Origin of the sequence: Lacticaseibacillus chiayiensis, assembly GCF_004123795.1 — a bacterium.
Lineage (GTDB): Bacteria > Bacillota > Bacilli > Lactobacillales > Lactobacillaceae > Lacticaseibacillus > Lacticaseibacillus chiayiensis.
Genome location: NZ_MSSM01000008.1, coordinates 1 through 57,671 on the forward strand (window position 1 = coordinate 1; position 57,671 = coordinate 57,671).

Consider the following 57,671-nt stretch of genomic DNA (forward strand, 5'->3'; position numbering starts at 1 on the left):
CAAGCTGCTTGATTCGAGCTTGAACCGTATCAATTGGCAGCTTGACTTGTTTTAATTGCCAGAGTTCTTTACCAATCGCCACCATCTCGTTATAGACGAATCGACTGGCATCGCTGTTAAGCTTAATCAATTGCTTTTGGTGGTCACTTGGGTAGATGCGAACCCTCAAGCCATAATGATATTCTAATTGTGCCATTGACTTAATTTAATCTCACCTCTTTTCCTGCTATAATGGTATTGTAGCATTTGACAATGACTACAACAATTGAGGTGATTTTATGACTCAAGAAAAAATCCAAGACGCGGTTTATACCAGACGTTATATCTATAATTTTCATTACCATTTGATCTGGGTAACGAAATATCGCCATCAAACTTTTGTAACTAAGGAACTGTCAGACGAAATGAAGGTCATTTTGCAAGGGATTGCCGATGCTAATGAGATTGTGATCGAAAAAATGGAAGTCATGCCCGATCATGTCCATGTATTGATCAGTTTTCCGCCTAGCAAGGCACCAACCAGTGCCATCAAAGCGCTCAAGGGCAGAAGTGCCTTTATCTTTCTCAAACGGCATCCGGAAATTCGCGATTCTCAAGATTGGGGTGGACATTTATGGTCACCCAGCTACTACATGAGTACACTTGGCAACATGAGCAAGGACGTCGTTGAGAATTACATCAACAACCAAAAGTACACCGAACTGAAAAAGCGCCCTAAACAGCGTTGAGAGGGCCTATCCATCCCATGACTAAAGTCACGGGATTTCCGGCCAGTCATAATTAAAAACATGACATGTTAAAAGCGAGAAAAAAACTTCTCGGCTAGTATTTGCAGATTTTGCAAAAAGCTAGTTGAGAAGTTTTTTGTCTGATAAAATCACATTTTTAGAAATAAGCCTGTGCGAACAACTTAGCTGCTAACACAAAGGCTAAAATCGCAATGATGACGCGCAGCAACTGGACTGGCAGGCGGCGGGCGATGATGGGGCCGATGTAGCCGCCGATGAAAAGACCGATGCCGAGTGGGATGACCATGAGCCATTCGATTTTGGTGGTGAAGGCGTAGATGACAGTGGCGATGCCGTTAGCCGCAAAGCCGGTCAGATTTTTCATTGAATTGGAAACGATGAAAGGCTGATCGACCGTCAGTGTTAAGGTGGCGAGCATCACAACCCCGGCAGCAGCGCCGAAGTAGCCGCCATAAGCGCCGGTTAGGAAAATAACAATCGTTTGAGCAGCTTCCTGACCAAACGTCAAGCAGCGCGCCCGTTCACTCGGATCATGTTCCTGCGTGGGCAGCTTGCCGCTGAACAACAGTAACAGACCCGCAGCAATGATGAAGAATGGCACGATTTTTTCAAAAGTCGATGCAGGCGCAATCAGCAACAAGGCGCTGCCGAAAATACTGCCGAGCGAAACCAACAGGATGAGACGCCAAAGAAATTTGCCGTGTCCGTGCAATTCAGGCAGGGATGAAACGGCTGAGCCGACACCGGTGAACACCAGAGCGGCGGTATTGGTGACATTGGCAACCACCGGCGGCACCCCTATGGCCAGCAGCGCCGGATAAGAAACCAGTGAAGCCAGCCCAGCCAGCGTAGCCGTCAAGCCAGCACCGATGCCGGCAATGAGTAGAAAAATAAAAATTGCGAGAGTCATGAATCCTCCTCCAAAAGAATGAGCGTGAGCAGGAGCGCTTAGAAATCGGAGTGTAAGTGGCCTCAAGCTAAATGACTGGGCTTTGGCCATTTAGGCTTGAGGTTCTTACACGTAGATTTCTGCGACTGCGAACGCGTTAAAGTGAATGAGCGTGAACGAATGGATATAGTTTTATTTTATACGCAAACCAACAATCATTGTGAGTCATAACCCACAGAACTACCGAAACAGAAGGCTACACCATGTGTGCATGCCACCAACTACTTTGGCGACAAAGCCTTAATTGTGGCCGAAATACTGTGATTCACAGTCTCGGCGTCTAGCGGCTGATTGAAGTATAAAAATCCCAGAATCAAGCCGCTGGTAGTCGACCAGATGGCTCTTAAGATATCTTCAAACGGCCAGTCGACCAATACCCCCCGCTGTTTCAGAACAGTTAAATCATGCGTCATGGTTTGCCAATACTGGGCCGTGAAGTTATTAATGACCCGTTTGCGAACCTGCGTGTCATTTAACAATTCCGATAACACAATTTTGATAATTTGCGCATTCGACTGTAAAAAAGTAATACGGTCCTGGATCAAAACGGTTAAAAAAGTTTCCAATGACATGTAATCCTGATTCAACCGGGACTTAATGAAGTCATCCAGTTCGGCTGGGAACATCTGGTCGAGTACCGGTGTAATGATGGCGTTTAGAAGACCGCGTTTATTGGTGAAACGACTGTAGATATTACCTTCCGCGACCCCGGCCCGCGCGGCGATTTCCTTCGTGCTCGTTGCGGCGTACCCCTTCTCGGCAAACACATCAATGGCGGCAATGATAATCAGTTTCTGTTTAGCCGTGAAATCATTAAATAATTGCGCTTGATGCAACATGTCATCAGTTGAATTGGCCATTTACCAGGATCCCTTCTTAAAGTGGATTAAGTGAAAACTTAAAGTCTGCAGTGTGGTCTTATTATAGCACGCGATGAGCGCCGTCAGTAGAAGCTTTAGGCAATAAGTTAAGTTAGCCTAACCTTTTTCTTGACCTTACTTGGGAAGGGTGTATATTTATGTCGGACAGTGTTGAGTGATAACTCAATATAGACCCAAATTTCAAACCAATGGAAAGAGGGCTTTATATTATGGAAACTGAAGAAAAGAATCCAAAACGTGAGCGAATCATTCACTTTGAGGACACGCCAAGTAAAAGTTTAGATGAAGTTAACGGCAGCGTTGAAGTGCCCCACAATGCCGGTTTTTGGCGGACACTAGCCGCTTACACCGGGCCGGGCATTCTGGTTGCCGTGGGGTACATGGATCCCGGTAACTGGATCACCAGTATTGCGGGTGGGGCTTCATTCAAGTACTCATTGCTTTCGGTTATCTTGATCTCCAGCTTGATCGCGATGTTGCTACAGGCAATGGCGGCAAGACTGGGTATTGTGACCGGTAAGGACCTGGCGCAGATGACGCGCGAGCATACCAGTCGCACAATGGGCGCTTTCCTGTGGATCATTACCGAGTTAGCGATTATGGCGACAGATGTAGCCGAGATTATCGGTTCAGCCATTGCCCTAAAGCTGCTGTTCAATATGCCGCTGATTGTCGGCATTATCATTACCACCGCCGATGTTTTGATCCTACTGTTACTCATGCGCCTCGGTTTTCGAAAAATTGAAGCGGTGGTGGCTACTTTAGTTCTCGTCATTCTGCTTGTTTTCGCCTATGAAGTCATTTTGGCGCAACCTAACGTGCCGGAATTGTTAAAAGGCTACGTGCCACACGCCGATATTGTCACCAATAAATCCATGTTGTACCTTTCATTAGGGATTGTGGGCGCAACGGTTATGCCGCATGATCTTTTCCTTGGATCATCGATTTCCCAGACGCGTAAAATCGATCGCAGCAAACGCGACGATGTCAAAAAGGCGATTAAGTTTTCAACGATTGATTCCAACATCCAACTGACGATGGCGTTTATTGTCAACTCGTTACTCTTAATTCTCGGAGCGGCGCTATTTTTCGGTACCAACAGTTCGTTAGGCCGCTTCGTTGATCTTTTCAATGCATTAAGCAACTCACAAATTGTCGGCGCCATTGCCAGCCCGATGCTTTCTATGTTGTTTGCGGTCGCGCTACTGGCATCCGGTCAAAGTTCAACCATCACCGGAACACTAGCCGGCCAGATTATTATGGAAGGTTTCATCCATCTGAAAATGCCGCTTTGGGCGCAACGGATTCTGACGCGGCTCATGTCCGTCACGCCGGTGCTGATTTTCGCTATTTATTATCACGGCAACGAGGCCAAGATTGAGGGACTGCTGACGTTCTCGCAGGTTTTCCTAAGCGTCGCGCTACCGTTTGCGGTCATTCCGTTGGTGCGTTACACCAGCGACAAAAAGATCATGGGTGAATTTGCCAATCACGCTTGGGTCAAATGGCTGGCTTGGTTCATTAGTGCGGTGCTTATTATCTTAAACCTTTACTTGATTGCGCAGACGTTGGGCTTTGTTAAATAAATATGGAAGCATGCAAAAAAAGGCCGCTGGGCGGGGCTTTCGTCCAGTGGCCTTCTGAATAAACTAGAAAGCGCATGATGGTGAGTATCGAGACTGTGATACGATTGAGCGAGAGAACAAGTAAAAGAGGAGGATAATTGCATGACAATCCAAGAAAAAATGCACAACGGCGCACTGTACCAGCCGATGGATGCGAATCTGCAAGAAGAACAACTGGCCGACATTGACAAAGTGGCCGTTTATAACCGCATTCCGGCGACCCATCAGGAAGAACGTTTCGCCCAGCTTAAGAAGATGTTTGCTGAAATCGGTGAAAGAAGTTACGTTGAAGCGCCTTTTTATTCTAACTTTGGTGGGGCCCATGTTCATTTTGGCAGTGGTATTTATGCAAACTTTAATTTAACGTTGGTCGATGATACGCATATTTATGTGGGTGATCGAACCATGTTTGGTCCCAACGTAACCTTGGTAACCGCCACACACCCGATTGATCCGAGCCTGCGTGAACAGGGTTACCAATACAATAAACCGATTCATGTCGGCCGGAATTGCTGGTTTGGCGCGAATGTCACGGTTATGCCCGGTGTGACAATCGGCGATAACAGTGTCATTGGTGCCGGTAGTTTAGTCACACACGACATTCCAGCCAATGTTGTGGCATTTGGCTCACCATGCCGGGTTGTTCGTGCGATTACGGATGACGATCGGAAGACTTACGATCATGGGAAGCCAATTGATAAGGATTTACTTTGAATGAACCCTTATCAAAATGAAGGTTGGAAGTACCTTGATATCAAGCCTTCCTACATTTACTGTAGCTTTCTGACTCACATTCCCATCGTCATCAAACTAATAGTGAATCATCAATGATTTAGATCATGAGAACATCATTTCTTTCGCCTTCTATCTCGGCGCAAGGAATGAGTTCTCATGATCTTTTTTCTAGGCACTTCCGTTTCGGTGCAGTTGACACCTCAAGGATCTAGGAGTATTTTCTCATTAATATCAAATTTTCTAATTTGTTAAACATAAATCCTAGAATTCGGATGTATTTTCTGACTAAGGTATGACCGCTATGTGTCAAAGAAGCAACTGGTGCTACATATTTTCCAAATTTGTCGCTAAATATCGACTCAAATTTGTCGTGATCTTATTGAGCCTTTGTTTAGTTGAGAGCGTGTATGTTGCGGGGATATCGCTTTTACCTTCACTGGCGGTTGTCCTTATCCAAGCGAAAAACTTAAAGCTGGCTATGGTGATTTTGACCATTTTGCTCGCTGGGGTCGGTGTGTATGCTATCAGAATCTTTGATTTATTTTTGCAACAACGCCTGACATTGCTTACGTTTGATTTTCGGTTTGATTATGTTCCGGTTTTCTCTGAGCATATTTTCGGCTGGCAGCAAAGTTTGATTGATTCAGTTGAAGGAAAAACGGTGATTGATCAAGGCTACGAGGCGATTTACAATGGGCAGAATGTTGGCATTGGCGCGATTATTGCCCAAACAGTGACGCTGATTCGGACAGGTTGCCAAATTGTCGTGTTGCTTTGCATGATGGGTTTTTTGAGTATTTGGCCGGCTGCGATTGTCTTGGGATTGAATCTTTTACAGTACGGTTTTCAACGCATTGGCAATCAGTGGTATTTTAAGCATAAAAAGGAACAAAATCGGATCACCAGTTATCAAAGTTATTTTGTGCGAACGTTGATGAAACGCTCGACGGGTAAAGACATTCGCTTATTTTCAATGTTCGATCTTTTTCATCACCATTTCATGGATTTGATCCAAAAGTTGGTGACATGGCAACGACATTACTCAAATCTTTCATTGGTCATTAACCTGGGACAACGGCTTGTGAATATTATCGGATTGGCTTTGTCGCTTTTAATTCTGATCGCGCTTCAAAACGTTTCAGTGGCTGCGCTGCTTTTTGCGATCAGTGCGATCCAAACACTCAACTTGAATTTTGGCAATTTTAGAGATGCCTACGTTAAGGTTGGCAAGAATTTAGTGTTTGTTGATAATTTTCGGAAATTTATGGCTTTCCCGTATCGACAAGACCAAGATTCAATTGAAAATAAGGTAAGTGGTTCTGGGAAAATAGAGGTTCGGGATCTTGCTTATGCCGTGAACGGGGTTTCACTTGTACATGATATCAATTTTTCAGTGAAGCGAGGCGAGAAAGTCGCGCTTGTCGGTGAGAATGGCGCTGGCAAGTCGACGCTGATTAAACTGCTTTGCGGTTTATATACGCCGAGCTCAGGATCGGTGTCGATTGATGGCCAAAACATCGCAACTTGGGCGCCAGCAACCATGCGCCAGCGAGTTGCAGTTGAATTTCAGGATGACGTGATCCTGCATTTTACGATTGCAGAAAATGTGGCTTGTACGACACCGCAACAGATTGATACAGCGCGCGTTGAAGCAGTGCTTGATGAAGTTGGGTTGGAAGATTTTGTCGCCGGTCTGCCTAGTGGGATTCAGACATTCATTGGCAATGAGTTGAATGAAAATGGTATTCAACTTTCAGGAGGGCAAAAGGACAAAATACTTTTTGCTAGGGTTCTTTATCGTCAGGCTAATATTAATATCCTCGATGAGCCAACCGCGGCGCTTGATCCGATTAGTGAAAAGCAGTTTTATGCGCTGGTTGACGAGAAGCTGGATCAGAAAACAACGATCATCGTGACGCATCGGCTGGGGGCTTTGGCAACTGACGATGTCAAGATTCTGGTCATGAAAGATGGCACCGTTATCGCCGCTGGCAGTCATCGCTGGCTTTTAGCCAACTGTGATTACTATCGCAAACTTTGGTCGGCACAGAGGTCATTGTATGTTGGGGGTGACCGCCATGAAGCATCGTAGAGCAGAAATTCAGCACGCGGTCAAAACGGTCCGCTTTATTTATCGTTTCGGGAAAAGCTTATTCGGTTTAACGCTGCTGATAAGTATCTTGAATGCGATTGCGCCACTGATTGTGATTTTGGGAAACACGCAGGTATTAAATCAGATTTTATCCCATCAGTCACAGTCAATGATGAAGATCATTTTGTACTTTTATAGTGCTGCAGGTATGGCTTATGTTGGCGCCGCTATTTTACAGCGGTTTTTGGACATTGCTTCGGTTCGCGCGAATGAGCGATTGAAGACGGCGATCTATGAGGCGTGGGAAAAGGTTGATTTTCAGCAACTTGAGACACAAGGGTATTTTTCAAAGATGATGAAAAGTGAGGCTTCGTTTCGTTACTCAGGCGGTATCCCGGCTTTCTTTACTCAATTTCAAAATCTTATCCAGAGCTTAGTGACGATAGCGGCGGGTTTGGGCCTGATCGGGTGGATTGTCATCGTAGGTGTTACAAATAGCGGCAGGTTGGCGATCGCCATTTTCATGTCCTTGTTGCTGATCATGCTGGGTGAGTCTGGTCTGATCCTGATCTATCAAAAATTGACGCACTCGAATATCAGGCTCTTTAAGTATTTAATGGACTTGGAACGTAAGATGAACTATTTTCTGATGAATATTGTCAATTCGTATGAGAATATCAAGGCCATTAAAATGTGGGGCCTGCGCGAACCGATTCAAAGTCGGTATCGGACCACCTGGAAAAGTGAAAAAAGTGCCAATCACAAGTTGATTATCAACGACAGCCTGTCGCAAATTGTGACAGCGATCATGGCTTCTTTTGCAACACTCGTGTTGTTCATCCTGGTTGTTTTTAAGATAAAAGAAGGCTTGTTACCGATTGGCCAGTTGAATACTTTGTTTGGCAGTGTTGTGCAGATGACGAGTGCCGTGAGCGTGATAGTTGCGACTTGGCAGCAGTTTCTTCGTTTTCAGAATCAAATGCAGTATGCTAGCGATATTTTACCGTCAGAAAAGCCTACCGCTTCATCCGACCGTACCACACTCCCGCTACAGACGAAGAATGTGATTGAATTTGTTCATGTTTCGTTTGCCTATGCAGATGGTCCCGAGGTGTTGCACGATATTTCCTTAAAACTTGATTTGCAAGGCGTGACGGCATTAGTTGGCGTGAACGGGAGCGGGAAGAGCACCTTGGTCAAATTGTTGTTGGGATTGTATCGGCCGACGAAAGGGAAAGTTCTGTTCAGTGGTCAGGATATTTCTAAGTTTACGCAAGCAGACTACTTTTCGTTGTTTAAAGTCGTGTTTCAGGACTACGCTATTTTTGATTTCTCGATTGCCCAGAACATTTCGGCGAGTGTGGATCAGGATCCAGCACGCTTGCGTGACGTCATGATGAACAATGGCATTGCCGAGTGGGCTGATCGCCTGCCGAATCGCGAAAAAACGGCGATTGGCACCTATAGTCAGGAGGATTTTCAACCAAGCGGCGGTCAGCGGCAGCAAATGGCCGTTGCCAGAGCGCAATACAAACATGGTATTTACCAGATTCTGGATGAACCTTCAGCCGCCATGGATCCGATCAAAGAGCTGCGACTGTTTTCAAAAATCAAGCAGGTTTCTCAAGATACGCCGTCACTTTTTATTACCCACAGAATCGGCGCGGTGACATTGGCCAACAAAATTATTCTGTTGCGTGATGGACGGATTGAAGGCATTGGCACGAAAAGTTCACTACTTCGCCAATCAGCTTATTTTCGGGAATTGTGGCATAGCCAAGCTGATATGTATGCATTTGATGCTCATTTGGATGAAGCTGGAGAGTAACGCAACTTTTTGAAAATTCTCACCGCAACCAGTGCTATCATAAAATTAATTGAAAGGAAGCGGGTCTATGAATCAGTTTGTGAACCATTCGAGTTGTACCGCGTTGCTGGTTGGCAAGAAAGCGTCGGTTGACGGGTCGACCATGATTGCGCGTAATGAAGATGCAGCTGGCGGAATTAATCCTAAGCGTTTTATTGTCGTGAAGCCAGATGAGCAGCCGCAACGGTATGTGTCGACGTTTAACGGGTTTCAGTTGGATTTGCCGCAGTCGCCATTGCAGTATACCTGTACGCCGGTAGCTGATACGAGCGATGGTACATGGGGCGAGGCTGGCATCAATAGCGAGAATGTGGCGATGAGCGCGACTGAGACCGAGTTTTCGAATACCACGATGCTGGGACTGGATCCGCTTGAGCTGGACGGTATTGGGGAAGAAGCCATGCTGACAGTGGTGTTGCCATACATTCACAGTGCGCGTGAAGGCGTGCAGCGTCTGGGTGAGCTAGTGACCAAGTATGGCACTTGTGAGAGTAACGGCATTGCTTTTTCCGATGCGAATGAGATTTGGTATTTTGAAACGGTTGGCGGCCATCATTGGGCGGCGGAACGTATTCCTGATGACAGTTATGTGCTGGCGCCGAATCAGACTGGGATTCAGGAAATTGATTTTAATGAACCGGAACATTTTCAATATAGTGCGGATCTCAAAGACTTTGCCGATCGCTATCACTTGAATAAGGCTAAGGAAGGTTTCAATTTCCGCGATATTTTCGGGGAAGATACTCAGGCCGATCACTACTACAATACGCCGCGAGTCTGGTATGCCCAGAAAATGCTGAATCCGGAAGTTGAGCAGGATCCTGAAAGTCGCACGATGCCGTTTAGTCGCGTGCCTAGTCACCTGATTTCGGTGGAGGATGTGGCGATGGTATTGAGCAGTCACTATCAAGCCACCGAGTTTGATCCGTACGGGCAGGCAGGCACACCGGAGACTCGCAAGCGGTATCGGCCGATTGGCATGAATCGGAATCAGGAGATGCACATCCTGCAAATTCGTCCGAACATGCCAAAAGCGCACGCGGCGATTCATTGGCTTGCGGAAGGCGTTAACATTTTCAACACGCCGGTTCCGTTCTTTGCCAATTGCACGACCACGCCGGATAACTTCCAGTACACGCCAACGGATAAAAGTTCGACGGCCAGCTTTTATTGGCTCAACAAACTGATTGCGATGATTGCCGATCCGCTATTCGCCGAACATAATTGGGATGCCGAAGTGGCGGTTTCAGAAAGCCGCAAATTTGGGTTCGCGGCCGGGCGTGCGGCAGTGGCGAAGGGCGATGCGGGTTTTTCTGACGTGAAACCGGAAGACCTGCCAGCTTGGCACGACGAATTGAATGCCGAAACCGCAGCAACCATCACGAATGATTTACAATACTTACTGCATCAATTGGTTTGCATTCGGGCCGAAAAAATGACGCCGACGTTTGAAAAAGGCGGCGAGTTATAAAAAAGAATTACTGTTGCTGTGGATGCGCGTCAAACACCGCCATCGTGAAAAAGAACGCCCAGTTGCGCTGATGACTTCTCTTCAGTGTGGTTGGGCGTTTATAATGGTCAAGAAGATGTTTCGGAATAGGATAACAGGTAGAAAGAAGGTCAGCTCATTAAAAATACAAAAACAGAACGCTGGATTGGTTTGGTTGTCGGACTTGTGCTGAATGCTGCTGGAAACGGGCTTTGTATTGTCGGCGCGATGGGTAGCGGGCTGTGGACGGCAGCGGCGATTAATCTAAATAACTGGCAAGGCTGGAATATCGGCGCCGTGTTGTTTACGTTCGGGGTACTTAACGCTTTAACCAACTTAATTCTCATCCACCATTGGGACTGGCCACGCTTGATCGGCGAAATCATTTATACACTTTTTTTTAGCTATTTTGTCAATGTCTTTACTTGGCTTTTCACCTGGCTCGGCCTTGGCAACTGGTCGGTGCTCGCCCGAATCTTTGTTTCCTGTTTCGGGGTTTTCTGCTTTTGCGTTGCGATTTCACTTTATCAACGCGCTAACATCATCATGCATCCAAACGATGACACCACCAATATTTTGCGATTCCTGTATTTCAAAGGCAATGCCACCGCGTCACAGATTACCGATTTCATTCCGCCGATTATCGTGGCGATTGTTGCCTGGATTGCGACTGGTAAACTACTGGGGATTAACGTTGCAACGGTGTTCTCGTTTCTAGGCAATGGCATTATCATTTCGTGGGCCGATCAACATGTTTGGCCGCAGTTGAAACATAACTTTAAAGTGACGCCTCGAGAACAGGCGTGACAGCTTCGTTGACGACTCATACGAACTGCACCCTCAGTTTTTTCATTAGATTTTGGTTGCAACCTTCTTAGTAAATAGTACACTAACATTAATGTACTAATGACGGAGGGACCAAGATGAATGATGAGCTGACGATTCGCAGTGGCATCCATGATGTCATGCCGACAGTGTTTGGCTATATTACGGTGGGGATGGCTTATGGGATTGTGGCAAAAACCGGCCACTTGTCGCTGCTGATGATCGGGCTCATGTCGCTGATTGTGTACGCAGGATCGGTGCAATTCGTGTTGGTGAGTATGTTGGCCGCGGGCAGTCCGGTTGGCGCCATGGTGATTTCGACGGCTTTGATCAACGCGCGGATGAGTCTGATGTCCATGACCGTGGCGCCATATTTAAAAGATGAATCGATGACCCAAAATGTGCTGATCGGGACGTTGTTGACGGATGAAAGCTTTGCGCTATCGATGAATAAGCTTAATTACACCGACCACCATTTGAATGCACCGTGGTTCCACACGGTCAATGTTGGAGCTTACTTAGTGTGGTTTGTCGCCAGTCTTTTAGGTGCCGTCATCGGCGGGATGATTCCCAATCCGGACAACTTCGGCTTGGACTTTGCCGTTGTTGCGATGTTCATCGGTCTGCTTTACCTGCAGATGATTACAGATCGGTCAAAACCCTTTTTGCGGCATTTGAGCGTGGCCGGTGTCGTCGCCGCTGCGATGGTAGTGCTGGTGCGCTACTTGCCCGGAACCACAGCGATTATTGTCGCTACGGTCATTGGCTGCTTGTTTGGAATGGGGGTAGAACATCATGCAAAATCCTGATACGCTAATCGCAATTCTGAGCTGCGGCTTAGCGACTTGGCTCTTGCGGGTCGTGCCGATCGTCTTGGTCAAACGCATGACGATCCCAGCGTGGCTACTGCACTTCTTGAACTTTGTCCCAGTTGCCATCCTCTCAGCTATTTTTGTCGAGAATCTATTAGTCATTCACGTCGGTCACTGGCCTAGCGTCAACTGGCCCAATTTATTCGCATCACTGCCAGCGATCGGCATTGCCATTATCACAAAAAGTTTATTCGCGGTCGTTGTCGCCGGCGTGGCTTCTATGGCAGTCTTGCGGTTGTTGGGATGGGCGTAAATTGCGCAAGTAAGTCCAGAACCTCATTCAATATTATTTCTTTAAGGGCGGATGAATAGTCCGCTTTTTATTTGCGCATGAATAATTAGTTGAAGGATTTAATCTATAGTGCCAAGGCGGAGCAATCGGAGGCGGGGACGGGCTCAGGGGTGCCTGCCCATCCCTCTAGCTTCGCGGTCGCCATCCCTAGGCCTCGCCGGAGATTGCGGAGTTTGGCACGGCCCAGAACATGTACGTACCCTCCTAAGTATTTTTAGTAAAAACGACACATTTTCTTTTATTAAATTAAACCAAACCCAACAAATCTCATATATCAGAAATTTCAGACCCAAACAAAATAGCCATTGACAAGTTTTACTAAAATAAGTACACTACAAGGTGAAAGCGATTTCAGAAAACGCACTTGTAAACCTTGAAATGGAGGCTTTTTGCATGGAGACATCGTTGTTGTACCCAGTGACAAATGATCAGCGCACTGATCAGAAGCTGGATGGACTTTGGCGATTTAAGTTCGATGAAACGAAACAAGGCGCGAAGGCTGGCTGGGAGACTGGCTTTCACGATGGCGTTTCGATGCCGGTTCCGGCTAGTTTCAATGACTTCTTTACCGATAAAGATAGCCGCGAATATACCGGTGACTTCTGGTACAGCCGCAAGTTCTTTGTTCCGTCTGCGGCTAAAGGCAAGGCGCTTTTTCTGCGGTTTGATGCCGTGACCCATCGTGCCACGATTTTTGTAAACGGCAAAGAATTTCGCTCGCATGAAGGCGGCTTTTTGCCATTCGCCGCGGATATCAGTTCTGCTGTCCATTATGGTGCCGAAAATACTGTGGTGGTCAAAGGCAACAACGAATTGTCCCGGGAAGCATTACCAGCCGGTGACACCATCACGTTGCGGAATGGGAAGAAAATGGTTCGCCCGTTCTTTGACTTCTATAATTACTCCGGTTTAAATCGCTCGGTTCATTTACTGACGCTGCCACAAGAGCGGGTGTTGGATTACACTACCACTTTTGAATTGAACGGTCAGGATGCAACCGTCAACTATACAGTAACGACCAACGGGGATGCCCCTGTCACAGTTAGCTTGGCAGATGCTGACGGTCAGGTTGTTGCAACCGCTCAAGGCAAAGAAGGCGCTTTGCAAGTTAAGAACGCCCATCTTTGGCAGGTGCGCAATGCCTATCTTTACACCTTGACCATTCAGGTTGGTGATGATGCCGAGACGCCGGTTGATACTTATACGGATCGCATTGGCATTCGGACGATCCGCATTTCCGGTACGAATATTTTGGTCAACGACAAGCCAATCTATCTGAAAGGCTTTGGCCGTCACGAAGATTCGCCATTTGCCGGCCGCGCGTTTGACCTGAACGTCGAAAAGAAGGATTTTGCCTTGATGAAGTGGATCGGCGCGAATTCCTTCCGTACCTCGCACTACCCATATGACGAGCAGGTTTACAAGATCGCTGATGAAGAAGGCTTCTTGCTGACAGATGAAGTGCCAGCGGTTGGTTTCAAAATGGCCGCGGCAGCTTTCCTCGGCGGGCTGAATCAATCCTTCTTCAAAGGGCCATGGCTCAAAAAGTTGCATGAACGCCACATTGATCAGATCCGCGATTTGGTCAAGCGCGATAAGAACCACCCATCTGTCTTGGCGTGGAGCCTCTTTAACGAACCGGACACGGTTGATGAAAATGCGGTCCCTTACTTCAAACAGATTTTTGACGAGTCCAAAGACCTTGATCCGCAAAGCCGGCCGCGCACCTTCACCTTAAGCGAAGACGACACCATCGAAACCTCCAAAGTGCTCGACTTCCCAGACTTTTACATGCTTAATCGCTATCCTGGCTGGTATCATTTTGGCGGCCACCAAATTTCCGATGGGGAAGCTGGCCTGCGCGACGAAATGGACAAGTGGCAAAAGGCGGGCGTCACGAAGCCGGTTGTCTTCACCGAGTTTGGCGCCGATACCGAAGCCGGTTTGCACAAGTTGCCAAGCGTGATGTGGACCGAAGAATATCAAGTCGAAGTGCTGAAAATGTTCAGCCGCGTCTTTGATGACTACGACTTTATCAAAGGCGAACAAGTCTGGAACCTTGCCGACTTCCAGACCGTTGAAGGCAATATGCGGGTTAACGGCAACAAGAAAGGCATTTTCACCCGCGACCGCCAGCCAAAGGAAGCTGCCTTCTTCTACCATGATCGCTGGAATAAGCTGCCGTTGGATTATAAAGCCAAGTAAGCTGTTTCTGAATCAAAGCAGCTGCTCAACTTAATTGCTAAAATGCATCCATCCAGTGTCAGACAATGGGTGCAGTTTAGCATGGCAATACCAAATGACTGTTTCTGCGAAGAAGCGGTTGTTTGGTATTTTTTTGTCTTGAAAAGACTCTCAGGCAGCTGATTCAAAAATTTTTCTAGTGGAAAAGCGCTTCATGTAGGGCCGCACCTTCAAGTTCGTCGGCAACCGATCAAACCACGCCAGCCAGCGAATCTTCATCTAGCTCGAACAAGAACAAGTATCCAAACACAGGCGAATCACAACTTTCACTGGCAGTTACTATAGCGGCGCTCGCGCTGCTTGCCGGTATTGGTGGTCTTGCTTGGTTCTTGCGTGAGAAAGGGAAGGCGAAACAGGAGTAGTATCAAGCGTTAAGAACGTAGCTGAAGTTGCAATAGCAATTTCATAGTATTTTAAAATGCCTCGCAGTCTGGATGTTTTCTGACTGCGGGGCATTTTTGGTGTTGTTCGTGACTGCTTTAAAGAAGGCAGATACAGTAGTTAACTTTTCCCGGTCAAACAGCTTTTCCTTGAATTGTTGCTATATACTGTGTATATTGAATGAACAAGGTATATAGAAACAAAATGAGGAGGTTGTTTATGACTGAAGGTAAAGGACTCGATGCATTGTTGGAGAAACATCATACCTTCGTCAGCGGCACAGCAACCCGTTACGGTGTTTCTTCGTCGATGCTTACCAATGCTATTAAAGATGGCCGAATTTCGCGTGAGGCGCGCGGCGTTTATGTTGAAGATGGTTATACATGGGATGATTTTGCAATTCTTTCGCAACGCTATAGCAGGGGCGTTTTTGCGCTTGAAACATCGTTGTATCTGTTTGGGTTGACTGATTTAATGCCAAATCGATTTGTCATGGCTTTTCCATATGGTTATCATCACTCACGATTAGAAGAGCATGGTATTGTGCCCATCTATTATGTCCCAAGTCGTTATTCACCAGGGATTGTCTCTGTCGAAACGTCCCATATGAATATTGTGCCAACTTACTCAGTGGAAAGAACGCTGCTCGATATCTGGGAACGTCCTGATGTTGCGCCATATACGCGTAATAAAGCCTTTAGAAACTATCTTGACGAATATGGGCAGGATAATAGGTCTTATGAAAAACTTGTTAAGCTTAAAGAGCAGCTGTATCCCCACAGCGATCTAACTAAACTTTTAGAGACACTTGCTTAATAAAACCAATCGTTTGGGGTTGTCAAATATAAAAAACATGCTTGTCAAAAAGCAATCGCTTCTTGGCAAGCATGTTTCATTTTCTGAACTTATTTAGTTATTGTACCTAAAGCTGTCGAATCAAAGACTACTTACCAGCCTTGATCTCATCCAACTTTGCCCGGTACTTCTTGGCTGTTGCTGTAACCCCTGCGTAGTCGCCGGTTTTGGCGGCTGCGGTGAGGTTGCTGCCGGCGCCGACTAAGCTAACGCCAGCATCGAACCAGGTTTCGAGGTTGTCGAGCGAAACGCCGCCGGTTGGCATGATGGCCAGCTGCGGGAATGGGCCGTGGAGTGCTTTGACCATGGCTGGGCCGGCAACACTGCCAGGGAAGACTTTGACCAAGTCGACACCGGCTTCGAGCGCGGTTTGAATCTCGGTTGGGGTGAAGCAGCCTGGGGTGTAAGGAATTGAGTAGAGGTTGCAGATTTTGGCAACGTCAGCGTTGAAGCTTGGGCTGACGATGAACTTGGCGCCGGCGATGATGGCCAGACGAGCTGTAGCCGGATCAAGAACGGTGCCAGCACCGATCAGCACGTCATCACGATCGGCGTACTTTTCGCTGAGTTCGTCGAGTGCCTTGTCTGCGTGCGGTACTGTGAAGGTCAGTTCGATTCCGGTCACACCGCCAGCAATCACGGCGTCAACCGTTTTAACAGCTTCATCGGCGTCATTGCCGCGAACAACAGCGACACAGCCGGTGTTCACTAACCGATTCAGGTAGTCATATTTTTGCATGTTTGTTTGTTCTCCTTAAACTTGTTTTGTAACAAAGAAATCACGTACTTAGTGAAGCATGAAAGAGGATAAAGCGTTTTTATGCTTTACCTATATCATTAAGACCCGTTTTCATAAACTTGTCAAGTTGTGATCGTGTTGGGTAGCCGGTGTTGTCGCCTGCTGACTGGATGGCCAAGGCACCGATAGCATTACCGCGGCTAGCTGCTTCAGCAGGGGAGCGGCCTTCGAGCAATGCACTGATGACACCAAGCGCAAAGCCGTCGCCTGCACCGACCGTGTCAACGATGTGCGTCGCTCGAAAACCTGGCGACAACTGACCCGGGACGTCACGGCCTAACAGATACGCGCCTTGTTTGCCGACTTTGACAATGACGAGTTGCGTCTGCGGGCTTTGGTCAAGGTAGAAGTGGGCGATGGTTTCTGGATCATCGCTACCCACCAAGATCTTACCCTCCGCCGCACCGGGCAGCACGATGGTTGCACTTTTGGCCAACTCGTTGATGGTCGTCGCCATAGTTTGTTGATCAGGCCACAGCGCCGGACGCAAATTGGGATCAAACGTGATCATGATGCGATTGGTGATGAGCCGCTTCATCAAGCGCTTCGTTGCCGCAAGCGTTGAAGCCGAAGCTGCCGGGAAAATGCCGGTAATGTGCGCCAGCTTGACGCCTGCCAGATCAATCCGGTCAATAGCAGCCGGATCAAAATGCGCTGCTGCCGATCCGGATCGCAAGTAGTAAGTGTTCGGATCACCGTGCGTGACGCGCGCTTTAAACTCGATGCCGGTCGGGTAACGCGAGGTCGTGGTGACATTGTCTGACCCGATCCCGGCTGCCGTGAGTTGCTGGCGAATGAAAATGCCGTTGGGGTCTTCGCCAAGATGCGTGATATATTCAACTGAATGGCCCAGCCGGCTTAAACCGACTGCGACATTCAACTCAGCACCGGCCAAGTATTTGGTAAAATGTTTAGCTGTTGCGAGAGGGACATCTGCTTCTTCAGCGGCGAAAACAACAAGTGGTTCACCGATTGTCAGGCATTCATTCACGTGTGATCGTACTCCTTTAAATGTTCAGTTCTTGTTATCGTAGAAACCAAAGTAGTTGCGGGCATTACTGTAGCTGATGTTCTTGACGATGCGGCCAAGTGTCTCCAAGTCATACGGAACACGGCCTTGTTCGACTAGCTCACCGTAGAAGTTGCACAATACCCGGCGGAAATATTCATGTCGCGGGTAGGACAGGAAGCTACGTGAGTCCGTCAGCATCCCCACAAAGTTCGGCAATAGACTTTGCTGGGCAAACGTCTGCAATTGCTGATGCATCCCCTCAGCCGTGTCATTGAACCACCAAGCAGCGCCTAGTTGCAGGTGTTGCTTATCACCTTGGCCAACAAAGCTTTGCAGCATGGTGATCAATGGCATCCAGTCATTTGGATTAAGCGAATAGAAAATGACTTTTGGCAATGGGCCGCGGGCATCCATCGCTTGGAAAAGATCACGAATTTCGCCGACCAGATCCGGCTGGCTGCCCATCGCATCAAATCCGGTATCCGGACCGATCTTCTTGAGATTTGGCAGGCTCAGACTACGAGCGACATTGGCATGGAATTGCATGGTCCAGTTGAATTCATGGTTCAGATCCATCAACATTTCGACTAAGCCGGTGATATATTGATCGTTTTCTTCATCACTGACCGGGCGATTTTCGATGCCTTTTTTGATGATGGCGTCGAGCGTTTCCTGGCTTGCCGGACGGAAGTGGAAGCTGTTGAGGCCGTGGTCTGAAAGGCGGCCGCCGTGTTGGGCGAAGAAAGTGAAGCGTTGTTTCATGGCTTTCTTCAAGGAAGCAAAGTCGGTAATCTCAACACCCGCTGCTTTGCCGAGGGTCTGCAGGTATTCACCATAAGCGTTTGCGCAGATCGCCATCAGCTTGTCCGGACGCATTGCTGGCAAGACTTTGAAGCCATTAGCGTCTTCATCTTGTGCGATCAATTCGTGATAGTGCAGGTCGCTTGCCGGATTGTCGGTGGTGCAGACGACTTCGACGTGACTGCGCCGAATCAGTGCCCGCGGCGTGAATTCGGGCGTTGCCAGTTTGGCATTAGTGAGATCCCATGCTTGTTTGGCCGTGTCGCGGCTCAAGACTATGTCGCTGTTGAAGAAACGGCGTAACTCAAGGTGAGTCCACTCAAACACTGGGTTGCCCCAAGCATTTTCCATGGTTTCGCACCATGCGACGAACTTCTTGTAATCATCGCCGTCGCCGGTAATCAGTTCTTCGGGAACACCATTGGCCCGCTCAAGCCGCCACTTGTAATGGTCACCGTAAGTACCTTCGTTTAACCAAATGCGGGTAATGTTTTTGAAGTTGCGGTTTTCGTAGATTTCCTGCGGGTTGAGGTGACAGTGAAAATCGATGATGGGCAAGTCAGCGGCATATTGATGAAATAGTTCCTTCGCCGGCTCGTTGGTTAACAGAAAATCATCGTCCAAAAAGGCCATTATTTTGCACTTCCTTTTTCTAATGCTTCCCAGAGGCCGTGCAGGTACATGATGCCTAACGCGCGGTCATACAAACCGTAACCCGGGCGACCATTTTCACCCCAGATGTTGCGACCGTGGTCTGGCCGGATGTAACCATCATAGTCTAAGTCGTGCAGGGCTTTCATAATTTCGTACATGTCCAGTGATCCGTCTTTAGAAAGGTGGTCGGATTCGTGAAAGTCGCCTTCCTTATTCATGAACTTGATGTTGCGAGCGTGAATGAACGGTGCCCGGTCTTTCTTGACGAATTCACGGATGATGGCAGGCACGTCATTGTCCGGATTTTCGCCCAATGAACCGGTGCAGATGGTAAATCCATTATAACGAGATTCATGCATGCCTTCAATGACACGCATGTCTTCGGCGTTCTTGTAAACCCGTGGCAGACCGAATAATTCGCGTGGCGGATCGTCGGGGTGCATCGCCATGCGGACGTCATACTTCTCGCAAGTTGGGATGATGGCGTCAAGGAAGTACTTCATGTTTTCGCGCAATTTGGCGGCATCAACATTTGCGTAGGCTTTAAACAGGCGTTCGATTTCGGCCAAACGTTCCGGTTCCCAACCAGGGAGAATATAGCCTTCGGAATTGTTGCGAACCGATTCGATGATGTCATGCGGATCGTCTTTCAGATACTGATGCTGGAAGGCCATGACGTTGCTGCCGTCTTTTAGCTGATAGTGAAGGTTGGTCCGCAACCAGTCGAAGATCGGCATGAAGTTGTAGCAAATGACTTTGATGCCGTATTCAGACAGATTTTTAATGGTTTCTTTGTAGTTTTCGATGTACTTGTCGCGAGATGGCAGGCCAATCTTGATATCATCGTGAATGTTAACGGATTCGATGACTTCGAGCTTTAAGCCGGCATCTTCGACCTGTTTTTTCAAAGCAGCAATTTTTTCTTTTGGCCAGACGTCGCCAACCGGAACATCGAATAAGGCACCTACGACTTGGTCAGTACCAGGGATTTGGCGGATTTGTTGCAAGGTGATTGGGTCATCTTTTTCGCCGAACCAGCGAAAACCCATTTTTAAATCAGACATAAAATCAAAGCTCCTTTTCGTGATCTTGACGGAATTGTTCAAGCGTCTTGGCAACCGCACCAGGGCCGGCGATCAGTTTCTTGAAGTCGGCTTCAACTTGATCAGCCAAATCGATTTGATACAGGTCATGGCCGAAGATCTGGGCGTTCCTCAAAATTGGCTTGAGGGCGGCGTGAACGTCGGCATCGCTGCCTAATTTGATGTCGGCAACGTATGGCTGCAATTGATCCAGCAGCGGGTCGCGGCTTGGCGTGAAGGCATTGCCCTTGTCGTCCAGCGCCATCAAGTAACGGCACCAGCCAGCGAGGATCAATGGAATGGCCTTCAGCTGTTTGACGCTGTCAGGGCCCTTGTCCAAATAGTGTTGAAGCGTAACGCCATAACGGATCGGGATCTTCTGTGACGTATCGCTGGCAATCCGTTGCGGCGTATCCGGAATATTCTTGTTAGGCAAGCGCTTGGTGATCAGCTGATCCAGGAATTTCTTTGGATTGATAATCTTTGGGTCCTTAACCACCGGCAAATCTTCTTTATAGCCAAGATACTTGATCAAGGTGAGCAGATCAGGATTTTCGACTTCAGAGGCGATTGAGGTGTAACCCAGCAGATTACCGTAGATGGCCAGTGCGGTGTGCAACGGGTTCAAGCAGGCGGTGACTTTCATCTGATCGGCATCGTTAACCGTGTCGCGATCGGTGAGAATGACGCCAGCGTTTTCCAATGGTGGCCGACCGTTCGGGAAGCTGTCTTCGATAACTAGATAATGCGTTTCTTCGGTATTACCGAATGGCGCAATGTTGGTGTGCTTTGGCGTGTGGACGATGGTGGTGTCCTCAAAACCTTCTGCCTTCAGCTTGTCAGCGACATTTTGCGCAGGGTTCGGGGTGATCCGGTCGATCATGGACCACGGGAAGCTGACGCGCTTAGGATCAGTCAGATAGTCGATGAAGCCTTGGGTGACCGTGTCGTTCTTGGCCCAACCTTTAGCAATCGTCAAAATGCCGTCTTCGTAACGTTTGCCGTTTTCGGAGAAATTGTCGGTGCTGACCATGGCAATTGGCTTGGCGCCTGCTTTATAACGAGCTAACAGCAAGCGAGCGATGGCGCCCATGTTGGTAACGGCATCATCCGGTTTGCCGGCGATATCGGCTTCGGCTGCTGGGGTCAGCTTACCGTTGATATCGGTGAGTTGATAACCTTTTTCGGTAATGGACATGGTGACCAGTTGCAGGGATGGCTTGGTGAAAATGTCTTTCAAGCGTTCCCAGCCGGCTGGATTGCTCTTGTTGTAGTAGATGGCCTCGGCAACACTGGCAATCAGCGTCTTATCAAGGGTGCCATCCGGTTGCATGACAACCTGCAAAACCCGATCGTTGTAAGGCTTGTAAATGTCAGCCGGAACGTCGCCATCGTAGGTTTCGGCAACAATGACACCGGACTTGAGCTTGCCGGTATTCAGCAAATCTTGCGCGATTTTCGCATGGAAGCAGCGGAAAAGGTTCCCACCACCAAAGTGTACCCAGACCGGATTGACTTGGGTTGATTGCTTCATTTGTTCTTGATCAAATTGCGGAACAGCGATGCCGGCTGCCTTGAATTCATCAGCCTTTGCTTGATAATCGTCGGTTAACTTAACCACAATGATGAACCTCCTCATATACTAATATATCAGAACCACACCCATAATATAGCACGCTTTAGGTAAAATGGAAAGCGCTATCAGTTATCTTTTGACATTTCGCAAAATAAAATTGTGATGCAGACTTAGCAGATCAACTGCATTGGTTCAAGGTCTAAAAAAGCCAGACCAACAATAGTTAATCTGACTTTTCTGAGTGCTATTTCTTGTTGGCGTTGACGCCCTTGCCCGGTGCCCAGTCGTCCATAAGGTTGGCTGGATATGGGTTAAGTTTGAACGCTTCGTCTTCGCGTGGCTGGCTTTCGTTCACCGGTCCGAAGGCTTTGTGTAAGGTGACCGTACCCCATGCCGGAACGGTGACGTGTTGCCAAGCATAGGCGCCGTCACGGTTAATGGTGACTTCGGCGTCCAGTGGCTTGCCAGACGGGTTGTAGATATGTGCCGCAATCGAGCCATCCGGTGCCAGGAAAGCGACAGACCCGAGGCCGCCAGTGTAGCCATCTTGGGTGTAGTTGGTTGACCCAATGACGATGGAGCCAGGTGCGACATCCTGGTTAAAGTTGCGCAACATATAGTATTCAAGGTTACGCTGTACTTTACCGGTTTTATGATCAATGGGGACCACGCCACGGCGACCGGTTGCGCCAACCTGATTCGGCAGGCCGCGTTCGTCCAAAGCGATGTTCCAAAGATCGATCATATTCAAGCCTTGGCGAACGAGCCAGTTACCAATGAGTCCCATCATGATATGAGAGGCATCTTCCGGGGTTTCTTCGATCATGCAACGCCGTTCGGTCATGGCCAAATGCCAGTTTGGATTCAAGCGACTGCCTTTAAACAGGTTGGTGTATGGCCCATCGTAAGTATGGAAGGCAAAACCGTCAAAGGCTGCGGCTTCATCAGGGGTGACGAGTTCGCTAAGCGGCTTGTCAATGACATCCAATACGTTCAGACTGCCATCCCAGAAGTACATCTTCGTATCCGGGAATGTTTTATCCAACGCTGGCCGCAAGTACTTATAGCCGAATTTTGCCAATTGCGGAATTGTCCAGATCATGGCTGGCCAAGCCGGCGCGTTGGAAGGCTCATTTTGAATGCTCAAGGCGTAAATCGGAATGCCATATTTACGGTATTCTTCGAGGTAGCGAACAAAGTACTGCGCGTAAACGCCTTCAAAAGTATCCTTAACTGCATAGCCGTTGTTGGTGTATTCACCAAACCGCAAGTGACCGCCCATGTTGAGCTGACCGGTACTCTTCATCCATGCCGGTGCCGACCACGGGGATGCCATGATTTTAACGGCGGGATTGATGGCCAGGATTTCCTGAAGAACTGGAATGAGGTACTTCAAATCCTTCGTGGCATCGGAAGCGCCCGGTTCGCCTTCGCCTATCGAGAATTTCGCTAGGGAAGCATCGTGTTCACCAAACGGCACATCATCATAAGTGTAAAATGGCTGGCTGGCCGGTTCGCAGGAACCCAGCGGAACACGAATCGTGGAAAAATGACCTTGCTCAGGATCGAAAAGTTCATGTAACAACTCACTGCGCTGTTCTTTACTTTGCTTCCAGATTAAAGAAGCAGCAGCATCGGTAATCGCAGCGCCGGCACCGATCCATTCTTGATGTTGGTCAGCTGGATCAATGACGATTTTCGCACCGTTGCCAGGTTGCACAGTCGGTTGTGGTGTTGGCAGATGGTCACGCTTTTGGCTTAAATCACCCGCAGTGGCAGTCCAAAATTCGGTTGGGTATAAGCCGGAATCTTTTGTGGTCATGTTTAATAAGCATCCTTTCTTGCGTCTATCGCTAACAGTTACTTCTATTCAATTGATTACCGAACACGTTTGATGGCGGCAATCAGAATACCACCAAGGATTTCCATCGCAACCGCAAACATGAAGACGGCCTGATAACCGAATCCTTCAACAATCGCGGAAGCAACCATGGCACCCAGCATCTGGCCTAATGTGTTGGCTAAGTTGATTAAGCCAAGGTCCTTGCCGGCAGTATCGGAAGATGGCAGAACATCCATGTTCAACGCACCATCGACAGAGTTGTACAAGCCATTACCAAAAGCAGCGATAACAGCGTAAGCAAACATTGCCCAGGCTTCTTTGACAAACAGTGGGAACAACGCAGCAATTGCCAACGCGAACGTCGCGATCACAACTGGGCCTTTAACCCGCTTCATTTTATCAGCAAGTGGTCCGCCGACTAAAGCAAAGAAGACGCCGATAAACAGCATGATGGACGAGAAGATTGAAATGGATCCGCCCGCTTGCTTGGTGCTTTGGCCAATATAGTCGGTAAAGATGAATAGCAAGAAAGTCGTTACAATTGTTGAACCAACAACCATCAGGAATTTACCGGATAATGCCAGGTAGAAATCACGTGCATCATGCGTCGGGAAGAAGAAGTACTTCTTCAGGGATTCCTTATCAAGCTTGATCTTAGGATCGCTTAGGTTGCTCTTTTCATTAATTAACAAAACGTGGATAACCGCCAAAACAACAGTGGTTGCCGCCATGACGTAAATACCGACTTTAACGTTGCCAAGGAACTGGGCAGCTAGCAGCGCGAAGCCTTGTTGCGCAATGGTAAAACCGACACCGTAGAAAGTTGACACCGTGCCACGCCATTTAGGTGCCACACGATCCGATATTTGCGGATAAATCGCAGCCGCAATGGCATTTTCCGCCGCCGCAGCAATAATCCAAATGAAGATAATCGCAGTAATCGACGTTAAGTTAGCAATAACAACTAACGAAATCGCGATGGCTAAAGTACCAAGAACAATGTAAGGCTTCCGTTTCCCGAAACGCGTCCGGGTCACATCGGAAAAGGCCCCGAATAGCAAGTTGGCAATCGCACCGGTGATCGATGCGACTGTTGCCAAAATACCGACCGCCCAAACCTTATGTGCGGCATCAATCTGACTGAACAATTGTGGAATTAAAACGCTTCGGGTCGAACCAATTGGCCCATACCAGCAAAGCGGTGCAATAAACATCGCAGTAGCAACGCCGAATGGTAGTTTCGGCTGCTGTGAATCTTGAATCTTCGCATTAGTGACAACCCCAACCGTCGTCTTAACGGCTTTAGGGTCGCTCTCAAGTTTATTTGCCATTTTTTTCACTCCCATGAAATTAAATAATTGGCTTGGATCGTTGAATCATGAAACATAATGGCCTCATTCCTATGCCGTCTGCCGTGCATCCCTTCTTTCTTTATATATATGTCGTGCGGGATGATCCCTGTCAGAATATCAATTCGTTAAGGATGGGGGGCTTGATAAGTCCTGATTGTTCAGCATCTAGTCGTATAAATGCCGGACTGAAGGTAACACTCAATGAATTGATATATTAGTATATCGTTACAAGTGTCATGTTAGCGCTTACTAAAAACACTGTCAACCCCTTACTAAAATATTAATATTCGAGATCCTAAAACTTGGCCGATAAGAGGGAAGGCCTAAAATAGCAAGCCCTTACTTGGCGATTTTAGAGCCTTTATGGTTATTTTGCCTGAGCTAAGAGACTAATTTGTGCAAAAAGCGACAAGTAAATTTTTGGATTTTCTGCATGGATAAAAGAGTCAGATAATTGTGAAGTGTTGGGTTGCTCTTTGCGGGTACGATCAAGTCTTAAATCATAGAAGTTTTCTTTCTTCTAATTGGGACGATCTTCATGCCCTGATCGGCAGTCCAGTTTGAGAATTATTTACTGACGATGTATGGCAGACACTTCCGCAGCAAAACCACAATATGAATTAAAAATTGATCATGACGACAAATAAGCATGACAAATCTCAGAAAGTCAGGTTAAATAAGGGTAAGTTATTGACATCGACGCTACTGATATATTAGTATAATCAAATAGGGCGTGATAGCGCTTACTGGCTTTTTAAAAATTAAAGTAGTTAGTTTCCGAGGCAACATCTTTTTAGAAAGGCTGGGATGTTATACAATTAAGTGATGAAGTGAAAAAAGAAGGAAGGGTGACGCCCATGCAAATTTCGAATTATCAAGATGAGGCTTATACCGCCATCAAACAGATGATTCTTAGCATGCAGCTGACCCCCGGGGAAAAAGTCGACAAGACTGAATTGAGCGCACAACTCAAGATAGGTGCGACCCCGATCCGGGAGGCCATTATCCGTTTACGGCGTGAAGGACTGTTTGATGTCATTCCGCAGAGCGGTACTTATGTTTCAAAAATTAATCTGGAAGAAATGTACCAAGGCCGTTTTGCCCGGGTCAATTTGGAAAGAACGATTGTGGCAGAGGCGGTTAAGATCATGACGCCTGAACAAATCAATAAGTTGGAACAACAGGTTGCGCTGCAAGGTGTTTATGAACACTCACGAGACTATGACCATTTCTTTGATCTGGACCATGATTTTCACGAGATTTTCTATATAGCCGATCACAAGCAGTATGTCTGGATCTGGGTGCAACAAATGAATCTGCAATTCAATCGGTATCGCTATTTGCGGTTGGAAGCGAGCGGCTTGCAGTGGCACAACATCGTAACGGAGCATCAGGCGATTGTCGATGCTGCCAAAGCCAAAGATGCCGAACTGGCGAGTCGTTTGATTGCCGATCACTTGTTGGCGATTGATGATGATGTCAAAACCGTTCTGGCAGCTTATCCGGATTATTTTGAAGGACAGGCAACTACGAATCACCAACCTAACTAATTCTGTCTCATAACGAACATTGCCTACTGTAAGCGCGATCGTGCCCTCACGAAAGGAAGGCTTACAGATGACAAAAGTATTAACATTCGGCGAGATGATGCTGCGACTAAAACCGTACGATCATCAGCGGATTCTTCAAGCGTCGGGTTTTGAAGCCAATTATGGCGGCTCCGAAGCTAATGTGGCGGTTTCTTTGGCATTACTTGGTGATCAAGCACAGTATGTCACCAAGCTGCCAGATAACGCGCTGGGTGACACGGCACGTAATACCATTCGCGGCCTTGGTGTCGATACGCACAAAATTTTGCGCGGCGGCCCACGCTTGGGAATCTATTTTTTTGAAAAAGGCGCCAGTGTGCGCAATACGAATGTCGTGTACGATCGTGCCGGCAGTTCGTTTGCGACCGCTGATGCTGACGAATTCGATTGGGCCAGTCTGCTTAAAGACGTGGCCTATTTTTATTTTTCCGGGATTACCCCTGCCATCAGCCCTGCGATGAAAACGGCGATTGAGTCAGCCGTGAAGTACTGCGCTGCCCATGATATTACGGTTGTTTGTGATATGAATTATCGTGGCAAAATGTGGTCACCAACTGAGGCGCAGAGCTTTTTTGCTAAAGTGATGCCGTATATCACGATTGTTTTGGCAAACGATGAAGATTTTGAAGCGACACTAGGCATCAAGGCGTTTGATGGCAACATGGCAACCGGGATTGATCAGATTGATAGTTTCAAAGCCGGGATGCTGCAGGTGATGAAGCAATGGCCGAATGTCAAAACCGTTGCCAGTGTTGTCCGTAATATTCATTCAGTTGAAGATAGCTGGTGGACTGGCTTGCTGGCTGAAAATGGCAAGACGTATCAAGGCCCGACTTTTCATATGCATGTCATGGAAGGCGTTGCGTCCGGCGATGCTTTTGGTGCCGGCTTGATGCATGCTACCTTGCATGATTTTGATCCGCAAGCCAAAATCAACTATGCCATTTCCGCCAGTGTTCTCAAGTTGACGATCAGCGGTGATCTGAATTTGATTACCGATGCCGATGTGCGCGCTGTGATGGCCACAGGCAGCGGTGTTGATCGTTAGCAAGGTGAACAGGAAGCGAGGATGAGCAAATGCACACTTTGACAATTGATGGCGACCAGCTGCAATTGGAGCAAAATGAAGCGAATACGATCAAAGGTTTTGGACTCTTAAGCTGCAATAATACGTCACGTTTGTTGATGGATTATAAATGGGAACAGCCGCAAGTGTATCAGCAGGTGCTCCAGCATTTATTTGGCGGCGAACACCCGCTGATGCGCATGCTGAAGGTAGAGCTGGGCAGTGACTCGAACACCTCTTGCGGAACCGAACCGGCACCAAAACGGGCAGCTGACGAACCAGCTGACGTTGCGCGCGGCATGGGTTTTCAATTAATCGCAGACGCCAAAAAGATTCAGCCGGACTTAAAAACCTGCATGCTGCGTTGGGCCGAACCCGGTTTTCTGCGGCCAAGCTGGCAACAGGTGAAGTCTGATGATCCGGATCAAAAAGTGCCGACCGCCTCTTTTGAAGGGATGTACCAATATTACAAGCAAACCGTCATCGCGGCTTGGCAGGCTTACGGTTATGTGTTCGATTACATTGATCCTGACCGTAACGAAACCAAGCACCCGATGTACCGCTATCTCAAATGGTTCGCGCACCGCTTGCAACATGATGAGGACGGTTTTCCGGAAGGCTTCCCGCTGGCAAAATACCATGCGATTAAGCTGATCACTTCCGACCAGAATTACGGCACCGATATGGGAACCGCGCTGCTGAACGATCCTGAGTTACAGGCGGTGATTCCGGCGGTTGGCTACCATTACAATACCGATGACGGGCCGGATCATCCTTTTACGCAAATCGCCGATCGCCTGCACAAGGAAGTCTGGTATAGCGAAGGCGTTGCGCCGGTCACATTTGGCACATTGCGGGTTCAAGACACAACCGGAATCGGCATTGGCGGTTTTATCAGCGCTTTGGACATTGCCAATCGGTTGGTCAAAAGTTATGCGCGTTCCCGGCGTAGTCTGTACATTTTCCAACCGGCAATTGGCGGCTTGTATCCGGGCGCAAAATATCCGGGCAAGCAGCTGCTGGAAATGGATACGCCATGGTCGGGTTACTTCCAGCAGGACACAGTCGGCTTAGCGGTCATGCATCATTTTACCGATTTTACCTTGACCGGTTGGCGTGACCAGACGGCGGACAAGAACTGGCGGTATGTGCCGAGTGCCACTGTGAGCGAGGTGGCCGGCACCGAGAACCTAAGCCAGGCTTTTGGTGCGGCGAGCGCGATGACTTTGGTTGCGCCGGATCGTACGGATTACACGGTGATTCTAGTCAACGATACCAGTGCGCCGCAGCGTTATCAGGTGAACGTGAAGGATTTGCCGGTAGCCGGCAAGTCGTTACATGTTTGGCAGACATGGGCCGATGAAAAAGGCAAGATCCACGACCGCGAAAAGGTGGCAACACTCACGCCAAAAGAGGGTGTCGTCACGTTATCGATTGCACCACGGGCCATTGTCAGTGCGACAACTGCGGATTTCCAACCACAGGCACATTTGGCGAGCCCAGCTGTGAGTGAGGATCAACCGCTGCAACAAGATCCTGAAAAGTACGTTCTTTTCCATGATGATTATGCGTATGCAGACATGCCAGCGGACTATCTCAAGCGGCGTGGCGGGACACCGCGGTATACAACCGATATGGATGGTGCTTTTGAGGTGGTTGAGCATGCCGGAAAACAGGTGTTGCAGCAACAGATCACTGAGCAGTCACGGGCGTTGGCTTGGGAAACACAAACCGACCCGAACTTCACGGCTGGTGACATTCGCTGGCTGAATTATGCCGCAGCGTTGACGTTCACGTTTGATACCACGACGCAGCAAAATACGGTGAGCGCGAATTATGTCGGCTTAGGTGTCCGCAGTGTGGATGACTTTGAAGGTAGCTTATTCTCCGCACCGTATGCCGCCACGATCACGGTGGGCGGTAAGCTGCGATTTTACGTGCGCGGGGCGTTGCAGACAACCTTGGATGTCCCGGTGTTTGATGCCGATGCCAGCCATCATCTGGTGGTCGAGGCAACGGAGCGACACATCACCGTGCAAGTCAATGGCAAAACATATGTTACTTATGATGATCCAAGCAACCGGCCGGGATTAGCTGGGCAGGTGAAGGTCGGCACCGGTTATTTCAAGACCGTGATTCATAATCTGACGGTGACAAGTACGTCGGCGACCGCGGTCTTAGGGCATCGACGTGATGACTTGGATGCTGGTTTAGCGTTTAGTGACGAACATTGGGCGCGCATTGCAGCCCGATTCCCGCATGCATGGGAACGGTCGCAGTCAACCGGCAGCCAAGGCGCAACGCTTGATTTTGATACTGAAGGTACCGGTTTTGTGCTATTTGGTACGCAAGATCAGCCAAGTCGCTTACGGATCACTGTGGACGGTCGTGCTCAAGAAGTTGTCCCGCTGAAAGCTTTGGCCAAGCAGCCCAACACGATGGTGACGGACTTAGCAGCCGGGCAACATCATGTCACCGTGACGGTTATTGATGGTAGCTATACCTTTGACGGTGTGGCCCCGATTCTGTAGTCAACGCGTGATGCAGATACTGACAGCACTTTTCAAAGGAAGGTGAGTCAGGTGACCCAGTCAGTTGATGGGTATTTAATGAGCTATTTTACTGGTGAGCAGTACCAAAATGGCGAACAAATTTACTTTGCGCTGAGTCGGGATGGCCTGCATTTTACAGCGCTGCAGGGCAATACGCCGGTCGTAACCAACCAACTCGGGACACATGGCGCCCGCGATCCGTTTCTGTTTCAGACGCAGAACGGCGATTACGTTTTGCTGGCAACGGATTTGCGTATGTATGGCCACACGGAATCCGGCGCCTGGACCCACGCCGAGGTTGCTGGCAGTGATCAACTGCTCGTCTGGCATTCCAAGGATTTAGTCACATGGGATCAAGGGGAGAGTGTTACGTTAGGGCCCCATTTTGGCTGTGTCTGGGCACCGGAGGCCATCTTTGATCCTGATCACGGGGATGATCGGCTGTTCTGGTCGGCGACGGATACCACGGAGACGCCCAAAAGGTTACGCATCTATTCAGCCCACACCAAAGATTTTCAGCATTTTACAACGCCGGAAGTTTATCTTAGCGATGCGACTTATGATGTGATTGATCTCGATGTGGTTGCAGCGGATGACGGGTTTTATCGGTTCTGGAAACTGAATCAGCGCGGGCAAGTGGTGATGGATCGCGTGCAGCATTTGGATGATGCCGCTGATCAGCCGATTGCGTCGACTTATTTGGCTAAGATGCAACGCGTGGAAGGGCCGCAAGCCTATCAATTGCCGGATGGTCAGTGGTGTTTGTTGTTGGATCAAGTGAACAATGACGTCCGGGCTTATGTGCCGGCACTGACCGATGATCTTGCCAGCGGTCAATTCACGCAGCCATCTGCGGCGACCTATCAGTTGCCAGACCGGCCGCGCCACGGATCGGTACTGGCAATTGATCAGACGGACTATGCGCGGCTGAATAAACATTGGCAGTGAAAATGATTTAGTGAGTAAGAAAAACGATCTAGGTTCATGTGCGAGTCACCATGATAATGAAATAGCCGTATCCCGGTTTTGGGGTACGGCTATTTTTTTAGGTAGACTGTTCATTTCAGAGATAACTTAGATTTTTTGATCGACGCTATACTTTGACTGTTCGCGCTTCTGTTGCCTGACTTCATTTTACTGGTTTAAGGCGTCTTCATTGGCTTTAGTGGTTTTCTACGACTAATCATTTTCGTGCATCCAATCATGGAAGGCGGGGGATTTTTCTGGGTCATAATGGCCACGTTTATCGAGGTTGACGACTTCAGTGGGTGTATTCTTGAACAAATCTGCCCACTCATCAGCAGTCGGCAATGCGCGGATAACAATTTTATCATCATTGCTAGTATGTGACTGACACGGAAAAGATTTTTGGGCCAGTATCATTGTCTGTGTGCGCGCTAGGGATTAAAATGAGACCGTAAAAATAACGATATAGGACATGCTGTCAGCTTTCATTCAAAGACACAAAGGCAGCGAGGTGAAGATCGTGAAAGTTTTATATAAAGGTCAACCAGCTGAAGTTTGGGAGATCAGCAGAACCAACGAACAACCAGATTGGGTGAAGTTAGCATTTGAAGAGAATTATCTCTATTGGATGGACAATCACCTACGCGTTTTGATGAGCGGCCTGAACCCGTCTATGGGAACTAACTTAAAGTTCGGGGCAGTTGGTACGGTTGGCGGCGGTTTTGCTGGTTATGACATGTATGTGCTGGGCTATCCGGGTGACTATTTGGACGTGACCAATCATCGAGTTGTTTCTAAGAAAAAGTTTCTGAAGCAATATCAGGTGCTGGAAGATGCTTGAGTGAAAATGTGGGGCCGCCTGTTTGATCAACATGATTAGTTTTTGCATAACAAAAGACCGTAAACTTCGCCGACAAATTTGGCAAAGTTTATGGTCTTTCTTTTTGATTTGGAAATGACATTTTAGCAGGGTACAATTATGCGACTTGTTGACGCCTGTCACCCAACCGCCACTGGATGAAGAAGGTTAGTGCTGCCAACCCAGCTAGCAGGAAGAAGTCGATCTGACTGCCGGCAGCCTCGGCACCAGTGGGGGCGAGGCGTTGTTGCAAGGTGATGATGGCTGATAGACTGGCAGTGCCTAGTGAACCGGCGTATTGTTGCAGGGTATTGAACAACGAGTTGATGTCGGCTTTTTCCGGGCCGTTGACCATGGTGCTGGCATCAGACATGGTGTTGCCGAAGCCGAAATTGAAGCCCACCCGAAAAATCAGATAAAAGCCGACGACCATCGCCATGCCTAGTTGATGCGTGAACAGACCGAGCAACATGGCACCGACAATCATGGCGGCATCGCTGATCAACAATAACCAATGGGCTCCGAAGCGATCATACAAGGTGCCGCCAATCGGTGAAACTGCCGCGCCGAGCAAAGAGCCGGGCAATAATAGCAATCCGGCAACAGAAGCATTGGTGTGCAGGACATTTTCGGCAAACATCGGAATGACAAAAGCGATGCCGACGTTACCAAACTGCAGAATGAAGAAATTAATCGCACGGGCGCGAATGCCTGGGTGTTTGAGTAATGAAAAATTGAGTAACGGTGTTGATGTATGCCGCAAATGAAGACTCATGCCGATGATAGCGATGGCTAACGCGGCAGCATAAACCCAGAAAGTAATGGTGATGCCAGCTGCCGTGAATTGATCGAGCAGTTCGATGAGTGAAAATAAACCTACCGCCAATAGTAAGAAGCCGATGAAGTCGAAGCGATCGGTGGTGGTGCGTGCTTTAACGCGAATGGTTGCTTCACCCATGGACCAGACTAATAAAATGACAGGCAATACCAGCCAGAAAATCATGCGCCATGATGCGTAGTAAGTTAACAAACCGCCGTATGTTGGGCCTAATGCTGGCGCCAATGACGTGACAACGCTCGCCATGCCGACGTAAAGGCCGAGATGCGCCTGGGGGATTAGGGTCAGAATCAGATGAAACATCAAAGGTGTCGAGACCCCAGTCGCTAACGCCTGTAGTAGCCGGCCGGCAAAAAGGATCGGAAAGTTCGGCGCCCAGATACATAGCAGCGTTCCGGTTAAGGCACACAAAATGGCCCCACGAAACAAGGAGCGCGTGTTAAAACGGCGTAATAAAAAAGCAGTCGTACTCATGACCAACGTGACCATCAATAAGTAGCCAGAAGTGAGCCATTGAACCGTCGATAAGTACACATGCAACGATTTGATCAACGTGGGAAAGGTGACATTCATCGACGTTTCAACCAAAATACCGACAAACGTCAGCAATCCTGCCGATAAAATAGCCAGTTGGATGCGATGTGAGACAGGTGAAGTCTTCATGTGTGTGCCTTCGTTTCTATAATTTCGCCTGAAATAGACCTGGGACACTGCTGACGATAGCAGATTTCTAAGCAGCGCGCAAACGGTTTCATGCGGTGGATGTGTATCAGTCACAACAGACTTAGCCAATAAATACGACTATGCCAATTAATGCCGCTAGCCAACAAAGATAAGACACTAGATCAAGCGCCCCAGTGGAAGATTGGGATTGACACTAAAGCCGATAACAATTCTTTTTGAACGAATAGTGCCTTATTCTCTGCGCTCGTCCTATATTTATACTATCAGTAACTCAGGATCAACAGAATAAAAGCCGAGAAAGGCGACGTTAACTTGGCAATTTTAGTTATGGTACTGCTAGCTTAACTCGTTACGTGAATGACCAGTAGAGATTATTTTCTCGTTTTGGCTTTATATACGTAGCGACAAAAAAGATTCTATAGTCATTAGCATTTTACTTCACTAATAACAATAGAATCTTCATTACTAATACTTTTTATCATTGATTACTCGTCACGGTGCTGAAGCTTATTGATGAGCCATGCCCCTGTAGTACGTACTAATAGCTGCTGATACGTGCTTTGGGCGATGCAGGAAAGTTGCGGATGGTGATTTTGGTATTGCCGCTTAGTGTGTGTGCGGCGTAGCATGCGTAGATGATTGACGTTGTTTGCGCGTCAACTTAGCTGCAGTAGATGCTACAACAGGGGCATCAGGTGTGGGCTTTTTTGGACTGGTATAACCGGAATCACCGGAACCATCATGCGGGCCGGGGCCTTGTGGGTGGTTGTTTTTTTGCATCTGTTTGTCGGTCAGACTGATGACGCTGGACATAACCAGTGGCAGCAGAAAGACGAGTAAAATCAGTCCGAAGATAACGACTAGAGCCACCTGAATTAGGGTGGTAATGCCGGATGGAATCATCGCTGCGAAAGTGCCGCTTAAGATAATCGCTGCCGAGATGACAACCGCTCCGATAACAGTGGCGGCTTTGGCGATGCGCTGGGTCATGGTGCCGCCTTCTAGGGCATTATCGCGGTATCGAACCATGAGGAAGATGCTATAGTCAACACCAAGGGCAACAAGCATGATGAAGCCGAAGAATGGCGTATTCCAAGTTAGCATATCACGCCCGAGGACATAAGTTGAGAATAGCTTGGTCAAGCCCAATGAGGTGACGTAAGCAGTGATAAGTGTTGCGATGATGCTGATTGGCTGAATCAGTGATCGGGTGACCACAATCAGCGCGATGCTGATACCGATGATCATGATCGCGGCGGTACGTTCGAAGTCGCCATTCGCAAGATCCTGAAGATCAGCGGTTTGAGAAGTTTGTCCACCAATCGCCACAGTCGCATCAGCAAGCGGTGTATGTTTCAGTTTAGCGGTGAGATCTGTTTTGATTGTTCGAATCTGTTGCGCCGCGGTATCGGTACTTGGATCGTCTTTTAACACGACTGTTAGCTTAGTGATTTTATTACCATCGAACATATAAGTTGAGAGCGCTGGTTTAAAAGTTTTGCTTTTTAGCGTTGCATCTGGAATATAGAATTTGTTACCTAAATACGAATGTTGCAGTTCGGTTAAATATTGTTTCATGCTGGTACTCCCGTTTGCGATCGTACCAAGCGCTTTGTCGGCGGAAGTGAGTCCGGATTGCATGGAACTGACTTGCTGGGAGATCGCTTTGACTTTCGTATTCAGGGTCTGAACACCGGTGTTAACCTGTTCGGCGCCACTGGCAATTTGTGAAGCACCATTGTTTAGCGAGTCGTTTTGGCTAGCAAGTTGGGAAGAACCGGAGCTGAGCTGGTTCATACCCGAAACCAGTGTCGGGACTTGGTTGTTCAGGGAGTTGATGCCGCTATTCAGTTGATTGGTGCCATTGGTCAGTGTGCCAATGCCGTTGTTCATAGCAGTCGTGCCAGCATTTAAGGTTTTAATACCGTCACCTAAAGCTCCCGTACTATCAGTCAGTTGATGAACGCCATTGAAAAAAGTATTGATCTTGTCCAGAACCTGCTGATTTAGCTGATCGCCAGCCGGTCGTTGATTGATAAGCGTAAGAATTTGTTGCGCGGTTCCGCTTAACGTTTCTATCTGACTGTCGAGCTGGTTCATGGCGTTGGTAAGTTTGCTTGACTGACTGCTGAGCTGATTCATGCCGCTAGCAAGAACCGTGCTATTGCTTTTAAGCTGATTCATGCCTTGGGTTAATTGATTAGAGCCGCTTTTTAGCGCGTTGACACCAGAACTAAGCGCTGGTAGCTGACTGCTCAACTGGCCGAGACCATTATTTAACGATGTCACACCGGATGTGTATTGACCGATGCCATTGCTGAGGCTATTTGCTCCTGTAGACAACGTTGAGGTGCCATTCGCCAATGTTTGCACCTGCTGGGTACTACCAGCGACGTTAGCATTTTTGATTCCCGCACTGGCATCATTGAGTCCAGACTGAACCTGTTTCAGACCTTTGACACTTTGAGTTAAACCACTAGTAATTGTTTTGAGTTGATCATTAAGATACAACGATTTAATTTTACTGCCACTCGGTTGAGTGACCGAAGCGACGGTTTTGACCCCTTTTTCTTTTTGCAGGTAGTTGGTGACGTCATCGATAGTACCAAGAACTGTCGGGGTGTTCAGCGCATGCTTACTTTGAATGTAAATGGTCGTCGGCGAAGCCATGCCTTTTGAGTAATGGTCCTGAATCAGACGATAGCCAACTTTGGATTGCAGGGTTTCCGGCAATTCGTCCGCGTTGTTAAAGTTAAGCGTCTGATTGGCATTCAACAAAAATGGCACTACGATAATGGCGATCGTGCCAAGGGTGATAAGCGGTCGTGCGATAGCAACTTTGGAAAGATTGCGCCATAGTTTACTGGTACTATGACCATCCAGATTATTGCTTGGCCAGAATAGCTTTTCGCCCATGTTCGCCATAAAGAACATGTTTAGCGTTAACAGGACGACAAGAAGAACGAGCACCCCGATAGCAACCCCAACCGCAGAACGATAGAACTTAAAATTGGCAAGGCCAAGAACAGAAAAACCAATCAATACCGATACACCGGAATAAAGAATCGTGCGGCCGCCAAATCGTCGGGCGATCCCAGCAGCTTTGATACGTGGAATTCCTTGCGAAAGCGCTGCCTTAAAGTCATCGTATAGCAAAATGTTGTAATCAGTCCCGATTCCGAATAAGACAACGACAAGGAAGACTTGAGTAAAATTGGAAATCGGAAAATTAAACTTATCTGCTAGTGTCATCACGATATTTAGCGATGTCAGGAAAGAAATTGCAACCGTAAGTAATGATACTAATGGCACAATCGGTGAGCGGAAAACAATGATCAACACTATGAAGATAAAAATGGCAGCAATTATTTCAGTTTTCTGGATACCTTTTTCCGTTACCGTGGAGAAGTCGTCATTGAGCACAGCACTGCCGGTGACATACGTTTTGACGTTGGCAGTTTTGATTTGTTTCTCTAAGTTTTGTGTTTGCGGCCGTACTTGACCGATAGCCTTGACATCAACTAGCGCCATTTGGGTGGTACCGTCTTTGGCGTCAAGCTGCTTTTTGGATTCAGCGTTGTCAGACGGCTTAGTTACATTGACGATTTTGACAGCCTTTGAATCCTTGAGGTTGGTGAGCGTCTTGTCAATTGCCTTTTTCTGGTCTGTCGTCAGCTTCTTGTCACCGTTGCTGAAAACGAGCGCGTAGGAACGGACTTTTTGGTTATGATTAGCCCTTTGTTCAATGTTGGCCGCAACTTGGCTCTCTTCGTTTTTAGGGAGTGATAACGTACCTTTATCGCGAACGATAGCTGATACATCAGGCATTGTCACGAGAACCACCAAAATGACGATGATCCAGAAAATCAAGGCAGGGATATGACGATTGCGAAACTTCTTCATTGAAACACTCTTCTTTCGTTGGTGAGACCGTTCCAAACTTGATTCTTCAAATCGATTGCCAGTGGTTGTTGATCGGAAACATGGCCTTCGAGTTGCTGTTGCGCCCAGACGATGTCAATCATGCTGACGATGCTACCGTATAAAATAGCGAGCTGCGTGCGGACATCGGCCTTAACAATGACCCCGCGTTCCTGACCGTCCAAGAGCATGTTGTTGATGAGTGTGATAACACGACCGCGAGCTGCTCGGCTTTCGGCATTGAGGGCTTCGTTAAAGACATTTTGTTGAATGAAATGCAGTTCTGTCGGATATTGCTCCATAGATTCGATGGCTGCATCGAAAAGCCGGCTGAAAGTCGTTTCCGAATCGTCAGGATCGTAGGCGGCAGCCTTGGCTAGGACGTCATGGAAAAAGTCCATAATATCTATAAAAGCAGTATTAAGAATATCTTCTTTGCTTTTGAAATGCCGATAAATCGTGCCAACTGCGACTTTTGCCGCTTTAGCGATGGAAGGTAAGTTGGTTTCGGCGTAACCACGTTCGGCGAATAGCTTTACAGCTTGGGCGATGATCGGACTTGGTACTGGAATAAGTTGCATAATAACCTCCTTGTGGAATGAACGTTCATTCGCATATATTAGTGTTTATGAATATTCTTGTCAAGGCTGTATAAAAATGGCTTTCAGTGGTGTCATTTGTCGAGCCAAACTTAATGATCTCTGGCTAGACAGAAAAGTGAGTGTGAAGCTAAAATATAGGCATTTACGTCTTCTGATTTGAATTGATCCGAATAATTTCGGCGACAGAAAAACGCGACTGAATTTTCACTGCAAAAATCAGTCGCGTTTATTTTTTGCCCTTATCGACGGAAACATATCTAGTGCTTAAGTGCATCACCGATATGGCATGTTTTGGTCTTCTTGCTTGATGATTTGCAAATACTTATAGATGCTTACGGTGGACATGTTGAGGTATGTCGCGGTTTTGGCGACGGCATCTTTGAGTTCGAAGAAGTGTTGCTCATAGAGGCGGCGCACGATGGCGATTTTTTCCTTGCGGGTTAGGTCGGCGATTGGTGGGTTGGGTGAACCCGTTAGTTCGCTGACAACTTGCCGGATCGCACCTTCTGGCTGAATGAACAGATTTTCTGTTGGAGTCGCCGCTGCGAGGGGGTTCGCTGCAGGCGACAGTTCCGGCTGAAAGGCCTGAAGGAGTTCTTCGCTTAACTTTTCGAGCGTCGCCAGTTGCTGGAAACGGCTGACATCGGTGTTGATGCAAATCATGCCGATGAGTTCGCCGGCTTCATTTTTGATGAAAAAACTGGCGGAGTTGACTTTTTTGCCATTCATCAACGTGCTTTGATAGTGCACGACGTAATCCTGTTGCTGATACAGTTTATCGTGTAGGACTTTGGCGATGAAGTCGGTCGCGGGGGAATCCATGGTGCGTCCGGATATGCTATTTTCCAGGAAAATAATCGAGGAGTCGTAGCCATCGCTGGCCGGATTAATGGCGTGCATCACGATTTCCGTGGTCGGACCGAGAACATGCGCAAGGAATTTTAAAAATGGACAATATGACTCGGGGGTGATCGGAATCCTTCCTTTCTCAATAACCGCATCAGTTCCAGGTTGCGTCGATGTTAGATTTTGGCTAATGCCTGGGTTAAATCAGCGATTAAGTCTTCAGTATCTTCAATGCCGCAAGACAAGCGCAACAGGCTATCGGTGACGCCTTGGGCAGCGCGTTCCTTTGCCGTTAAACAGGCGTGCGACATGGTGGCAGGGTGGGAAAGAATGGATTCCACACCGCCGAGACTGACGGCAAAAATCGGCAATTGCAATGCATCGATAAACGTGTTTAACCGCGCTTTGTCGGCGTCAGCAATTTCAAATGACAGCACCGCACCGCCGTTTTCTGCTTGGCGCATGTGGACGTCATGATTGGGATGATCCGGCAATCCCGGGAAGTAGACTTGTTTGATTTTGGGATGTGCCTGTAAAAAGGTCGCGATCCGCTGGGCGTTGTGCTTGGATTGTTGCATGCGCAGACCCATTGTTTTCATGCCGCGCAAGACCAACCATGCGTCTTCAACGCCGAGGATGCTGCCAAATTCTTTTTGAAAAAGAGACAGTTCTTCAGCGATTGCCTGGTTGTTGGTTAAAACCGCGCCTGCGACCACGTCACTATGACCATTGATGAATTTCGTCAGACTTTCGATGACGATGTCGCAACCGAGTGCCAAGGGCTTTTGATAAAGCGGCGTCATGAACGTGTTGTCAGCCACTGTCAAAATGTCATGGGCCTTGGCGAGCGTCACGATCGGCTGCATGTCGGTGACTTTCAGCAGCGGGTTTGACGGGGTTTCAACGTAAATCATTTTGGTTTTGGGCGTTAGTGCCTGTTCAATATTAGCAAGTTGATCATAAGCTGTAAACACGACATCAATGCCATACTTAGGCAGAATCTTGGTCGCAAACGCCCCAGTGCCGCCGTAAACTTCAATCGGGAAAATGACTTGATCGCCCGCATTGAGCAGCATGAGCGCATTGGCAATCGCGGCCATGCCGGAGCTGAACACAAAACTGAAGCGGGCGTCGGCAATTTTGGCTAAACCATCCTGCAAGGCATCGATGGTGGGGTTACCAAAACGCGTGTACATGTAATCGCGATTGGTGCCTAAAGCCGGACTGTTGAAGGTGGAAGCTTGGTATTTAGGAATCGAAGACGCACCGGTATGGCTGTCGATGACGGGGTAGCCATGTAAAAGATCCGTATTGATACCCACTTTTTAATCCTCCGGCACTTCCGCAACCATGTCGACTTCCAGTAATGTCTGAGCCGGTAATTCGCTAACCAAAACCGCGGTGCGCGCCGGGAACCCGTCATGGAAATAGGAACGGTATACCTGATCAAACGTCGGCAGTAACTTGAGATCGTTGATGTACACGGTTGTTTTGGCCACATGATCAAAGGAGGTCCCGTTATCCACCAAAATGTGATTCAAGTTGGCCATCACTTGTTTGGTTTGGGCAATGATACCGTCCGGGATGTCCTTGGATTCCGGTATAAATGGTAGTTGGCCAGAGGTGAAAAGAACCGAACCGATTTGGGTAGCGGCGCTGTAACTGCCAATGGGAGCAGGGGCGTTCGTGCTGGTCAAACGTTTAATCATATTCATACCTCTTTTTCTTAGTTTGATAGTTGAAGAGCATCATCCCAAACGGAATCACGACATAGCCGAGGATCATGGCGATAATCGCAAAATAATTCGGGGCGTGCTGGTTATTGGCATCAAGAATAGTAAATTGACCAATCCAGTCAAACTTAATAAGTAACAAAACGGTCAGGATTAGTGACAACGCCGGGCAAATCAAGTCGGTGAGCGCATTTGGGCGAGCCTGATTGATGAGTCGGCGATCACCACGGCCACGGAAGAATTTCATGACACATAGCGGAATGATCAGAAACTGAACGAACCGGGAGATCGAACTGAGAATGATGATGCTCGTCATGTCGTAACGAAAGGCCATCGGTAGCAGCACCGCCAACGCAACGGTCAAAAGAAACGCCGGCAGCGGGAAATTTTTCGCCGTCCGACCGGCTAACCAGCTTGGCAGTTGGCCTTGTTTGGCAATGGCTTCCAACACGCGTGGACTGTGGAATGAGGAGGCGACATTGATACCCAACATCGAAATCAGTGCCCCATATAACACAATATTTTGAATCAGCGGGTTATTGAAAACCGCCACTAAAGCCACGACCTCTTTGGTAGCCATCATCGCCTGCGGATTCACCATCATGGCAATCCAGACAACACCGATATAGACGACCGCAATCACCGAAATGGCAAGAGGAATGGCAATCGGCAGATTTTTTTCCGGCTTTTCCATGTCATCGGCACCACTGGTAACGCTTTCAAAACCAGTGAAAGCATAAAACGCGGCGATGACGCCCATCACCAAGGTACTCAGGGTTGCATTGCTGCCGGCGCTGGTTAACCGGTCGATTTGGGCAAAATGGTTCGCGCCGGTCGTGGTAATGACGCCGATGCCGAAAATGATGAAAACCAGTAAAGCGGCTAATTTGCCAATCGTTGATAGATTGTTGACGAGCTCGAAGAATTTTGGCCCGAAGCAGTTAATGACGAGCAGCGACAACATCAGTAAAATCAGGCTGATGGTGACCAGCATCAAGTCATTTTGGTCAAAGCCGAAAATGCGCAAGACGGTTTTGACAACCGCTGTGGCCATGACGCCCCAGGCAATGCAGGTGGCAATGTACCGGGTGATGCCGACGTAAAAACCGACATGTTCACCAAAGGCTGCTTTGGCGTAAATATAAGCTGCGCCGCTGTGAGCGACATATTTGGCAGCAGAGGCGAACGTCACGGCTAAGATGGCCGCAAAGAAGGCGGCGATCCCATAAAGAATTAACGCTTTGGAGCCAGAAGACTGCACCACGGCACCTGGGGAAAGAAAAATACCGGAGCCGATAATGGAATTGATGGCCAATAAAACGATGGACCAGAAACCGATTTTCTTTTTCATAGGCTGACGCTACTTTCCGCAACAGTTTGCGTTTGTTGGATGAAGTGGCTAAACAGAGCATTCATGAGCGGTTGGCTGTGCGTGAGCATTTCCGGATGCCACTGCACACCCATCATGATGTGGTCGCCATCTGCTTCGATCGCTTCCGGAACATCATCTGAGGCAGTTGCGACGACATGAAAACCTTCGCCGATGGTTGCCATAACCTGATGATGGAACGAGTTCACGCGTATTGTGGTCTCGTTCAAAATCGTAAACAGCTGACTTTGCCCGTTGATGCGGACAGTATGTGTGACCTGCGCCGGATTGGTTGCCTGCCAGTGTCTGATGGTTGGCGCATTGCGATAGCTGAGATCCTGATAGAGTGTGCCGCCGTGGTAGACATTCAGAATCTGGCAGCCGCGACAAATCCCAAAGATTGGCAGCTGGCGTTGTTTGGCTGAGTGAATCAGATTCAAGTCAAAAGCATCTCGCCGCAATGACGTATCGCCCAACTTTTCCAATGGGTCCTGGTTATAACTGCTTGGATCAACATCGTGGCCGCCGGATAAAATCAACCCGTCCAAGGCCGCTACTTGTCGGTCAATCGCAGCAGGATCATCGAGGAGCGGTAAAATGACGGGGATGCCGCCATTTTCGGCAACTGCGGTGATGTAGTCCTCGTTCACATAATCACGTTTGTAGCCGGGAAACATGCCGCCTTGATCAACAAGGACGCCTGCTGAGATACCGATAAGTGGTTTCTTCATATTATTCACCTCCGATTTTGAGTATAACATAACTTCTAAAAAGTACAATATTTTATAAAAATAACTAAAGGTATTTTATATTTGGGAGAAAAGTCGCTACTAGTAAGCAATCTTATAATAACGTTGATTTCTTAGTGAAAACGAATGGGGGCGCGGATTTTTTATAAATAACATTAGTGTTAGTTTGAGCATTTGTGAATTTAGTTGATTAGTTCCGGGTCGTGCCAAACTCCGCAATCTCCGACCAGATGGGGCTGGCGACCGCGAAGCTAGAGTGGTGGGCACCACTGAGCCCGTCCCCGCCTCCGATTGCTCCGCCTTGGCACTAGCAGATTAGTAATCCTAACAAATTACTCTTGAGAAACAATAGGACGAGTGAATCTCCGTATATGAAGATTCACTCGTCCTATTTAGTAACTATGAACTATTAGACCTACTTTTATGAAGCAGCTTTTCCCTTAGGCTCAAGCCGACGTTCCAAGAAGCCGAGGACCAAGTCGGAGATGATGGCCATGAAAGCGGTTGGCAACGCGCCGGCGAGGATGATGGCTCCGCCGTTGGTGGCGTTGGTGCCGCGGATGATGATGTCGCCTAGGCCGCCAGCTCCGACGAAGGCGCCAATTGCGGTAATCCCGATGGCCACGACCAATGCGTTACGAATCCCGGCCATGATGACCGACATGCTCAAGGGGATTTCAACCATATATAGTGACTGCCAGCGAGTCATACCCATACCTTTGGCCGCATCCATCAAGTTCTTATCGACATTTTGCATGCCAGTGTACGTATTTTTGATGATGGGTAGCAGCGAGTATAAGAAGACCGTAACGATCACGGTGTTCACGCCCAGTCCGAGTCCCAGCATAATGATCGAAAGCATGGCTAGGCTGGGGATGGTTTGAATGACGTTGGCGATGCCGATGACGGTGTTGCTTAGGGTGCGATGACGCGCAATTGCCAGTCCAACTGGAATACCGATCACCGCCGCAATGAGCACCCCATAGATTGAAATCAGAAAATGGCGAGTGAACTGACTCAGCACGTAAGAACCGTTGTTGGCAAGGTAATACCAGAATTGTTGCCACGTATCCATGTTAGCCATTAGTCGTCACTTCCTTTGAAATAGTTGTGTTTGGTGAGAAATCTTTGTGCGACCACGTTTGGTTCAAGTAATTGGTCATCGACTTGATAGTTGAGCTCCTGCATGGTTTTCACGTTGATCTTACCGTCCAGGCGATGCAGCAGTGGCCTTAGTTTAGGGTATCTCTTAAAAAGACTATTGTTCACAACAAGCGAGCATTGATACGGTGGGAAAAAGTGTCTATTGTCCTTCAACACTTTCAAATTGTAACTGCGGATCCGCCCGTCAGTGGAATATCCTAGAACGGTCTGCATTCGGTTGGCTTCAACTGCATCGTAAACTAAACCAATCTGCATCGGATAAACCCGTTTAAAGTCAAAGCCATATGTTTTTGTAAAATCATGATAGCCATCGCCTTTTCGGTTCATCCAGCTGGAATCAACCCCTGCGTTGTAGTGCGAAGCAACTTTTCCCAAATCGGAAATCGTGTTTAGGTGGTCTTTTTTAGCTTCTTTCTGAGTCACCATAAAAGCGTAGGTATCGGAAAAACCATAGGACGGGTACCAGGTTTGGTTAAAACGCTTTTTGAATTCGCGTTTAACAATCGCAGAAGCTTTGGCGGGGTTCTTGACTGGATTCATACCCAGTGTGCCGGTGATATCGGTTCCGGTGTAACGGGTGGCACTAATATCGGCATCGTTACGAATCATGGCTTGATGCACCACGGTTCCGGATCCTAGGTTGTTCACTAATGCTGTTTTGTAACCCAATTCGTGATTAATCAGTTCGGCAATGATGTTGGCCATAATCTGTGATTCGGTGCTGGTTTGTGCAGCAATGCGGACCGTACCATCATTACCGGAACCACTTAAACCAGGAAAGCCGCAACCGCTCAATAATAGTACTGGAACCAACAAAAGTGACAGGAATATTTTTTTGAATTGTTTCATCTTGCCACCTCCTAAGCGCGTTCACTGACAGGTGTCAGGCGGTACTCCAACCGCCCGAGTAACCAGTCAACAACCAACGCCAAAATGGTAACAGGAATCGTGCCGCCGATAATCAAATCCGGCTGGAACAGATTCAAACCATTGAAGATCAGGTCCCCAAGGCCGCCAGCCCCGATGTACGAAGCCAAGGTTGCCCAAGCGATGACATAAACAGCCGACAAGCGAATGCCTGCCATGATCACTGGCATGGCCAAAGGAACTTCAACTTGCCGAATGGATTGCAACGCTGTCATACCCATACCTTTAGCCGCGTCTATTAATACCGGATCAACGTCTTCCATACCGATATACGTATTCCGCAATATCGGTAACAACGAGTAAATGAACAATGCGACAATGGCCGGCACTTTTCCAATCCCGAATAACGGAATCATCAAAGCCAGTAACGCCAAAGATGGCACCGTTTGTAACATGCTGGCCAAAGCAATCACAATCTTAGCTGTCTTGGGGAAACGCGTCAGCAAAATGCCGAGCGGAACGGCAAAGATCACCCCAAGGCCTAATGCAATCGCCGAGATGTAGAGCTGTTCCCAAGTTTTGGTGATCAGTTCAGTGCCATGTGCATTTAGGAAAGCAAGCATGGTCACACCTCCTTAGGTGCGTTTCGGGTATCTATGGCCGATGCAGTGGTTGCACTTTTTTTATCAGAAGCCTGTGATTGATTCTTGGCACTTTCGCTGGATTGGTTGTCTTCATTATCACCCCAGATGGTGTCATAAACGACATCAACAAGCGAGGCCCTTGTGACAATACCGACCAGCTTCTTATCGTTATCAACTACTGGTACATATTTGAACCCGCGTTTCAAAATACGATCCGCGGTATCCCGTAGTAAAGCATTTTTATTAACATAGAAAATACTAGACTTGATAATATCACCAACACTGGTTGCGCTTTGATAGCGTGTTTCTAATGATTCCAAGTCAATGAAACCTTTGAGGTGATTTTCGTCATCCGTTACTAGCAGCGTGTCAACACGACGTTTACGCATGAGGGCAATTGCTTCGGCCAGCGATTTGCCTGGGGTGATGGCTGCAGGATTCTTTAGCATGATCTGTTCAACGGTGGTCACATCAGCACGTGCCTGAACCAAGCGATCTTGCCCGATCAAGTTTTCGACAAAATTGTTCGCTGGATGGGTCAGCAGTTCAGTTGGGGTCGCATTTTGAATGATATGGCCATGATCCATGACCACAATCTTCGTGGCGAGCTTGAGCGCTTCATCCATATCGTGCGTGACAAAAACCACGGTCTTACCAAGTTTTTCCTGTAAGTTTTTAATCAATTCCTGCAAAGACTCACGCGTAATTGGGTCCAAGGCGCCATAAGGTTCATCCATTAAGATTAAATCCTGATTCGCTGCAAGCGCGCGGATAACGCCAATTCGCTGTTGTTGCCCACCGGAAAGTTCTGAAGGATAACGATCCAGATAATCTTCCGGCAACTCAACAAGATCCACCAGTTCCTTAGCTTTTTCGCGGCGTTTTTCTTCCGGCCACTTCAATAGCTTCGGGACAATTGTGATGTTTTCATAAATCGTCATATGCGGCATGAGACCGATATTCTGAATAACATAACCGATCTGGCGCCGCAACTTGACAGCATCGATTTTGTGAATATCCTTGCCGTTAAACAGGATTTGGCCGCCGCTGGGTTCCAGCATGCGGTTAATCATGCGCATCGTGGTTGTCTTCCCGGAACCCGACGTCCCGATAAGACAAACAAACTCGCCCTTGTGAATCTCAAGGTTGATATGTTCGACCGCGACATTCCCGCCTCGATAAACTTTTTCAACGTCCTTGAATTGGACCATTGGTTGTTCTTCTGGCATGACGCGTCCTCCTTTATTTGATGATTCCATAGTAACACATGAAGTTAATTGTATTTTAATTGGGGACCGGTTGTGGGACGGGAATTTTGCGGGGGGTGGTGAAAAAATTAGACTTTTAAGTTGGTTAATTGTATTAATTGAAAAACCATAGACCAATCAATTAAACTGGCGTATAATGATGATTGATTTATTGAACTGTTCTTTATCTTATTTATTAAGATCATTGAAATTTAATCTGCTATTTCAAAGCAGTGGCTACGTACGGGAAGGAGAGGTGTCCGATCACTTGAAAAAATTTTTGAGAGTTAAAGTAGCATTCATGCTCATAATTTTTATAGCACTTTTATCAACGCATGAAAGTCCGCTTTTGTTCAAACTGTTCTTGCTTATCTGGTTTATTCTTATGGCATTCACGATCATTTCTTTGCTGAGAAGCAAAACATCATAGTGAGAATATGTAAGCTTTTTGTGAATTTGGTTTTGGCAGTGAGTGTATTTTTTGTAACAAAATTTAAGACGGCACCGACTTCCTTGGCTTATGGAAAGTTGGCGCCGTTTTTGCACGCAGCTATTCTGACGTTTCAGAACTTCGATTAGTGTGGCTTTCTATTCATTGTACAGAAAAACTGATTTTTATCACGATCGGAAGCCTGCGTTCAGATATGCTCCTCTTGAAAATAATGCAAGACACGCGGCAGAATGCTGAACATGTAAGCCAGCGCCCCAATGCCGCTGAAAACGAAAACCAAGTAGTTCTGTTCGATACTTTGGAACAAGAACGTGTAGAAAAAAGTTGCGAGTGGGGTCACCGAGTTGTTGATGGTCATGAGCGTTGTGTTTACGCGGCCGAGGAATTCGGTGGGGACGGTCTTTTGTATTTCTACCTGCATGACAATGTTAGGGATGACGATCAGGAATCCCAGAACCGCCATCAGTAAAGTGCCGATGATGGTGACAGCGTTTGTTGTGTTGGCCAAATGGAAAATTTCGCCTAAAACGATCAGTAAGACACAGTCTGTCAAAACGGGACCGAGAATTTTCAGACGAATGCGTTTTTGACTGCTAATGGTGCTCATGAACAGGCTGCCGATGAGAATGCCAAGTGCGGAGCCGGTTTCTAAGTATCCGATTGGGGTTGTGCCGAGGTGCAGCGTGTTGGTGATGATAAAAGGCATGCCCACCGTGACGCTTGTGAAGCTAAAATTCAGAACAACGCCGACAATAATGGCACCTTTTACTAAAGGGCGTTGCTTGACATAGGCGATGCCTTTTTTAAATAAGTCTAGTTGCTTAGGTGATTGGGTGGCACTGGCTTTGGTCTCGGCTTCATGAGTGTGAAACTTCATTGTTAACATGATGGCAAAAGAAAGCGTGGATGCCACAATTTCGACAAAAATGAAGGCTTCAAATCCAACCAGAGAATAAAGTCCTAATCCCAACATTGGCGCAAAGATGGATGAAATTGAGGAAGCCGTCGATGTTAGCGCGCTTAACCTTTGAATTTTCCGCTCATTAACCAGTTCGTGCACAGAGGCGTCATAGGCTGTTGAGCTAAAGTCGCTGCACATGTAATCCAAGATCGAAAATGCGACAACCGGATAAAGTTTGTCCACGCCGGCAAAGTTTGGCTGTGCCCAAGCGAAGGCAAATAGCCCGACCAGCCTAAGCAAATTACTGATAATCAAGATATGTCGATGTGAGAACTGATCAACGATATTCCCCATGGGCACGAATAATATGAGGCTAACGAGCGGCCCGACAATGGTTGATAAGCCGAAGCTGATGGCTAAGTGCGTTTGGTTGAGGAGCATCAGTCCCATACCAAAAGAGAACATCCCACCGCTGAGTGAGCCGATCAGATTGCTGCTGAAGTCTTTTATGATTTGGCGGTTCGATTCGCGATCTGTGATGACAGGGGAAGTGAGCGTGAGCGGTTGCACGGCTTGACCACGGGCTTTCTTTAGATTGAGTTTATAATTATATTTTGGTGAATTTTAAATAATAATCTAATGATAATACAATATAAGACAAAGTCAACTTCTTCCGAATGTTCATTTGAGAGCTTACACACAATATCATGAAGGTAAATTACGCGTACTCCATATTATTTAGAGCACCGCGTAAATGGATAGTTGGATTTCGTCGCCGCCTTTTACCGAAAATTGATCACGGTCAAGGCGGCTTTTTGAATGCCTCGGTACACTGAACTCGACACTAAGGTTCACGTTCAGGAGGGAAAAGACGATGCATGTTATTCAGACACATAAACAAGAAGCGATGATTGGCGGTGGCGTGCTGACGGCGCTGGGGCTGGTTTTCAGTCAGGCGTGGTTGTTGGTGCTGGCGAGTTTAGTGGCGGGCCTGCCGATTGCGGTGAATGCCTGGGAGGCGTTGCGGTATAAGCAGATTAGCATTGAGCTGCTGGTGACGATTGCATTGGTGGGCGCGGTGTTGATTGGCGAACCGGTCGAAAGTGCCGTGGTCAGTTTTCTGTTTCTTTTTGGCGACTGGCTGGAGCAGCGTAGTTTGGCGAAGACGCGATCGGCGATTCAAGGCTTGGCTGCCGCGGCGCCCAAGACGGCACGGTTGGTTGATGGCGTGACGGTTCCGGTGGGCCAATTGGCGGTCGGCGATCAGGTGCGCGTGTTGGCAGGTGAAACCGTGCCAGCAGACGGAAAAGTGATCGGTGGGCAGGCGAACATTGTTGAAGCGGCGATTACCGGTGAGCCGGATGCGAAAAGGAAACAAGCTGGCGCAACGGTATATTCCGGGACGCAGGTTAGCGATGGAACAGTTGATATTGAAGTCGAGAAAACCGGCTACAATACGGTTTATCAACAGATTATCGATTTGATTGAAGATGCCCAGGATGCGCAGTCACCGGTTGCAACGTTTATTCAGAAGTTTGCACGTTGGTACACGCCGCTGGTTTTGGTAATTGCTTTGCTGGTCGGCTTGGTGAGTCAGGACGTGCGGCTAGCCATCACGATTCTCGTGCTTGGCTGCCCCGGCGCGCTGGTGATCGGAGCGCCTGTCAGCAATGTTGTCGGACTAGGTTTTGGCGCCAAGCACGGCATTTTAATCAAAGGCGGCGATGTCGCGACCAAGTTGGATCAGATTGACACGGTCATGTTTGATAAAACCGGGACGTTGACGCAAGGAAAAATCAGTGTGACCACCGCGCAGTACTGGACACCCGATGAGGCAAACGTGGCGGCGTTGGTCGCAGCGGTCGAACAGGCGACCGCGCATCCGTTGGGGCAAGCGTTGGTAGCCTACTTGCAGCCCCAGACAACTCCGGTAGTTGAAGACGTCAAGGTGACGCGCGGCGTTGGTGTGCAGGCGCAAGTGGCGGGGCATACTGTCAGTGTCGGCAATCAAAAGATTTTGAAACAGCCGCAGACACCGGAACAACGGGCGGCGATCCAGGCAATTGTGAGCGGCGGTGCTTCACTGGTTTTAGCAACCGTTGATGACAAGTTAGTTGTCGCATATGGCTTGCGGGATCAGTTGCGTCCGGACACTCCTGCGATGTTGGCGGACTTGAGCACGAACGGCAAAAAGACGATTGTGCTGTCTGGCGATTCGCAGGCAGCGGTTGAACACATGATGACGGATTTACCGCTCAGTCAAACCCGTGGTGGCTTGCTTCCAGCCGATAAAGTCAGCGCCATTAAAGCAGCGCAGGCTCATGGTGAAAAAGTGATGTTTGTTGGCGACGGCATTAATGACGGGCCGGCGTTGGCGCAAGCTGATGTTGGCGTGGCAATGGGTTCCGGCATGGATGTCGCCATTGATACCGCAGATGTCATTTTAACGAGCAGTCGTCTCACCAATCTCGGCGTCCTTTTCGACTTAGCCAAGCGGATGAACGTCAACATCAAACAAAATCTGGTGATTGCGATTGGCACGGTGGCTCTGCTACTGAGCGGTTTGCTGGTCGGCTTAGTCGATATGGCGAGTGGCATGCTGTTTCATGAAATCTCGATTCTTCTCGTCATTGCCAATGCATTACGGTTGCGGCACACGCCGAGAAAATGGCAAAACTTGACGGCGATCAAGGCGCACCAGCCGCAAACCGCGAATAATGAAGGTAAATAAACAAGAAAGGATTTTTAAAATGACAAAATTAGTTTATCAATTAGACGGATTGACCTGCCCGAGTTGCTTGCAGAAGATTGAAGGGGCGGTTGGCCAACAAGCTGGCGTTAAGAGTGTTAAGGCACTTTTTAATAGTAGTAAAGTCAAGGCGCAGATTGATCCAGCGGTTACGAACGCCGATACCCTGAAGAAGACGATCACGGATTTAGGGTACACGGTTGTCAACGTTCGCAGTCAGGAAGCGTAGGAGGCGGGGATATGAGTGTCACAACAGAGATGCAGACAATTAGTGCCGAGCAAGTCAAGACTCGGCAAGCAGCAGCGGCAAAGCAAGCCGATCATGATCACCATGTCCCGACTGCAGGGGCGATGAGCGGACACGTTTTGGCGAATTTACAGGTTTTAGCTCGCAAGCTGGAACAATTTCGGTTAACGCTGAATGGCCCGAGCAGCGAAACTGACAGACAGCTGTTAACCGAATTGCTAGGACAAGTCCGGCAGCATTTCTCAGTGCTGGCGAACGACTTGGCAGCACAAGGAGAAGATTTTCCGACCACAACAGCAGAGTTCGATGAATATACCATGTTGAAAGAAGATCCGGCGTTGCGTTTTTGGACCAACGACATGAAGCTGGATGCGGTTGTGAATGATCTTGACACTTGCCAGTTATTCGTCAGCCGCGCGATTCCGCTTGCCGATAAGGAGAACAAGCTCGTATTGGCGGCAGATATGTTACAATTGCAGCGCTGGCATGAACAGAGTATCCTTCGCTTGCAGACGCGGCTCGGCCGGGAGGTTACGGCTGGCCGGGATTTGCTTGACGAGGATGAAGACGACTGATTGGTGATTTTAGAGCGGTGCATAGATTGATTTTTCCTCAGCGCAGGAGGTGGCAACACATTGCATAGTTGTACAGCAGTTGTACCGTTGTTTAAGAAACTCAATGATCAGGCGCGTGCAGCCATTGACGCTTTAACCCATGAACGGCAGGTTGAAAAAGGAACGGTTTTGCTCAGCCCAGAGACAGATGCCCGTTTATTGGTGGTCGCTCAGGGCAAGCTCAAGACGTACCAATTGTCGACGAACGGCAAAGAGCAATTATTGCGCGTGGATGGCCCCGGCGATTATGAAGGTGAGGCCGGCTTGCTCAACATTGCCAGTCCTAACGTTTACACCGAAGCGCTAACAACCGCCACTGTCTGCACCATTAGCGCGGCAGATTTTCAACAACTCCTCATGAAACAACCGCAGATCAGCCTGCAGCTGCTCACCGAAAACACGCGCAAAATGCAGGCATTGGAAAAGCAGGCGGGCTATCTTGGCAATGATTCCATCAATGTGCGTCTCACCCATTACCTGCTCGACCTGCGCACCGCGGCTGGAAAAGACACCGTAACCGTGCCAATGGCGTGGACACAACTAGCCGATTACCTCGGAACCACGCCAGAAACGGTTTCCCGAACCTTGAAACGTTTGGCAAATGAAAAGTTGATTCGGCGGACGGGTAAACAGGTGACGATTTTGAATGCCGAGGATATGGAAGATTTTGTTTGGTGAGTGCGGCATTTTGAAAGTAAGTTTATGCAAAAAGCCAGCGAGAAAATTCGCTGGCTTTTTACGTGGCGTTACGAGCCGAAAATGCTGAACCTCACGAGTAAAAAAGGGGATTAAAAAAGCTGTTCGGTGAGAAAGAAATTGGTTGACATGCCTGATTAACATAGTTACTATAAACAATGTTAATAGTAACTATGTTAGGAGACGCTTATGAAAAAAACCATATCAGTGGTGATGGCAACCTGTATCGGGATTTTCTTGTGTATGTTAGACACAACAATTATGAATATTGCTTTGCCCGCTATCCAAAAAGGGCTAAGTGTCAACTTGCCAGATCTGTCCTGGGCACTAAACATTTATACAATTTTGTTCGCAACTTTAACCATACCTTTAAGTAAGCTAGCTGAAAGGATTGGCATTAACCGATTTTACTTAGTGGGGCTAATAACGTTCGCTGTTGGCTCACTTTTATCGGCCTTTGCAACAAACATTGTTTCCTTGGATATTGGCAGAGCTATACAGAGCATCGGTGCAGCGACTGTATTCCCGCTGTCAATGACAATTGGCATTTCGACAGTTGATACGTCAAATAGGCCAAAAGTGATTGCGGCATTAGGCGTCACCCAAGGATTGGCTGCGGCTTTGGGTCCAGTTATTGGCGGGATAGTGACGCAGTTTTTGTCATGGAGATGGATATTTTTAATCAATATTCCGTTAATGATGCTGGTGTTGCTACTGGTGGCCTTTAATTTATCAATGAATCAGGAAAGAAATGCAAAGCCGATAGATCTACAGGGCTGTATATTGAGCATGGTCACGCTCTTTTCACTAACGCTTTTATTGGTAAAAGGACGTGAGTGGGGCTGGACATCCCTTTCATCTATTTTTTTGGCAATTTTGTTTTTAGCAGGATGTGCAACATTTATTCTTGTTGAACGTTTTTCTAAAAATCCAATGGTTCCGTTAGACTTGTTCAAAAACCGACAATTTGTTGGTGCATCGGTTGCGATTGTTTTAAGCAACTTATTTTTAGTTGGTGTAACGGTGATCTTACCAACTTACTTTACAAATATTCAACAAAAGACGGAACTAGCAGCGGCGCTTATTGTTACACCTATAACAGTTATGATATTCGTCTTTTCGCCTATTGCTGCGCTGATTATTGACAAGGTAGGAGCACGGATCGTTGTTTTATTAGGATTCATGTTAATGGCGCTAGGATATGCAATGTTCTTTACCATCAATTTGTATAATTCTCTGGAGATCTTCGTTGCCTGCATAACTTTAGGAACCGGTTATGGCATCATTGCGGGACCTATAACCGTTTTAGCAGCGGCAGACTTTACTGGCGAGAAGTTAAATTCTTCGCAAAGTGTTGCTGGTGTTTTAAGACAGGTAGGGGTTGTGTTAGCTGTTGCTATTTTCGTGACGAATCTATACTCCGGACTCGCCACTGCAAAAGTTAGTTCCGTGAAATTTGCAAGTGAGCGGATTCAGCGGTTAGCAATTCCTCAAAAACAGAAGCGTGTCATGCTTAAAACAACCCAAAAAGCTATTAGTACAGGCAAAACGCATCAGAAATTTCCAACTGATCATTTTTCAAAAAAGGAACGAAGCGCGATCATCAATACGAGTTACGTGGCCGCGATTTCTCGAGTGCTTAGCCCTTCAAGCTCTGAAAAAATTCAGATAATGACTCAAGTCAAACAAAAGGTGGGTACCGCGCTTACGAAACAAAATCACAATATAAACGCTGCTATTAGTGAAATCCAAACAAAATCGGAAGGCTACTTTACCGATGCTTTTAAATTGTTGTACAGAAACACACTTCCATTTCTGTTTGTCGCGATCCTGTCTTCGTTTATTTTTCCTGCTTTCGAACGTCGACAGAAAGAACGACAATGACGCAAGATTGACACTTGCTTTGGAGCAGATTTTTTACGGTGACGGTTGTGGCAAAAATGGCGAAAGTTGATACTTAAAAGTTTTAAACTGGGCTCTTATTATGCTATCATTGCTAACATCTACATAAACAATGTTAATATAAAGGAGCAAAAGATATTGCAAGGAAAAGATGTTGTTTTAGGTTTGTTGAACCAACGTGATATGTCAGGTTACGAGATAAAGGACGTATTTGAAACACAGCTAAAGTTCTTTTTTGATGGTACTTTCGGGATGATCTACCCCATTCTTAGGAAACTGGAGAAAGAAGGTTTGATTCAAAAAAAACATGTTGTTCAAGATCTTAAGCCGAATAAGAATGTTTATAGCATCACAGATTTAGGGAAAAAAGAGTTTAAGACTTATCTCAACTCAAAAACAGTTGAGGAAACGTTCAAATCAGATTTTTTGATGCGCATGTACTTTGGTCAAGAGCTTGATCGTGATAAAATGATTTCATTTATTAAGCAAGAGATCGAGCGTAAAAAAACTAATCTGTCGGAACTGACGGATAACTATGAACGTTGGACGAATAATGGCATGAATTCTTTCCAAGAAATCACCTTTATGTATGGGATTGCCTACTATAAAAGCGAAATCAAAGTGCTTAATGAAGCGTTAGAAAAATTGGATGGGCAGGATTAAATCGCGTCTGCATTGTTGCTGCGTAGATCGGTTTAACATTTAACGTGAGACGGCATTAACAATTTCTAATTGATTAGGAGGCTTATGCCGTCTTTTTTCAGTTAAATTGTGTGACTTTGCCAATCTAAAATAGCCACAAATTAGCTTTCTTTCAGCTATGCACTACCGTTGGAAAAGACACCGTGACGGTACTTATGGCGTGGACGCAGCTAGCGGATTACCTCGGTACTACGCCGGAAACGTTTTCCCGAACCTTGAAGCGTTTGGTGAATGAAAAGTTGATTCGGCGGACGGGGAAATAGGTGACGATTTTGAGTGCTGAGGATATGGAAGATTTTGTTTGGTGAGTGCGCCATTTTGAAAGTAAGTTTATGCAAAAAGCCAGCGAGAAATTCGTTGGCTTTTTGTATGCCCTCAATGTTGGTTAATCGTTCAGATAAGCGAGATGGTCTTTGAGGCTTTTGATGATCATGCTTGTCAGTTTTTCCGGATCAATGAGACGATCAGGCGTCAGATAATACAGGAGGATATTCCACATACCGCCAATAATCATGAGATCAATCAATGTTTCATCCTTGGATGGTGAGTGCTAGGGCAATTTTTGGTGAGGTAATTGCCGGAGCAGTTCATGGCGTTGGGCCTCAAAAACAAAGCCCAATAAATCATTCTTTTGTAATAGCAGGAGTTCACGCCGTTGCTTTTGCCAAAAAGAAAAGTAGCAGCATAGTAGGTCGTGAAATGTTTGGATTTTGCGATCAAGGACAGTTGCTAAATATGCTTTAACTGTCGTCTCAGTATAGTATTGGACAATAGCAGACTTGTTTGGGAAATGCTGGTAAAAGGTTTTCCGGGAGACGTTTGCGGCTGCTGCAATTTCAGAAATAGTCAAGGTGTCAAATGAGTCCTTAGACAACTTTGCGAACAACGCACCAACAATCGCATGCTTTGATTTTTGAGCGGTTTTATTCATTGTTAAGTCCCTTCAGCGGAAAAAGTAACAGAAAGTCCAATGTGTCACCATTTGGTTAAAAATCCTTTTACACTTATGCCGCGTATTATACCCTGTAAACGTAACAAATGTTAACTCTTGAAAGGGGATAAAGGCATACTGTTAAATTACTGGATATTGCCGCTCTTGTTTGTCTTGCATGATTTCGAGGAAATGATTATGGTGCCGATTTGGAAACAGCGACACTCTCAACGAATTCGTCAAATGAAAAGGCCTTTCTTTGGTGCGGTGACTAGTGGGCAAGCTTTTTCGGTTGGCGTATTGGAAGAATTATTGATTTTAATTGTAGTTTCGTTACTCAGCTATAAGTTACACAGTCCGATTTTGTGCCTAGCCTTCATGGTGGCTTATACGTTACATTTTCTCATGCATTTTCGAATGTGCTTAGCCTATCAAGGTTATGTCCCAGGCATTATTTCTGCTACTTTGGAATTACCGATTATGATTTGGTTGATATTGACATACTGGCAGCAAAGCCAATGCACAATTAGTGAGTTTGCCATCTACTTTGTTTTTGCTTTTATGGTTATGATGTTGAACCTCCGTATTATGCACGAACTGATGCCACATATCCAAGCGAGAATGACGACATATACCAAAACGTCATCGTTATAGTGAAAAAGTGCGTATAGCCAAGTAAAGACCACGAAAGAGGAAGTGAGTGTCTGACTTCCTCTTTTGCGGTCTAAGTTTTGATTTAGAAGCTGCTGCGCTTTTCAAATCATTAACGCGCAGAGATTAACGGGCGCGTGCGCCGTTTTTGCCAAATAATGGTGGCCAACAAGATAACCAGCAACAAGTGAACGATAGCCGATACGGCACTAGCCTCGAGTCCAAAAGTCCCACCAGTCAGAGGCTGAAATGTCGTTGTAGGCAGTGATTTCAGGATAAAACTCTCGCTGGACATGCCGGAAACCGTAACACCAAATACAGGGCCTTCAGCAAAGTTCCAAATGGCGTGAAAAGCGCCGCACAGCCAGATGCTGCCGGTCAAAAGTCGGAACTGCGACATCGCGATGGCAAATAAGAACAAGCCAATGGCCGCGGGAAGGTTGAAGCCGGGATTGGCCATATGTAGAAGTGTGAAAAGAATTGCGTTGAGCAAAACAGCCATTACGACCTTATGTCGCTTAAGCCAGTAACCCATGACGTAGCCGCGACAAAGCAGCTCTTCGAACATGGACTGGATCGCGTAGCCAAAAAAGAAAAGAACTAGCCAAAGCAGGTTTGATCCTTGAAAGATGACCAGTACTTGATACCCGCCGAACAAGGTGATGATGCCCCAAATGAGGCTGAACATGATGAATCCGAAAAGTAAGCCCAGCGAATAGTTTCTGGCGGCATGTTCTCTTGCGAATGACAGAATATCACGATCGCCGCGATAATGAATGACCATGCCGATAATACCGATGGCCTCGCCGAATAAGAAAAGCAAGTCAAAGGATTGCGAAATATTAGTGTCATCCTTCAAGATGCCGAATAATCCCATCAGAAAAGGGACAATGTCAGATAAGAGTGACCAAGCAAATGCAATGACGAAAACCAGTGCAATCGTCATAAATGACCTAGGTAGTTTTTTGAGCTGATTAATCGTGCTCGCCTCCGAATAAAGTTTGGCTTAAAGTTGTCAGAATTAACAAAATAAGCTTCTTTTAGGATAGCCTTAATTTTTTAATCGGGCAAATGGCAATATTTGACTCAAAACTTCCAATGAGCTTTTTTTATTACTAAGCTTAAAGACGATAGCGTCATCGCCACCTCGTCCATT

General features: G+C 47.4%; 49 protein-coding genes and 2 pseudogenes. 25 read left to right on the forward strand and 26 right to left on the reverse strand.

What is annotated here, in order from left to right; genetic code table 11:
- Window positions 1–205 (reverse strand): helix-turn-helix domain-containing protein (locus tag BVJ53_RS04245; protein WP_158280564.1); only part of this gene is annotated, 205 nt, incomplete at its 3' end.
- A 73-nt stretch (window positions 206–278) separates the two neighbouring features.
- Here BVJ53_RS04245 and tnpA point away from each other — a divergent pair.
- Window positions 279–728, forward strand: a complete 450-nt coding sequence (gene tnpA / locus BVJ53_RS04250) for an IS200/IS605 family transposase (RefSeq protein WP_129301306.1) — start codon at window positions 279–281, stop codon at window positions 726–728.
- 157 nt (window positions 729–885) lie between these two features.
- On the opposite strand, the gene BVJ53_RS04255 is transcribed toward tnpA, so the two are convergent.
- The gene (locus BVJ53_RS04255) at window positions 886–1,659 is read right to left on the reverse strand and encodes a sulfite exporter TauE/SafE family protein (protein ID WP_129301307.1); all 774 of its coding nucleotides are present in this window, start codon (window positions 1,657–1,659) and stop codon (window positions 886–888) included.
- Between the two features lie 260 nt (window positions 1,660–1,919).
- Window positions 1,920–2,558 (reverse strand): TetR/AcrR family transcriptional regulator, encoded by a 639-nt coding sequence (locus BVJ53_RS04260; protein ID WP_129301308.1) that lies wholly within the window; start codon window positions 2,556–2,558, stop codon window positions 1,920–1,922.
- 230 nt (window positions 2,559–2,788) lie between these two features.
- On the opposite strand from BVJ53_RS04260, the gene BVJ53_RS04265 reads away from it, so the two are divergent.
- The 11 genes and pseudogenes from BVJ53_RS04265 (at window position 2,789) to BVJ53_RS04315 (ending at window position 15,817) form a co-directional block, all read left to right on the forward strand.
- Complete coding sequence (locus tag BVJ53_RS04265; protein ID WP_129301309.1) at window positions 2,789–4,165, forward strand: Nramp family divalent metal transporter; 1,377 nt, start codon at window positions 2,789–2,791, stop codon at window positions 4,163–4,165.
- A gap of 141 nt (window positions 4,166–4,306) precedes the next feature.
- Entirely contained in the window at window positions 4,307–4,918 is a 612-nt protein-coding gene (locus BVJ53_RS04270; protein ID WP_129301310.1) for a sugar O-acetyltransferase, read from the forward strand.
- A gap of 499 nt (window positions 4,919–5,417) precedes the next feature.
- Window positions 5,418–7,031 carry an ATP-binding cassette domain-containing protein gene (locus BVJ53_RS04275; RefSeq protein ID WP_238150133.1) on the forward strand — a complete coding sequence of 538 codons (1,614 nt, stop codon included), beginning with the start codon at window positions 5,418–5,420 and terminating at the stop codon, window positions 7,029–7,031.
- Complete coding sequence (locus BVJ53_RS04280; RefSeq protein WP_129301312.1) at window positions 7,018–8,859, forward strand: ATP-binding cassette domain-containing protein; 1,842 nt, start codon at window positions 7,018–7,020, stop codon at window positions 8,857–8,859. Before BVJ53_RS04275 ends, BVJ53_RS04280 begins: the two co-directional genes overlap by 14 nt.
- A gap of 67 nt (window positions 8,860–8,926) precedes the next feature.
- Window positions 8,927–10,369 (forward strand): C69 family dipeptidase, encoded by a 1,443-nt coding sequence (locus tag BVJ53_RS04285; RefSeq protein ID WP_129301313.1) that lies wholly within the window; start codon window positions 8,927–8,929, stop codon window positions 10,367–10,369.
- A gap of 246 nt (window positions 10,370–10,615) precedes the next feature.
- A complete protein-coding gene (locus BVJ53_RS04290) occupies window positions 10,616–11,194 on the forward strand; it encodes a hypothetical protein (protein WP_129301378.1) in 579 nt (192 codons plus the stop codon).
- A gap of 116 nt (window positions 11,195–11,310) precedes the next feature.
- Complete coding sequence (locus tag BVJ53_RS04295) at window positions 11,311–12,021, forward strand: AzlC family ABC transporter permease (protein ID WP_129301314.1); 711 nt, start codon at window positions 11,311–11,313, stop codon at window positions 12,019–12,021.
- Window positions 12,008–12,337 carry an AzlD domain-containing protein gene (locus BVJ53_RS04300; protein ID WP_129301315.1) on the forward strand — a complete coding sequence of 110 codons (330 nt, stop codon included), beginning with the start codon at window positions 12,008–12,010 and terminating at the stop codon, window positions 12,335–12,337. Before BVJ53_RS04295 ends, BVJ53_RS04300 begins: the two co-directional genes overlap by 14 nt.
- Window positions 12,338–12,769: 432 nt before the next feature.
- Window positions 12,770–14,581, forward strand: coding sequence for a beta-glucuronidase (uidA, locus tag BVJ53_RS04305; protein ID WP_129301316.1), 1,812 nt, complete (start codon window positions 12,770–12,772; stop codon window positions 14,579–14,581).
- 269 nt (window positions 14,582–14,850) lie between these two features.
- A pseudogene (locus tag BVJ53_RS15565) lies at window positions 14,851–14,982 on the forward strand (LPXTG cell wall anchor domain-containing protein); the annotation flags it as partial.
- 238 nt (window positions 14,983–15,220) lie between these two features.
- Window positions 15,221–15,817 carry a type IV toxin-antitoxin system AbiEi family antitoxin domain-containing protein gene (locus BVJ53_RS04315; RefSeq protein ID WP_129301317.1) on the forward strand — a complete coding sequence of 199 codons (597 nt, stop codon included), beginning with the start codon at window positions 15,221–15,223 and terminating at the stop codon, window positions 15,815–15,817.
- 127 nt (window positions 15,818–15,944) lie between these two features.
- Here the strand turns inward: BVJ53_RS04315 and BVJ53_RS04320 are convergent, their stop codons facing one another.
- From BVJ53_RS04320 to BVJ53_RS04350, 7 genes are all read right to left on the reverse strand, one after another.
- Window positions 15,945–16,595 (reverse strand): bifunctional 4-hydroxy-2-oxoglutarate aldolase/2-dehydro-3-deoxy-phosphogluconate aldolase, encoded by a 651-nt coding sequence (locus BVJ53_RS04320; RefSeq protein WP_129301318.1) that lies wholly within the window; start codon window positions 16,593–16,595, stop codon window positions 15,945–15,947.
- Between the two features lie 79 nt (window positions 16,596–16,674).
- Entirely contained in the window at window positions 16,675–17,646 is a 972-nt protein-coding gene (locus BVJ53_RS04325; RefSeq protein ID WP_129301319.1) for a sugar kinase, read from the reverse strand.
- 24 nt (window positions 17,647–17,670) lie between these two features.
- Window positions 17,671–19,101 (reverse strand): glucuronate isomerase, encoded by a 1,431-nt coding sequence (gene uxaC / locus BVJ53_RS04330; RefSeq protein ID WP_129301320.1) that lies wholly within the window; start codon window positions 19,099–19,101, stop codon window positions 17,671–17,673.
- Window positions 19,101–20,186, reverse strand: coding sequence for a mannonate dehydratase (gene uxuA / locus BVJ53_RS04335; RefSeq protein WP_129301321.1), 1,086 nt, complete (start codon window positions 20,184–20,186; stop codon window positions 19,101–19,103). Before uxuA ends, uxaC begins: the two co-directional genes overlap by 1 nt.
- Window positions 20,187–20,190: 4 nt before the next feature.
- The gene (locus BVJ53_RS04340) at window positions 20,191–21,825 is read right to left on the reverse strand and encodes a mannitol dehydrogenase family protein (RefSeq protein WP_129301322.1); all 1,635 of its coding nucleotides are present in this window, start codon (window positions 21,823–21,825) and stop codon (window positions 20,191–20,193) included.
- Window positions 21,826–22,024: 199 nt separating this feature from the next.
- Window positions 22,025–23,602: a glycoside hydrolase family 30 protein gene (locus tag BVJ53_RS04345; protein WP_129301323.1), complete on the reverse strand. Its 1,578-nt coding sequence runs from the start codon at window positions 23,600–23,602 to the stop codon at window positions 22,025–22,027.
- Between the two features lie 56 nt (window positions 23,603–23,658).
- Window positions 23,659–24,954 carry an MFS transporter gene (locus BVJ53_RS04350; RefSeq protein ID WP_129301324.1) on the reverse strand — a complete coding sequence of 432 codons (1,296 nt, stop codon included), beginning with the start codon at window positions 24,952–24,954 and terminating at the stop codon, window positions 23,659–23,661.
- 878 nt (window positions 24,955–25,832) lie between these two features.
- On the opposite strand from BVJ53_RS04350, the gene BVJ53_RS04355 reads away from it, so the two are divergent.
- From BVJ53_RS04355 to BVJ53_RS04380, 5 genes are all read left to right on the forward strand, one after another.
- Window positions 25,833–26,525: a GntR family transcriptional regulator gene (locus tag BVJ53_RS04355; protein ID WP_129301325.1), complete on the forward strand. Its 693-nt coding sequence runs from the start codon at window positions 25,833–25,835 to the stop codon at window positions 26,523–26,525.
- 67 nt (window positions 26,526–26,592) lie between these two features.
- Complete coding sequence (locus BVJ53_RS04360) at window positions 26,593–27,612, forward strand: sugar kinase (protein WP_129301326.1); 1,020 nt, start codon at window positions 26,593–26,595, stop codon at window positions 27,610–27,612.
- A gap of 29 nt (window positions 27,613–27,641) precedes the next feature.
- Window positions 27,642–30,161, forward strand: a complete 2,520-nt coding sequence (locus BVJ53_RS04365; RefSeq protein WP_129301327.1) for a glycoside hydrolase family 30 protein — start codon at window positions 27,642–27,644, stop codon at window positions 30,159–30,161.
- Between the two features lie 51 nt (window positions 30,162–30,212).
- Window positions 30,213–31,130, forward strand: a complete 918-nt coding sequence (locus BVJ53_RS04370) for a glycoside hydrolase family 43 protein (RefSeq protein WP_129301328.1) — start codon at window positions 30,213–30,215, stop codon at window positions 31,128–31,130.
- A 538-nt stretch (window positions 31,131–31,668) separates the two neighbouring features.
- Window positions 31,669–31,989, forward strand: a complete 321-nt coding sequence (locus BVJ53_RS04380; RefSeq protein WP_129301329.1) for a hypothetical protein — start codon at window positions 31,669–31,671, stop codon at window positions 31,987–31,989.
- 136 nt (window positions 31,990–32,125) lie between these two features.
- On the opposite strand, the gene BVJ53_RS04385 is transcribed toward BVJ53_RS04380, so the two are convergent.
- The 13 genes from BVJ53_RS04385 to BVJ53_RS04445 all read right to left on the reverse strand — a co-directional run bounded on the left by BVJ53_RS04385 (window position 32,126) and on the right by BVJ53_RS04445 (window position 48,593).
- Entirely contained in the window at window positions 32,126–33,508 is a 1,383-nt protein-coding gene (locus tag BVJ53_RS04385) for an MFS transporter (protein WP_129301330.1), read from the reverse strand.
- A 627-nt stretch (window positions 33,509–34,135) separates the two neighbouring features.
- Complete coding sequence (locus tag BVJ53_RS04390; protein WP_129301331.1) at window positions 34,136–37,432, reverse strand: MMPL family transporter; 3,297 nt, start codon at window positions 37,430–37,432, stop codon at window positions 34,136–34,138.
- Entirely contained in the window at window positions 37,429–38,031 is a 603-nt protein-coding gene (locus BVJ53_RS04395; protein WP_129301332.1) for a TetR/AcrR family transcriptional regulator, read from the reverse strand. The genes BVJ53_RS04390 and BVJ53_RS04395 overlap by 4 nt, the downstream gene beginning before the upstream one ends.
- A gap of 294 nt (window positions 38,032–38,325) precedes the next feature.
- Window positions 38,326–39,090, reverse strand: coding sequence for a helix-turn-helix transcriptional regulator (locus tag BVJ53_RS04400; protein ID WP_331250554.1), 765 nt, complete (start codon window positions 39,088–39,090; stop codon window positions 38,326–38,328).
- A complete protein-coding gene (locus BVJ53_RS04405) occupies window positions 39,075–40,220 on the reverse strand; it encodes a trans-sulfuration enzyme family protein (RefSeq protein ID WP_129301334.1) in 1,146 nt (381 codons plus the stop codon). The genes BVJ53_RS04400 and BVJ53_RS04405 overlap by 16 nt, the downstream gene beginning before the upstream one ends.
- 3 nt (window positions 40,221–40,223) lie before the next feature.
- Window positions 40,224–40,607: a RidA family protein gene (locus BVJ53_RS04410; RefSeq protein ID WP_129301335.1), complete on the reverse strand. Its 384-nt coding sequence runs from the start codon at window positions 40,605–40,607 to the stop codon at window positions 40,224–40,226.
- A complete protein-coding gene (locus tag BVJ53_RS04415; RefSeq protein WP_129301336.1) occupies window positions 40,600–41,982 on the reverse strand; it encodes an APC family permease in 1,383 nt (460 codons plus the stop codon). Before BVJ53_RS04415 ends, BVJ53_RS04410 begins: the two co-directional genes overlap by 8 nt.
- On the reverse strand, window positions 41,979–42,731 hold the full coding sequence (locus BVJ53_RS04420) for a gamma-glutamyl-gamma-aminobutyrate hydrolase family protein (RefSeq protein WP_129301337.1): 753 nt from the start codon (window positions 42,729–42,731) through the stop codon (window positions 41,979–41,981). Before BVJ53_RS04420 ends, BVJ53_RS04415 begins: the two co-directional genes overlap by 4 nt.
- 439 nt (window positions 42,732–43,170) lie before the next feature.
- Window positions 43,171–43,833 carry an ABC transporter permease gene (locus BVJ53_RS04425; RefSeq protein WP_129301338.1) on the reverse strand — a complete coding sequence of 221 codons (663 nt, stop codon included), beginning with the start codon at window positions 43,831–43,833 and terminating at the stop codon, window positions 43,171–43,173.
- Complete coding sequence (locus BVJ53_RS04430) at window positions 43,833–44,762, reverse strand: osmoprotectant ABC transporter substrate-binding protein (RefSeq protein WP_129301339.1); 930 nt, start codon at window positions 44,760–44,762, stop codon at window positions 43,833–43,835. Before BVJ53_RS04430 ends, BVJ53_RS04425 begins: the two co-directional genes overlap by 1 nt.
- Window positions 44,763–44,773: 11 nt before the next feature.
- Window positions 44,774–45,403 carry an ABC transporter permease gene (locus tag BVJ53_RS04435; RefSeq protein ID WP_129301340.1) on the reverse strand — a complete coding sequence of 210 codons (630 nt, stop codon included), beginning with the start codon at window positions 45,401–45,403 and terminating at the stop codon, window positions 44,774–44,776.
- A 2-nt stretch (window positions 45,404–45,405) separates the two neighbouring features.
- Complete coding sequence (locus BVJ53_RS04440; RefSeq protein WP_129301341.1) at window positions 45,406–46,653, reverse strand: betaine/proline/choline family ABC transporter ATP-binding protein; 1,248 nt, start codon at window positions 46,651–46,653, stop codon at window positions 45,406–45,408.
- A 656-nt stretch (window positions 46,654–47,309) separates the two neighbouring features.
- Window positions 47,310–48,593 (reverse strand): MFS transporter, encoded by a 1,284-nt coding sequence (locus BVJ53_RS04445; protein ID WP_238150134.1) that lies wholly within the window; start codon window positions 48,591–48,593, stop codon window positions 47,310–47,312.
- 304 nt (window positions 48,594–48,897) lie between these two features.
- On the opposite strand from BVJ53_RS04445, the gene BVJ53_RS04450 reads away from it, so the two are divergent.
- The 7 genes and pseudogenes from BVJ53_RS04450 to BVJ53_RS04480 form a co-directional block, all read left to right on the forward strand.
- Window positions 48,898–50,754 carry a heavy metal translocating P-type ATPase gene (locus tag BVJ53_RS04450; RefSeq protein WP_129301342.1) on the forward strand — a complete coding sequence of 619 codons (1,857 nt, stop codon included), beginning with the start codon at window positions 48,898–48,900 and terminating at the stop codon, window positions 50,752–50,754.
- Between the two features lie 19 nt (window positions 50,755–50,773).
- Window positions 50,774–51,001 (forward strand): heavy-metal-associated domain-containing protein, encoded by a 228-nt coding sequence (locus BVJ53_RS04455; protein ID WP_049172431.1) that lies wholly within the window; start codon window positions 50,774–50,776, stop codon window positions 50,999–51,001.
- Between the two features lie 11 nt (window positions 51,002–51,012).
- Complete coding sequence (locus BVJ53_RS04460; RefSeq protein ID WP_129301343.1) at window positions 51,013–51,594, forward strand: ferritin family protein; 582 nt, start codon at window positions 51,013–51,015, stop codon at window positions 51,592–51,594.
- A gap of 60 nt (window positions 51,595–51,654) precedes the next feature.
- Complete coding sequence (locus BVJ53_RS04465; protein ID WP_129301344.1) at window positions 51,655–52,311, forward strand: Crp/Fnr family transcriptional regulator; 657 nt, start codon at window positions 51,655–51,657, stop codon at window positions 52,309–52,311.
- Window positions 52,312–52,518: 207 nt separating this feature from the next.
- A complete protein-coding gene (locus tag BVJ53_RS04470; RefSeq protein WP_129301345.1) occupies window positions 52,519–54,213 on the forward strand; it encodes an MFS transporter in 1,695 nt (564 codons plus the stop codon).
- Between the two features lie 156 nt (window positions 54,214–54,369).
- Window positions 54,370–54,894, forward strand: coding sequence for a PadR family transcriptional regulator (locus tag BVJ53_RS04475; protein WP_129301346.1), 525 nt, complete (start codon window positions 54,370–54,372; stop codon window positions 54,892–54,894).
- A 155-nt stretch (window positions 54,895–55,049) separates the two neighbouring features.
- Window positions 55,050–55,196: pseudogene (locus tag BVJ53_RS04480) on the forward strand (helix-turn-helix domain-containing protein); the annotation flags it as partial.
- A 122-nt stretch (window positions 55,197–55,318) separates the two neighbouring features.
- On the opposite strand, the gene BVJ53_RS15295 reads toward BVJ53_RS04480, so the two are convergent.
- Both BVJ53_RS15295 and BVJ53_RS04485 read right to left on the reverse strand, forming a co-directional pair.
- Entirely contained in the window at window positions 55,319–55,459 is a 141-nt protein-coding gene (locus tag BVJ53_RS15295) for a hypothetical protein (protein ID WP_238150135.1), read from the reverse strand.
- A gap of 24 nt (window positions 55,460–55,483) precedes the next feature.
- A complete protein-coding gene (locus tag BVJ53_RS04485; protein WP_238150136.1) occupies window positions 55,484–55,864 on the reverse strand; it encodes a TetR/AcrR family transcriptional regulator in 381 nt (126 codons plus the stop codon).
- Between the two features lie 156 nt (window positions 55,865–56,020).
- On the opposite strand from BVJ53_RS04485, the gene BVJ53_RS04490 reads away from it, so the two are divergent.
- Window positions 56,021–56,518: an HXXEE domain-containing protein gene (locus tag BVJ53_RS04490; protein ID WP_263932703.1), complete on the forward strand. Its 498-nt coding sequence runs from the start codon at window positions 56,021–56,023 to the stop codon at window positions 56,516–56,518.
- Between the two features lie 109 nt (window positions 56,519–56,627).
- Here the strand turns inward: BVJ53_RS04490 and BVJ53_RS04495 are convergent, their stop codons facing one another.
- Window positions 56,628–57,461 (reverse strand): CPBP family intramembrane glutamic endopeptidase, encoded by an 834-nt coding sequence (locus BVJ53_RS04495; RefSeq protein ID WP_129301347.1) that lies wholly within the window; start codon window positions 57,459–57,461, stop codon window positions 56,628–56,630.
- Window positions 57,462–57,671 lie beyond the last annotated feature (210 nt).

Excerpts from the sequence above, each read along its gene's own strand:
- BVJ53_RS04320 (WP_129301318.1), bottom strand. The coding sequence starts at position 16,595 with ATGCAAAAATATGACTACCTGAATCGGTTAGTGAACACCGGCTGTGTC.
- BVJ53_RS04365 (WP_129301327.1), top strand. The coding sequence starts at position 27,642 with ATGCACACTTTGACAATTGATGGCGACCAGCTGCAATTGGAGCAAAAT.
- BVJ53_RS04270 (WP_129301310.1), top strand. The coding sequence starts at position 4,307 with ATGACAATCCAAGAAAAAATGCACAACGGCGCACTGTACCAGCCGATG.
- BVJ53_RS04455 (WP_049172431.1), top strand. The coding sequence starts at position 50,774 with ATGACAAAATTAGTTTATCAATTAGACGGATTGACCTGCCCGAGTTGC.
- BVJ53_RS04315 (WP_129301317.1), top strand. The coding sequence starts at position 15,221 with ATGACTGAAGGTAAAGGACTCGATGCATTGTTGGAGAAACATCATACC.
- BVJ53_RS04275 (WP_238150133.1), top strand. The coding sequence starts at position 5,418 with ATGGTGATTTTGACCATTTTGCTCGCTGGGGTCGGTGTGTATGCTATC.
- BVJ53_RS04390 (WP_129301331.1), bottom strand. The coding sequence starts at position 37,432 with ATGAAGAAGTTTCGCAATCGTCATATCCCTGCCTTGATTTTCTGGATC.
- BVJ53_RS04435 (WP_129301340.1), bottom strand. The coding sequence starts at position 45,403 with ATGCTTGCTTTCCTAAATGCACATGGCACTGAACTGATCACCAAAACT.
- BVJ53_RS04255 (WP_129301307.1), bottom strand. The coding sequence starts at position 1,659 with ATGACTCTCGCAATTTTTATTTTTCTACTCATTGCCGGCATCGGTGCT.
- BVJ53_RS04280 (WP_129301312.1), top strand. The coding sequence starts at position 7,018 with ATGAAGCATCGTAGAGCAGAAATTCAGCACGCGGTCAAAACGGTCCGC.
- BVJ53_RS04290 (WP_129301378.1), top strand. The coding sequence starts at position 10,616 with ATGGGTAGCGGGCTGTGGACGGCAGCGGCGATTAATCTAAATAACTGG.
- BVJ53_RS04295 (WP_129301314.1), top strand. The coding sequence starts at position 11,311 with ATGAATGATGAGCTGACGATTCGCAGTGGCATCCATGATGTCATGCCG.
- BVJ53_RS04440 (WP_129301341.1), bottom strand. The coding sequence starts at position 46,653 with ATGCCAGAAGAACAACCAATGGTCCAATTCAAGGACGTTGAAAAAGTT.
- BVJ53_RS04470 (WP_129301345.1), top strand. The coding sequence starts at position 52,519 with ATGAAAAAAACCATATCAGTGGTGATGGCAACCTGTATCGGGATTTTC.
- BVJ53_RS04420 (WP_129301337.1), bottom strand. The coding sequence starts at position 42,731 with ATGAAGAAACCACTTATCGGTATCTCAGCAGGCGTCCTTGTTGATCAA.
- BVJ53_RS04360 (WP_129301326.1), top strand. The coding sequence starts at position 26,593 with ATGACAAAAGTATTAACATTCGGCGAGATGATGCTGCGACTAAAACCG.
- uxuA (WP_129301321.1), bottom strand. The coding sequence starts at position 20,186 with ATGTCTGATTTAAAAATGGGTTTTCGCTGGTTCGGCGAAAAAGATGAC.
- BVJ53_RS04485 (WP_238150136.1), bottom strand. The coding sequence starts at position 55,864 with ATGAATAAAACCGCTCAAAAATCAAAGCATGCGATTGTTGGTGCGTTG.
- uidA (WP_129301316.1), top strand. The coding sequence starts at position 12,770 with ATGGAGACATCGTTGTTGTACCCAGTGACAAATGATCAGCGCACTGAT.
- BVJ53_RS04265 (WP_129301309.1), top strand. The coding sequence starts at position 2,789 with ATGGAAACTGAAGAAAAGAATCCAAAACGTGAGCGAATCATTCACTTT.
- BVJ53_RS04415 (WP_129301336.1), bottom strand. The coding sequence starts at position 41,982 with ATGAAAAAGAAAATCGGTTTCTGGTCCATCGTTTTATTGGCCATCAAT.
- BVJ53_RS04260 (WP_129301308.1), bottom strand. The coding sequence starts at position 2,558 with ATGGCCAATTCAACTGATGACATGTTGCATCAAGCGCAATTATTTAAT.
- BVJ53_RS04495 (WP_129301347.1), bottom strand. The coding sequence starts at position 57,461 with ATGACGATTGCACTGGTTTTCGTCATTGCATTTGCTTGGTCACTCTTA.
- BVJ53_RS04410 (WP_129301335.1), bottom strand. The coding sequence starts at position 40,607 with ATGATTAAACGTTTGACCAGCACGAACGCCCCTGCTCCCATTGGCAGT.
- BVJ53_RS04460 (WP_129301343.1), top strand. The coding sequence starts at position 51,013 with ATGAGTGTCACAACAGAGATGCAGACAATTAGTGCCGAGCAAGTCAAG.
- uxaC (WP_129301320.1), bottom strand. The coding sequence starts at position 19,101 with ATGGCCTTTTTGGACGATGATTTTCTGTTAACCAACGAGCCGGCGAAG.
- BVJ53_RS04395 (WP_129301332.1), bottom strand. The coding sequence starts at position 38,031 with ATGCAACTTATTCCAGTACCAAGTCCGATCATCGCCCAAGCTGTAAAG.
- BVJ53_RS04425 (WP_129301338.1), bottom strand. The coding sequence starts at position 43,833 with ATGGCTAACATGGATACGTGGCAACAATTCTGGTATTACCTTGCCAAC.
- BVJ53_RS04355 (WP_129301325.1), top strand. The coding sequence starts at position 25,833 with ATGCAAATTTCGAATTATCAAGATGAGGCTTATACCGCCATCAAACAG.
- BVJ53_RS04385 (WP_129301330.1), bottom strand. The coding sequence starts at position 33,508 with ATGAAGACTTCACCTGTCTCACATCGCATCCAACTGGCTATTTTATCG.
- BVJ53_RS04450 (WP_129301342.1), top strand. The coding sequence starts at position 48,898 with ATGCATGTTATTCAGACACATAAACAAGAAGCGATGATTGGCGGTGGC.
- BVJ53_RS04345 (WP_129301323.1), bottom strand. The coding sequence starts at position 23,602 with ATGACCACAAAAGATTCCGGCTTATACCCAACCGAATTTTGGACTGCC.
- tnpA (WP_129301306.1), top strand. The coding sequence starts at position 279 with ATGACTCAAGAAAAAATCCAAGACGCGGTTTATACCAGACGTTATATC.
- BVJ53_RS04350 (WP_129301324.1), bottom strand. The coding sequence starts at position 24,954 with ATGGCAAATAAACTTGAGAGCGACCCTAAAGCCGTTAAGACGACGGTT.
- BVJ53_RS04430 (WP_129301339.1), bottom strand. The coding sequence starts at position 44,762 with ATGAAACAATTCAAAAAAATATTCCTGTCACTTTTGTTGGTTCCAGTA.
- BVJ53_RS04300 (WP_129301315.1), top strand. The coding sequence starts at position 12,008 with ATGCAAAATCCTGATACGCTAATCGCAATTCTGAGCTGCGGCTTAGCG.
- BVJ53_RS04285 (WP_129301313.1), top strand. The coding sequence starts at position 8,927 with ATGAATCAGTTTGTGAACCATTCGAGTTGTACCGCGTTGCTGGTTGGC.